A 55,546-nucleotide genomic window follows, 5' to 3' on the forward strand; every position below is an offset into this window, starting at 1 on the left:
GGGATGGGGGAACCTTGGGGAGCTCCAAAAAGGGGAGCCCGCGGCCGCGGGACCCGGGCACCGCGGCGGTGGCGACGGGACACGCCACCGCCGCGGCGACCGAAGCGGGTTGCTACAGGCAGAAGCTCAGCTCCAGCGGCCCGAGGTGAATCGGCGCGCACACCTCCACCGATCCCGCGACGGGGGCGGCGGTCTCGGCGGAGGCGGGGGCGGCGCCGATCGCTGCCGCGGTGAGAACCAGGCCGGCGACGGCGAGCGGACGAATAATTCTGGAGTTCATAAACATTCCTCGGTTGTGCTCTGCGATGGAGTCCCGGGTTCGGGACCGGCCTCATCAGAACACAAGGCGCGCACGATATGTCGCTCGCAGCGCAGTTCTTGATTCTTCAGCCGATATCCGCGCGCGTGTCGTAGAAATCCACAATTCCGGCCCGGCGGCTCGCAGGCATAATTCGCCGGAGAAAACCGGCCGGGGCGGCGCGAACGTTTGTCCGGGGTATTTCCCGGGTACGGCGGTCATACAGTGGAAGGAAGCCTGCCGCGTCCAGGGCGGCGAGCGTGAGGAGGTCCGCCATGAGCGCGAAACGAGGCCGCGCGCTGCTGCCGTCGGAGGTCAGCGACGACCGATCCATCTTCGATCGCTTCGCCAGCCGCGCCGCGGCGACGGTGTCCAAGGCCTGGTTCTTCGCCTTCTGCGTGCTGATCGTGCTGGTGTGGGCGCCGAGCATCCTGGTGCTGCGCAATATCGACACCTGGCAGCTGGTGATCAACACCGCGACGACGATCATCACGTTCCTGCTGGTCGCCCTGCTACAGAACACCCAGACGCGCTCGGACGAGGCGGTGCAGCACAAGCTCAATGCGATCGCCGACGCGCTCGGCGACCTGATGGACGAACTCGGCCCGGAATACCCCGGCCTGCGCAGGCATCGCGAAGACCTCACCGACGCCGTCGGATTGGAGCGTCACGAGTCCAGCTGACCCGGCGTGCGTTCAGGCCGGGTAGGGCTCGGCGCGTAGCAGTCGCGCCAGATGGGCGGCGTTGCGGGCCAGCGTCGCGTTCGTGCCGGCGACGGCCTTGGGGACGGAATCGAGATCCAGGTAGTCGACGCCGCTCATCGCCTCACCGTTCCAGTAGGTGCCGCCCTGACCGGGAATGCTGAACCCGATGTCGTCGAGCGCCTGGAACAGATCGGCGATGATCTTGTGCGCACCGTCCTCGTTGCCGACCACCGCCGCCGTGGCGACCTTGCCGAACATGGCCGGGCGACCGCGGTCGTCGGTGTTGGACAGTTCGGCGTCGAGCCGCTCGAGCATCCGCTGCGCCACCGAGGACATGTGGCCGAGCCAGGTCGGGGTGGAGACCAGCAGGATATCGGCGGCCAGGATCTTCTCCCGGATCTGCGGCCACTGATCGCCCTCGCCCTCGTCGGCGGTGATCCCTGGCAGCACGTCGTAATCGACCACCCGCACGATCTCACCGCGCACCTCGTGCTGGGCGAACTCGGCCAGCACCTGCCGGGCCAGTCGATCGCTGCTGGACTCGGCAGGCGACTTCTTCAACGTGCACACCAGCGCGACCGCGCTCAGCTCGTCCATGACTGCTCCTCCTGATCCGGCCACCGTCGCAGGTGACGTTTTGCCAGGGCGGTACCCGCTGCGTCGAGGCTCACACAGCCGCCCGGCCGGTGCCGGGTTTGCCGGCCGGGAACCGGGTAGACCGATCGTGACCGGTCGATCTCAACCCCAACAGGAGGCAGTAACGATGTCGGTCCCCATCAAGAGCACCCTCGACGCCGAAGCGCAGCGCATCACCGGTGACGCACTGCGGGCGAGCGTGGTCGATCTCATCGATCTGTCGCTGATCGCCAAACAAGCGCACTGGAATGTGGTCGGCCCGAATTTCCGTCCCTTGCACCTGGCCCTGGACGAACTGGTGACCGCGGCGCGCGGATTCACCGATGCGGTGGCCGAGCGGGCCACCGCGATCGGCGTCAGCCCCGACGGACGGGCGCAGACGGTGGCCAAGGAGGCCGCCGGACTCGGCTTCCCGGACGGCTGGCAACAGGACACCGACGTCATCACCGCGATCGTGGACAACCTCGCCACCGTCATCGGACGATTCCGGGAACGCATCGACGCCACCGAGAAGCCCGACCCGGTGACCCAGGATCTGTTCATCGAGATCGCCGCACGGCTCGAGCAATTGCACTGGATGTGGCAGGCCCAGCTGGCCACCGCCTGACCGGGAGCGCAGCACCGAGACGAGGAGGAGACACGATGGCCGAGCAGGTCGGTGACGTTCTGTTGCGCCGCCTCGGGGAATGGGGTGTGCGCCAGGTCTTCGGTTACCCCGGCGACGGAATCAACGGTCTGCTCGCCGCATGGGCGGGCAGCCACGACTATCCGCAGTTCGTACAGGCCCGGCACGAGGAGATGGCCGCCTTCGAAGCGGTCGGATTCGCCAAATTCTCCGGGTCGGTCGGGGTGTGCGCGGCGACCGGAGGCCCGGGCGCGATCCACCTGCTCAACGGCCTCTACGACGCCAAACTCGACCATGTGCCGGTGGTGGCGATCGTCGGCCAGACCGAGCGCAGCGCGCTGGGCGGTTCACATCAGCAGGAGGTCGATCTGCCCACGGCGTTCAAGGACGTGTGCAGCGCCTACTCGCAGCTGTGTGTGGTGCCGCAGCAATTGCCCAACGTGCTCGACCGCGCCTTCCGCGTCGCGCTCGCCGAGCGGGCGCCGACGGCGGTGATCGTTCCCGCCGATGTGTTCTCGCTCGACTACACCGCGCCGGCGCACGAGATGAAGAACGTCCCGTCGAGTCTCGGTCTGAGCCAGGGCACCATCACACCCGATCCGGAGGCACTGCGCCGCGCGGCCGAGATCCTCGACGCGGGGGAGCGGGTCGCGATCCTGGTCGGCCAGGGTGCGCGCGGCTGCGTCGAGGAACTGACCCGGCTGGCCGATCTGCTCGGCGCGGGCGTGGCCAAGGCGCTGCTGGGTAAAGATGTGCTGCCCGATACCGAACCCTGGGTGACCGGATCGCTCGGCCTGCTCGGCACCACGGCCAGTCACTACCTGATGTCGGAGGCCGACACCCTGCTGACCATCGGGTCGAACTTCCCCTACAGCGAATACCTGCCAGAGTACGGGCAGGTGCGCGGCATCCAGATCGACCGGTCCGGCGCCTGGATCGGCATGCGTTACCCCTATGAGGTCAGCATTGTCGCGGATGCGAAAGCCGCACTGCGCGAATTGATTCCGATGGTGAAACGCAAGCGTGACCGCAGCTGGCGCAAGCGCGTCGAGCACGAAGTTGCGCAGTGGTGGCGGGCCGCCGACGAGGTGGCGATGCTGGACGCCGATCCGATCAATCCGATGCGCATCTTTTCCGAGCTGTCACCGCAACTGCCCAAGAATGCCGTGGTCACAGCGGATTCGGGGACCTCGGCCGACTGGTACGCGCGTCACCTGCGTTTCCACGGCGATATGCGTGGGTCGCTGTCGGGCACGCTGGCCAGCATGGGGTGCGCGGTGCCGTACGCCATCGGCGCCAAATGGGCGTACCCGGAGCGACCCGCCATCGCGCTCGTCGGCGACGGGGCCATGCAGATGAACGGCCTGGCCGAACTCATCACCATCGCCCGCTACTGGCGGCAATGGCAGGACCCGCGCCTGATCATCGCGGTCCTGCACAACAACGACCTCAACCAGGTGACCTGGGAGCTGCGCGGAATGCACGGCGCGCCGAAATTCCCGGATTCGCAGACCCTGCCCGATGTCGACTACGCCGGGTTCTCGCGCAGTCTCGGGCTCGGCGCCGAATCCATCGACGATCCGGCGGCGCTGGCCGGCGCGTGGACGCGGGCGTTGTCGAGCGCGCGCCCGGTGGTGCTGGATATCGCGTGTGATCCGAATGTGGCGCCGATACCACCCAACACCACCTTCGAGCAGTTCTCCTCGCTGGCCAAGGCACTGCTGCACGGCGATGAAGACGCGGGCCCGGTGCTGGCGCAGTCGGTCAAGCAGAAGACGCGCCGCTTCTTCGCCAGGCACCGCAGCGGTTAGCGGGCGCGATCAGCGCACGCGCGCCTACTTCTTGCCGACCGCGATATCGGCGAGCCGGGCCAGCGCCTCCTTGTTGCGTGGTATGAGCAACGCCCCTTCGATCGGTCCGGGCACCCAGCGGCTCGGACCGCGAACGGCCTTCTCCGCCATCCGGATCTCGGTGCGGCCCGGGCCGATCTCGACCAGGTCGAGCCTGATCCAGGCCGCGCCGACCGGCCACAGTCCCGCGTCCAACTCCAGGCTGTGCGGTGGGTCGACGGCCCGCACCGTGGTGGTGTCGTCGATGGTGAACGGCCATGGGCCGACCCGGTGATGGATCCGTGCACCCACTTGCGGCCAGTTGCTGTCGACCTCGCGGATGTGGGAGGCGCCGACCACCCAGCTCGCAAACGACCAGCCGTCGGCGAGCACCGCGAAGATCTGCTGCGGTGACGCGGCTACCTCGGTCCGGACCTCGACCATGATGTCCTGCCTTCCTCGGGTGCGGATGGTTCAGGGGCGGAAGACGGCGCGCACGCACTCCTGTTTGCTGTTCTTGAACAGGTCGTAGCCGCGCACCGCCTCGTTCAGTGGCAGATCGTGGGTGATGAGGTAGGACGGATCCAGATCGCCCTGCTCGATGTAGTCGAACATGCGCGGCATATAGGCTTGCCCGCGCTGCTGGGCGGAACGAATGGTGAGGCCCTTGTTGGTGATCACGCCCATCGGGAACTTGTCGGTGAGACCGTAGACGCCGAGCACCGACACCACGCCGGCCTTGCGGCAGGCCACGATCGCCTGGCGCAGCGAGGTCGCGCGATCCGTCTCGAGCCGCAGCAATTGCTTGGCCTTGTCGTAGAGCTGCTGCAACCCGGTTCCGTGCCCTTCCATGCCGACGGCGTCGATACAGGCGTCGGGTCCTCGGCCGCCGGTGGTTTCGCGCAGCGCCTCGGCCACACTGTCCACGGTCGTGTAATCGATCGTCTCCGCGCCGGCGCGGCTGCGGGCCAGCTCCAGCCGGTTCGGGAACCGGTCGATGACGATCACCCGTTCGGCGCCGAGCAGGCGCGCGGTGTGCGCGGCCATCAGACCGACGCCGCCGCTGCCCCAGACCGCGACCGTGTCGCCGGGGGAGATATCGCAGAAGTCGGCGCCCATCAAGCCCGTCGGCACCGCGTCGGAACAGAACAGTGCCTGCTCATCGGTGACGCCATCGGGGATGGTGAAGCAGTTGACATCGCCGAACGGCACCCGGATGTACTCCGCGTGCGAACCCTGGTAGCCGCCGAAAGGATGGGTGTAGCCATAGATTCCGCCGGAGGGGTAGCCGAGCAACGGTTGTTGTAGCGCGGCGTTCGGGTTGGTGGTGTCGCATGCCGAGTACAGGCCGTTGCCGCAGTACCAGCACGCCCCACAGCCGATGAACGACGGTACGACCACCCGGTCACCGGCCTTCGCCGACGTCACCTCTGGCCCGGTCTCGACGACCTCGCCCATGAATTCGTGCCCGATGACGTCGCCTGCGCGCATCCCCGGCAGATAGCCGTCGATGAAGTGCAGATCCGAGCCGCAGGTGGTACTCAACCGCACCCGCACGATCACATCGTGTGGATTGACCAGGACCGGATCGGGCACGGTCTCGACGGCGAGATCGTTGACGCCGTTCCAGCACAGTGCACGCATCATGCCTCCTGCTCGGTGCGTCGGCCGCTGGGATTGTGTTCGAGGGTGGGCATTTCGCCGGTCTGCAGCAGCGCACGGGCGCGATAGAGCGCGGTGAACGCCGCCGCGCCGGTGAGCAGGCCCGGTGCCGGGCTCGTCGTCCGGACGGTGACCTCGGTGCCGAGGTCGTGTGGTGCGTCGGCGAAACGCAATCGGATCTTTTCGTCGTGTTCGCCGGTGAAGCGCAGTTCGTCAGCATCGTCGACGACGTCCGTCTCCCACCGCAGAGCGTCATCGCCGAGCTGTTCGAAGGTCCACTCCAGGCGGTCCGGCCCCGCCTCCCGCACCTGGGCGATCCCCTGCAGGACGGCCGACAGGTTGTCCGGATCGCGCCAGAACCGCCGCACCTCATCGCGCGGTCGCGCCATGGTCATCGTCTGGGTGCTCACCCCGCCACCGGAGGCCCCCACGACTTTCCCGACCAGGTCGACCACCTGGTGCTTGGCCTTGTCGATGTAGTCCACGAGCACTCCCTCCGAACGGCGACCGGCGGCCGGAGCAGCCGCATTCCTTCACCGCATACCCCGTGCTCGGCAAACAATGTCGGGGCCGGCCAGGTGTGAAATCGGGGAGGCGGGCTATGCCGGAGAGGGGAGGGACCTATGAGATTGCGGCGGAGCAGGCCTTACGGACCGGGCATCAGGCGGATCGCCCGTGGGCGCGGATTTTCCTATGTGGCCGACTCGGGTGAGCCGGTCGCCGACGCCGACACCCTGGAGCGCATTCGCGGGCTGGTGATCCCGCCGGCGTGGCGCAAAGTGTGGATCTGCCCGCACCCGAACGGTCATATCCAAGCTGTCGGCGTGGACGTGGCGGGCCGCAGGCAGTACCTCTACCACGAGCGCTGGCGCCGTGAACGCGACGAGGAGAAGTTCGATCGGGTCCTCGACCTGGCCCGCCGGCTACCCGAGCTGCGCGCGCAGTTGGAAGCGGATCTGGGTGTGCGTGGCCTGCCACGTCGCCGCGTCGAAGCGCTGGCGATCAGCCTGGTGGATCGCGGCGTATTCCGGGTCGGCGGTGAGGAATACGCCGAGGAGAACGGGACACGCGGCGTGGCCACCCTGCTGCGCGATCAGGTGCGCGTCGCCGGGGACGAGATGGTGTTCGACTACATCGCCAAGGGCGGGATCCGGCGGCGGGTACGGGTGCGCGGGCCCGCCCTGGCGAGGGCCGTTCGCGCGCTGCGACGCCGGCGGACCGGCACGCGGCGGCTGTTGGTGTACCGCGACGACGCGGGATGTCACGAACTGCACGCGGAGGAGATCAACGCTCGCTTCAAAGAGCTGACCAGCCCCGAATGCAGTGTGAAGGACCTGCGGACTTGGCAGGGCACCGTGCTGGCCGCGGCTGGATTCGGATCGGCGCGGCGCCCGGAGTCCCAGCGCGGCAGGCGACGGGTCGAGCGGGAGATCTTCCAACAGGTCGCCGACGCACTGGGCAATACACCCGCCGTGGCGCGCGACTCCTACATCGACCCACGTGTGGTCGAGGCCTTCGAGAACGGTGCGACGATCCACGCCGCGCTGCGACGGGCGAACCGGGCCGATGCGGATGAAGAACAGACCGCGATCATCGAGCGGGCCGTCATCCGGTTGTTGCGTAAGGCCGCAGGCTGAATCGCGCCGTGGCCGCAACGCCAGTTGCCCAGCGCCGCCGGCGAATTCGGCCGACCGCCGGCGGTCACGGGTCAGGACCGGGGTGCCTGCGGAGGTGAGTCCGACAGCTCGGGGCGAATTACGCGCGCCGGCTCAGGGTTCTTCTCCGCGCCCGCGGCGGCTGCCGATATAGGCGCGTTCCCTGAACTTGGTGACGAGCCCGGGCACCAGCGTGACCTCGGCCGGATGGTTGAGCATCGGGTCGAAGAAGTCGGTGCGGTAGTCCTCGGGTTCGGCCTGGTGCAGGGTCAGTTCCCCGGCGGTGCGGCGCGGGGTCCCGATGCCCTGGACGGTGATCTCGAAACCGAGGGTGTGCTCACGCAGATGCTCTGCCATGGCATCCAGCGAAGCGGTCGCGGGCTGGTTCGCGTCCGGTTCGGCATGCACCCAGGTCAGGCTGGATGCACCGAACCGGTACGGCAGCAGGGAGCCGTAGCGGGCGCTGACCCAGCCGCGGGCCGGAGTGATCGCCAGCCGGCCGAGCCCGCCGCGGCCGGTGGTGCCCAGCACGAAATCCCACGGATGGTCGTCGCGATCGAGCACCCGGAAGGCCAGCCCGAGCACGTCCGGTAGCCCCGCGGGGGTGCCGATTCCCTTCGACATCCGCGCGATCACTGCCCGCTCGCCGGGTCCGAAGAGCGAGACGTATTCGTCCTCGGCATGCAATCGCCCGGACAGCCGCACGCCACGGGGGTGGAACACCCGCCCGTGCCGTACCCGGGCGCCTGCCTCGAAAGCCTTTGTCACGGTGGCGGAAACCAGATCGGCCATCACATATCCTTCGCTGCTGTCATCGGTCTAGTCGGTTGTGGCCGCATCGGATGGTTCGGACAACTCCGCACCTGCTCCGTGCCGCACGGCGCGGCCGGCGTGGGCTTCGGCGCGAATTCGTTCGACCATGTGCGGGTAGTGCACTTCGAACGCGGGTCGTTCGGTGCGGATGCGCGGCAGTTCGTAGAAGTTGTGCCGAGGCGGCGGGCAGGTCGTCGCCCATTCCAGCGAATTGCCCGCACCCCATGGATCGTCGACGGTGACCACTTCGCCGTACCGGTAGCTGCTGAACACATTCCACACGAACGTCACCATCGAGGCTCCCAGCACGAAGGACCCGATGGTGGAGACCGTGTTGAGCGCGGTGAACCCATCGCCGGGCAGATAGTCGGCGTAGCGGCGCGGCATGCCCTCGTTGCCCAGCCAGTGCTGCACCAGAAAGGTGAGGTGGAAGCCGAGGAACGTGGTCCAGAAATGCAGCCTGCCCAGCCGTTCGTCCATGAACCGGCCGGTCATCTTCGGGAACCAGAAATAGATCCCGGCGAACGTCGCGAAGACGATGGTGCCGAACAGCACGTAGTGGAAATGCGCTACCACGAAATACGAATCGGTGACGTGGAAGTCCAGCGGCGGGCTGGCCAGGATGACACCCGACAGACCGCCGAGCAAGAAGGTGACGATGAAACCGATCGAGAACAGCATCGGGGTCTCGAAGGTCAGCTGCCCGCGCCACATGGTGCCGATCCAGTTGAAGAACTTCACCCCCGTCGGCACCGCGATCAGGAAGGTCATCAGCGAGAAGAACGGCAGCATCACCGCGCCGGTGGCATACATGTGGTGTGCCCATACCGCCATCGACAGCGCCGCGATGGCGATGGTGGCGAAGACCAGGGCGGTGTAGCCGAAGATCGGTTTGCGGCTGAACACCGGGATGACCTCGCTGATGATGCCGAAGAACGGCAGCGCGACGATATAGACCTCGGGATGGCCGAAGAACCAGAACAGGTGCTGCCAGAGAATGGTGCCGCCGGTGGCCGGGTCGTAGATGTGGCCGCCGAGATGCCGGTCATAGGCCAGCGCCATCAGCGCCGCGGTGAGGATCGGGAACGCCAGCAGCACCAGGATGCTGGTGACCAGGATGTTCCAGGTGAAGATCGGCATACGGAACATCGTCATCCCCGGCGCGCGCAGACAGACCACGGTGGTGATCATGTTGACCGCGCCGAGAATGGTGCCGAGACCCGACACCGCCAACCCCATGATCCACAGGTCCCCGCCGACGCCCGGCGAATGCAGTTCATTACTCAACGGTGTGTAACCGGTCCAGCCGAAATCCGCCGCGCCGCCCGGCGTGAGGAATCCGGCCGTCGCCATCGTCGCGCCGAACAGATACAGCCAATAGCTGAGCGCGTTCAACCGCGGAAAAGCCACATCGGGTGCGCCGATCTGCAACGGCAGGATCGCATTGGCGAACCCGAAAACCACTGGGGTGGCATAGAACAGCAGCATGATCGTGCCGTGCATGGTGAACAGCTGGTTGTACTGCTCGGGCGAGAGGAATTGCAATCCCGGCCGCGCCAGCTCCCCGCGCATCAGCAAGGCCAGCAGGCCGCCGATGAGGAAGAACGCGGTCGCCGACGCCAGGTACAGGATGCCGAGCACCTTCGGATCGGTGGTGGTGATGATTCTGTAGAGCGCCGACCCCTTCGGCCCGCTGCGGGCCGGATACGGTCGCGTCGCGGTGAGCTCACCCACCGCGCCCGAGGATGTCGCCGTCATCCCACCTCCCACATCGATGCCGAGAATGCGCCCATGTCCTCGCCCTACCCGCATCGCGGCGGCTGAACCACAGGAGCGGCCACCGAATATCGCGGCGCACTGATCGGCACCGCTTGTTTTATCGGCTCCGCGCGTGGAATGGCGAGATCGAGTGCCGCATCGACAGGAGGACGCGCATGAGTGGGACCGACTACCCCGACGGGCCCGGCCTCGCGGCCGATGTGACGCGCGGGGATGCGACCGTGGTCGTGCTCGGCGACGCCATGCTCGATGTGTGGAAGTGGGGCAGGTGCGAGCGGTTGTGCCGCGAGGCCCCGGTGCCGGTGGTCGATATCGAACGCAGCTCGTCCATGGCCGGTGGCGCCGGCAATACCGCCGCCAATCTCGCGGCACTGGGCGCCGACACCCGCTTGCTCGCCCTGACCGGCGACGATCCGCCGGCCGCCGCGCTCGCCGAGGTGCTGGCCCGCCGCGGCGTCGACACCGGCCGGATCTATCGCGCGCCCGATCGGACGACACCGGTGAAGACGCGCATCGTGGCCGATGAGCAGATCCTGGTGCGCTTCGACGAGACGAGCACCGGTATCGCCAGGCCCGATGAGATCGCCGAGTTGCTCGCTCGCCTCGACGATGCCCTGATCGGGGCCGACGCACTGATCGTCTGCGACTACGGCGGCCCACTCGGCGACAGCTTGCGCGCGGGCCTGCTCGAGCGCCGTGAACGCCTGCCGCTGCTGATCGCCGACACCCACCATCCCGGACGCTGGCGTGCGCTGCACGCCGATCTCCTCACCCCGAACGCCGGCGAGGCGGCCGAGGTTCTCGGCCTCGCGGCCACCGCAGGGGCCGATCCCGACCAGCGCGCCGAGCTGTTCGACCGCCACCGTGACGCGTTGTTCGAGGCGACGGGCACCCGCACTGTTGTGGTGACCTTGGACCGCGACGGCAGTGTGCTGCTCGACGGCGACCGCCCGGCGCACCGCACCTGGGCGCATCCGGTGCGCGAAAGCCAATCCGCGGGCGGCGGGGACACCTTCGTCGCCGCGTTGACGCTCGCGGTGCTGGCCGGGATGCCGCTCACCGGTGCGGTGGAGGTGGCGCAGGCCGCCGCCGACGTCGTCGTGCACCGGCCGGGCACCTCGGTGTGCACGCGGGAGCAGTTGCGGGCGCGCATCGACCGCAGTGGTGGTGCGGTGCTGGAGCCGAGGCACTTGATCGAGGCCGTGCGCGGGCATCGAGCCGCCGGGGAGCGCATCGTGTTCACCAACGGCTGCTTCGATGTGGTGCATGCCGGGCACATCGCCTACCTGAACGAGGCCAAGCGGCTCGGTGATGTGCTGGTGGTCGCGGTCAATTCCGACGAGAGCGTGCGCAGGCTGAAGGGCCCCGACCGTCCGGTCAATCCCGACCATGATCGGTGCGCGGTGCTGGCCGCCCTGAGCTGCGTCGATCATGTGACCGTCTTCGACGAGGACACCCCGGAGCGGCTGTTGCGGGCGACCGAACCCGATCTGTACGTCAAGGGTGGCGACTACCGGCCGGAGATGCTGCCCGAGGCGCCCGTCGTCGCCGAGTACGGCGGCGAGGTGCGCGTGCTCGGCTATCTGGCCGATCATTCGACCTCGGCGATGATCGAACGCATCCGGGACCGATCGGCGACGGGAGGTGGGTGATGAGCCCAGACCTCGAGGTCCGCTACGGGTGATCGCTCGCTGCGGGCCTGTTGCCCGGCGGTGCGATCCATCCGGAAAACCACCGACCACGGTCACCGATCGGGCGGGCGCAGGCCTACGAGGTGGTGCCTCCGTCGTTGTGGCCGCAGCGCGCTATCCGGGCAGCCGGCCGGGACTCTCGGCAGCGAGCAGGTCGAGCAGCTCGGCGTCCACATCCTCGACCGACACCGACGTGACCAGCGATTCGTCATGCGGGCAGCGCGCGCGGAACTCGTCGGTGATGTCGCGCCCGCATACTGGGCAATCGTCGCGCCAGGAGATCAGCACGCGGTCCTCGGTGCGGCTGAGCGGGCCCGCGTTGACGACATTGCCGATCCAGAACACGCCCACCGTCGGCGTGCCGAGGGCGCGGGCCAGATGACGCGGGCCGCTGTCGTTGCCGACCAGCACACGGCTGCGGGCCAGCACACCACACAGGGTGGTCATATCGGCCCCGTCGAGTAAGTGAATGGTGGCGCCACCGCGGATCCCGGACGCATTCGCGTGCGCCGTGTCCGCGATGGCGGCGAGCAGGGGACGTTCCTCGCTCGTGCCGATCAACACGACGTCCCAGCCGCGGCCCAGACAGCGGGCGCAGATCTCGGCGAACCTGGACGCGGGCCATCGCCGCCGCGGGTCCCGCGCACCGGGATGTATCGCCACCGTCGAGCCGGTCGTGCCGGTCGAGACGCGGTCCGCGGCGGCCAGATCGGCTGCGGTGAGGGGCAGTTCGGCTTCCAGCAGCACCGGCGGAGCGCCCGCCGCCCCGACCACTTCGAGCGCCCGCAGGGTCTCGTTGTGGTAGTAGCGGAACGGGACGGTGCGGTCCAGCGCGGGTGCGTCGGCGGCTCGTGAGCCGACCGACCACCGTGGATTGAGCTGCTGGATAACGGTATTGGACCAACCGCCGCCGCCGTGCAGCTGCACGCCCAGATCCACCGGTGTGCGCAGCGCACGACGCAGGCAGTCACGCAGGCCGTCGTCCCCGGGGCCGGCCACGCCGACAGCCGATTCCGGCAGGACGACGACCTCGCCGATCGGGGTCGGCCGCCCGTTCAACAGCTGCGCGTGCAGGGCGGAACCGAGCAGCACGATGTCGGCCTCCGGATAGGCGGCGGCCAGGGCATGCACGGCGGGTATGGCGAACAACAGATCGCCGAGGCCGCCGCCGCGCAGCACCGCGATCCGCCGCACTCCGGGCCAGCGCGGCCGCAACGGGCCGACGGCGAGCCGGTGCACCGCTGTGTCCGACAGCGCCGGTTCGGCCATGCCCACCCTCCTGTCGACGAAACCGATTGCCCCGCATCAGCGTGTCGCATACCCGGAGGACCGCACCCGAAACCGGTGCGCTGCCGCGGCGGCCGAGGGCACCGGTCCGCGGATTGCCGCGCGGAATACCGGGTACGCGCCGCTTAGGGCCCAACGGAGGTTGCTACGGGCGCCGGTAACGCAGCGAGCAGGAAAGGGGACCGCCCCGTGAAGATCGCCATGGTTTCCGAACACGCCAGCCCCCTCGCCGCGCTCGGCGGTGTCGATGCCGGTGGGCAGAACGTGCACGTCGGCGCGCTGGCATCGGCCTTCGCTCGCGACGGGCACGAGGTCAGCGTCTTCACCCGGCGAGACGATCCACGCATCGACACCGAGGTCGTCACCGGCGACGGCTATCGCGTGATCCACGTGCCCGCCGGTCCGCGCACACCCATTCCCAAGGACGCGATATTGCCGCACCTGGGAGACTTCGCCGACTTCCTGCACGAATCCTGGAGCAGCGACAGCCCCGATGTGGTGCACGCCCACTTCTGGATGTCGGGCCTGGCCACCGAACTCGCCGCGCGGCGCCTGCACCTTCCGGTTGTCCTGACCTTTCACGCCCTCGGCACGGTCAAACGCCGTTACCAGGGCCGCGCCGACACCAGTCCACGCTCGCGGATCAAATTCGAGCGCCTCATCGCGGTGAGCGCCGACCACATCGTGGCGACCTGCTCGGACGAGGTGCGTGAACTGGCGCGCATGGGTGTGCCGGACGCGCGCACCTCGGTCGTGCCGTGCGGGGTCGATCTCTCGATGTTCGATCGCCACGGCCCCATCGCGCCGAAGGGGCGCCGCAGGCGGCTGCTGTCGATCGGGCGGATGGTGCCGCGCAAAGGATTCGACACCGCCATCAAGGCCCTGCCGGAGCTGCCGGACACCGAGCTGCTGATCGCCGGCGGCGGTGCCGACGACACCGCGCGGGCCGAGGCCGCCCGCCTGCGCCGGATCGCCACCGAGCACGGGGTGGCCGACCGGGTCCAGCTGCTCGGTCAACTCGCCCATGCCGAGATGCCCGCCCTGCTGCGTTCGGCCGATGTGGTGGTGTGCACGCCCTGGTACGAACCGTTCGGCATCGTCCCGCTGGAGGCGATGGCCTGCGCGAAGCCGGTCGTCGCCAGTGCCGTCGGCGGTTTGCTCGACACCGTCGACGACGGCGTCACTGGTGCGCTGGTGCCGCCCTCGGAACCGAAACCGCTGGCCCGTGCGCTGCGGTCACTGCTCGCCGACAGCGCCCAGCGTCGTCGCTGGGGCGCGGCGGGCCATCGGAAGGTGTGCGGGCGCTACTCCTGGGACCAGATCGCCGCCGACACCCTCACCGCCTACGAGAAGGCGACGAGCGCGCAGGCAGCCGCGCTCGGAGCAGCCAGCTGACAGAGCCATCCGACCGACGTCTGAAGGGATACAGCGTGAACGCATCTGCGAACACCCCGCTCGGCAACGTCCTGATCACCGGCGGCGCATCCGGTCTCGGAGCCGCCGTCGTCGACGCGGTACAGGCCGAGGGCGGCACCGCTCTGGTCATCGACCGCGACAAACCGGAGGCCGAGGTGGCCTGGGAGTACGCGGACCTGGCGTACTCCGACGACACGCGGCGCGCGGTGGAGCAACTCATCGTCACGGTCGATGGACGGCTGGACGCGGTGTTCACCGCGGCCGGCATCGACGCCTGCGGCGCACTCGACGAGGTGGCCACCGAGGACTGGGAGCGGGTGATCCGGGTGAACCTGCTGGGCACGGCGGCCGTCATCCGTGCCGCGCTACCCGCCTTGCGGGCGAGCCACGGCACCGTGGTGACCTGCGCGTCTACCCTCGGAGTGAGGGCACTGCCCGATGCCACGGCCTACTGCGCGTCGAAATTCGGGGTGGTCGGGTTCACCAGGGCGCTGGCCGCCGAGACCGCCGGCGACGTCGGCGTGACCCTGCTGATCCCGGGCGGTATGGACACCGCGTTCTTCGACGACCGTCCCGCCCAGTACGCGCCGCCGCCGGATGCGCGGCTCAACAAGCCGGCAGATGTCGCGGCCACCGCGATCTTCGCGATGACCCGGCCACCGGGCTGCGAGATCCGGGAAATGGTGGTCTGCCCGTCGACGGAAAGCTCGTGGCCAGAATGAACAGCGCATCCAGATCGCTGAACGTCCTGGTGTGGCATGTGCACGGCTCCTGGATGACCTCGTTCGTGCACGGCGGCCAGCAGTACCTGATCCCCACCGACACCGAACGCGGGGCGTGGGCGCTGGGCCGCTGCGGACGCGACTGGCCGGAGTCGGCCCGCGAGGTCGCGCCCGCCGACCTGCTCGACGAACAGATCGACGTGGTGGTGTTGCAGCGCCCGGAGGAACTGGATCTGGTGCGGCAGTGGTTGCACGCCGAGCCTGGTGCCGATCTGCCCGCGGTCTACGTCGAGCACAACACTCCGCGCGGACATGCCTGCCGCACCCGGCATCCGCTGGCCGACCGCGACGACATCGCCCTGGTCCACGTCACCGACTTCAACCGGCTGATGTGGGACAACGGGCGGGCGCCGGCCACGGTGATCCCGCACGGCGTCATCGACCCCGGCCACCTCTACACCGGCGAACTGGACCGCGCGGCCACCATCATCAACGAACCGGTGCGGCGCGGCCGGGTGACCGGCACCGACCTGCTCGCGCCGCTGTCGCAGGCCGCACCTTTCGACGTCTACGGCATCGACACCCTCGACCTGCACCGGGCCCTCGGCCTGCCGGCGGAACGGGTGCGCGGCGCGGGCGACCACGATCAGCGACGGCTGCACCGCGAACTCGCGCGTCGTCGCGTATTCGTGCACACTCCGCGCTGGACCTCGCTCGGCCTGTCGGTGATCGAGGCGATGTATCTGGGCATGCCGATCGTCGCGCTCGGCACCACCGAGGCGTCGGCGTCGATCCCGGCCGAGGCGGGCGTGGTCTCCAACGATCTCGACGTGCTCGACGAAGCGATCCGCATGTTCGTGCGCGAACGCTGCTTCGCCGAATTGGCGGGCAAGGCCGCCAGGCAGTGGGCGCAGGCCAATTTCGCGATCGACCGGTTCACCGGACACTGGGACCGGTTCCTGCGCGAGGTGGTGGGGTGAGCGGCCATGTGCTCGTCGCCCGGCTCGACAGCGCCGGCGACGTGCTGGTGACCGGGCCCGCGGTGCGGGCGGTGGCGGCGCGAGCCGACGAACTCACCTTCCTGGCCGGCCCGCGGGGGCGCGCGGCGGCCGAACTGTTGCCCGGCGTCGACAATGTGGTCGAATTCGCCGCCGGTTGGGTCGATTTCGATCAGCCGCCGGTCACCGCCGCCGTCATCGATGACCTGGTCGCCACCCTCGCCGCCCGCCGGATCGATGAGGCGCTGATCTTCACCTCCTTCCACCAGTCCCCGCTGCCGCTGGCCCTGGTGTTGCGGCTGGCCGCCGTGCCGCGGATCTGCGCGATCAGCACCGACTACCCGGGTTCTCTGCTGGATGTACGGCATGCGGTGGACGACGATGTGCCGGAACCTGTCCGGGCGTTGTCGCTGGCCGAGGCCGCCGGGTATCCCTCGTCGGATTCCGCGCTCGCCGTGCGAACCGATCTGCCGGATGTGCGGGCGCTGGCCGGGGAGCCGGGATACGTGGTGGTGCATCCGGGCGCGGCGGTAGCGGCGCGCCGGATGTCGGCGGGGCGAAACCGCGCGATGGTGGCCGCCCTGGTCCGCGCCGGCTATCGGGTGCTGGTCACCGGTGGACCGGACGAAACCGAGCTCACCGCAGCGGTATCCGGCGATGACGCACTCGACCTCGGTGGCGCGACCGACCTGCCCATGCTCGCCGCGGTTCTGCGGGCGGCCCGGGTGGTGGTCGCACCCAATACCGCGGCCGCCCACCTCGCCGCGGCCGTCGGCACGCCGGTGGTGTCGTTGTTCGCGCCCGTCGTGCCGGCGCGGCGCTGGGCTCCGCACCACGTGCCGTGCATCGTGCTCGGTGACCAGTCGGCGCCCTGCGCGGGCTCACGCGCGCGGGACTGTCCCGTGCCCGGGCACCCGTGCCTGGAGCACATCAGCGATGACGCGGTGGTCGCGGCGGTGGACACGCTCGTCGTCGCATCCTCGTCCCGGTTGCCGACCGTCCGGCCGGCACAACAGCGCGGGCGGATCGACGCGTTGCGCTGACCGAGCGACGAGCCCGCGACGCTGTTTCAAGAGCAGGAGGCAGGGCATGCCCCTAGCAACGGTGTCGAGGGCCGGCACCCGGATCGGATCAGGAGGGCAGATGGACGGCGTCTCGGAACCCTCCCGTACCGCCGATTCGGATCCGCGTCCGGCGGCGGTGCTCTTCGATCGCGACGACACTCTGATCCGCGATACCGGATACCTCGCCGACCCGGATCTGGTCCGGCCGATGCCGGATGCGCGCAGGCAGCTGCGCCGGTTGCGCCGCGCGGGTCTGCGCATCGGCATCGTGTCCAATCAGTCCGGCGTGGCGTCCGGCCGGATCAGCCCGGCCCAACTCGCCGCGGTGAACGCGCGCGTGGAGGACCTGCTCGGCCCGTTCGACACCTGGCAGATCTGCCTGCACGGTCCCGCCGACGGCTGCCGGTGCCGCAAACCCGAGCCAGGGTTGATCCTCGGCGCCGCGGCGGAACTCGGCGTGGACCCGTCCCGATGCGTCGTGATCGGCGATATCGGATCCGACATCGAAGCCGCGTTGGCGGCGGGTGCCAGGGCCGTGCTGGTTCCGACACCCCGCACCCGCGCGACCGAAACCGACCGCGCCCGGCGACTGGCGGCGGTGGCTCCCGACCTCACTCGGGCGATCACCCTCGCGCTCGGTGCACCGGGGACCGGGAAGGAGCAGACGTGAGTAGCGCCGAGCGCCCTGCTGACGGCCGGCCGGAAAACCTCGATCCGCGCAGTCGCGTGCGGACCGCCGAGCTGGAAGACCATTTCGACGCGCTCGGACGCGCGCTGCACCAGAACCTGCGCCCGGCGGCCGAACACGTCCTGGCCTGGGGTGTGCGGCTGGCCGGCATCTATGCCTCCGGTGGACGCTTGTTCGCCTGCGGCAATGGCGGCAGCGCCGCCGAGGCACAGCATCTGACCGCCGAACTGACCGGCCGCTTCCGCGCCGAACGCCGGCCGCTGTCGGCGATCTCGCTGCATGCGGAGACCTCGAGCCTGACCGCGATCTGCAACGACTACGGCCCCGACGAGATGTTCGCCAGGCAGCTGTTCGCCCACGGCCGCCCCGGCGATGTGCTGCTCACCCTGTCGACCAGCGGTTCCAGCGCCAATGTGGTGGCAGCGGCCAAGGCGGGCAAGGAGATCGGCATGGCGACCTGGGCGATGACGGGGCCCTCGCCCAATCCGCTGGCCGCCCTCTGCGACGATGCCATCCCGGTCGACGCCGATTCCGTGTCGGTCGTGCAGGAGATGCACCTGGTGCTGGTGCATTCGCTGTGCGCCGCACTGGAATCAGCGATGGGGGTCGACAGTTGAGCAGCACCGCACCGTTGGTGATCGTCGGCGACGTGCTGCTCGATATCGATATCGAAGGCCGCGCCGATCGCCGCAGCCCTGACGCGCCCGTGCCCGTCGTCGACGTCACCAGCCGCTCCTATCGCCCCGGCGGCGCGGGGCTGGCGGCGACGCTGGCCGCCCGCTACGCCGACGAGGTGGTGCTGGTGGCCGGATTCGCCGATGACGAGCCCGGGCACCGGCTGCATTCGCTGCTGGCCCGCCGGGTGCGGGTGGCGGCGTTGCCGTTCTACGGCAGCACGGTGTGCAAGCAACGCGTGCGGGCCACCGGTCCCTGGGCGGGTGGCGCGAGTGAATCCGTGCTCGCCCCGATCACCCGGCTGGACTTCGGGCACGGCCGCACCGTGGCGGGTCCGGTGAGCGAGGACGCCCGGTGGGCGTTGGCGAACGCGGGCGCGGTGCTGGTGGCCGACTACGGGCGCGGGGTGACCGCACATCCGCAGATCCGGGCGCTGCTCGAGCAGCGCCCGCGACGGACACCACTGGTGTGGGATCCCCATCCGAAAGGGCCGAACCCCGTGCGCGGGGCGGACCTGGTGACGCCCAACCGCCCCGAGGCCGAGCACTTCCTGCCGGACTCGGCCGATGTCGGTGCTCGCGCCCGTGCGCTCGCGCGGCGCTGGTCGGCGCGGGCGGTCACCGTCACGCTCGGCGCCGACGGGGCGGTGCTGTCCTGCGCCGGACGATCCGATGTCGTGCGCATCCCGGTTCCGGCGACAGGACCGATATCGGTGCGCGACACCTGTGGTGCCGGCGACCGCTTCGCGGTGGCCGCCACGATCGCCATGGGTGACGGCGCCGACGCCGAGGACGCCGTCCGCGCGGCCGTCGCTGCCGCCTCGGCCTTCGTCGCCGAGGGCGCGGCTGCCGCCTTCGGCGAGAACGCGCCCCAGATCCCCGCACCCGAACTCGCCGCGAGCGACCCGAGCTGGTGAGCGTCGTCCTGGTTCTGCGCGCACTCGGTCTCGGCGATCTGCTGACCGCGGTACCCGCCCTGCGCGCCCTGCGCCACGCCCGCCCCGGCGATCGGCTGGTGCTGGCCGCTCCGCGGTGGCTGCGCCCGATCGTCGAACTGACCGGCACGGTCGACGCGCTGCATCCGGTATCCGGCCTCGGCGCACTGCGCTGGGCCGGGCCGCCTCCGGCCACCGCGGTGAACCTGCACGGGCGTGGACCCGCCAGCATCGCCGACCTCGCGGCCATCGCGCCCGAGCGCCTGATCACCTTCGGGCACCGCGATTTTCCACAGTTCCCCGGTCCGGACTGGCCGGAGGACACCCACGAGGTCACCCGCTGGTGCGGCCTGCTCGACTGGGCCGGGATTCCCGCGGACCCGACCCGGCTGTCGGTCGCGGCGCCACCTGCCACCGCAGCCGATCCGGCGCGAGTCCTCATCCACCCGGGCGGCAGCTCGGCCGCGCGCCGCTGGCCCGCCGAACGATTCGCCCGCGTCGCCGCGCACCTGCACGGCCGCGGATACCGGGTGCTCATCACCGGCGATGCGCGCGAGCGCACCCTGGCCGCACAGGTGGCCGCCGAAGCCGGTGCGGGCACGGTGGTGGCGGGCCGACTGGCCCTGGACGAGACCGCCGCCCTGGTCGCCGGTGCGCGCCTGGTCGTCTGCGCCGATACCGGCCTCGCGCATCTGGCCACTGCGTTCGGCACGCCGTCGGTCGTCATCTTCGGGCCGAACCCGCCGCGCTGGTGGGGACCACCGCCACGGGCCCGGCACCGGGCGCTGTGGGCGGGCCGGATCGGCGATCCGCATGCGAGCACACCCGATCCCGGACTGCTCATGATCGGCACGGACGACGTCATCGAGGCCGTCGACGACCAACTCGCGCTCGCCTGGTCACCGCGCGCCCGCACCGACGCGATGAGCACGGTGAGCGACCGTGCCTTCTGACGGCGCCGAGCGTGCCGCGGTGACCGTCGGCATGGTCGCCGACCCGGACCTGCCTGCCCGCCTGGCCCACCAACTCGGCGAGCGCCTACCGGACCTGCTCGCCCGGCACGATCGCGGCATCGACTGGAAGGTCGAGGTCTTCTACGACCCGTTCGAGGCGATGCACCCCGACGACGAACACCTCATCGACAAGGCCGCCCAGCACGTCGGCCATACCGACTGGGATCTGGCGCTGTGCCTGACCGATCTGCCGTTGCGCACCGACGACGGCATCGTGCTGGCGAGCCTGGACCGAGCGCACCATGTCGCGCTGATCTCCCTGCCCGCGCTCGGCGGCTGGCGCTTGCGTTACCGGTTGCAAGAGCTGGCCGTGCGGTTGATCGACGGGTTACGACCGGCCGGGGTCCGGCGCGAACTGCGGATGCCGCGCCCGTTCCACCGCGCCCGCGTCGAGGCCCCCGACCCCTCGACGGCGCGCATCGTCTCGCCTCGGCGCATCGGATTACCGCGGCTGCTGGCAGGCATGGTGCGAGCCAATCGGCCGTGGCAGCTGTTCCTCGGGCTGTCGTCGGCGCTGGCGGGATCGCTGGCAGGCACCGCGTTCGGTGTGTTGTATTCCAGCATCTGGCAATTGGCCACCGCGCTCGGGCCGTTCCGGCTGGCGGGTGTGGTGGTCACCGCGATCGCCGCGCTCACCGTCTGGACCATCGCCGGGCACGGCCTCTGGGAGCGCGCCGATGCCGCGGGCATGGCACACGGGCCCGATCTCGCACTGCGCAATGCCGGCACCGTGGCCACCGTCGCGGTCGGCACGGTCGTGTTCTTCGCGACGCTGTTCCTGCTCACCTGCGCCGCGGTCGGGCTGATCATCCCGCCGGCCTACCTGGGCAGCGTGCTCGGTCGCGCGGTCGATGTCGGCGATTACCTGACCATCGCGGCCATGGCGAGCGCGCTCGGCACGGTGGCGGGCGCGGTCGGTTCCGGCCTGGAAGACGACATCACCGTCCGGCGCGCCACCTACGGATACCGCGAGCGGGAACGACGCGACCGCGTCGCCCGCGACCGGGACAGCTGAATCGGCCCGGCGGCGTGGTGTGGGCGCCGGGCACGCGGGTATGCCGGTAGGGCCGGCCGACACGAGGAGGACCGATGCGGGTAGTCGTGATGGGGGCGACGGGGAACGTGGGCACCGCGGTGATCGACGCGTTGTCGGGCACACCGGAGGTGACCTCCATCGTCGGTGCGGCGCGGCGGCGCCCGGCCGAGGACCGGGTCGGGGTGGAGTGGGTCGCCGCCGACGTACGCCACGACGACCTCACCGCGCTGTTCCGCGATGCCGATGTCGTGGTGCACCTGGCTTGGCTGTTCCAGCCGACCCACCGGCCCCTTGACACCTGGCGGGCCAACGTCGGCGGCACCTCACGAGTGCTGGAGGCGGTGGCGGCCGCGCGGGTGCCTGCCCTGATCTACGCCTCCTCGGTCGGCGCGTATTCGCCGTGCACAGACGACCGCCCGGTGTCGGAGTCCTGGCCCACCGAAGGCTGGCCCGGCGCGTCCTACATGATCGAAAAGGCATATGTGGAACGGCTGCTCGACACCTTCGAGCGTCAGCAGCCCGACTGCCGAGTGGTGCGGATGCGCCCGGCCTTCACCTTCCAGTACGCCTCCGCCAGCGAGCAGCGCAGGCTGTTCCTCGGGCCGCTGATGCCCAATCCGCTGCTGCGGCCCGGGCTGCTGCCGGTGCTGCCGTATCCGCGCGAGCTGCGCTTCCAGGCCGTGCACAGCGTCGATGTGGGGCTGGCCTATGCGCTGGCCGTGGTCTCCGAGGCGCACGGCCCGTTCAATATCGCGGCCGAACCGGTGCTCGCCCGCGCCGAACTCGCCCGCATCCTGCGCACCCGCACGGTCGAAGTGCCGCCCCGGCTGGTGCGCACCGCGCTCGCGGCGGCCTGGCATCTGCGGCTGGCGCCGGCCACCCCGGGATTGTTCGACGCGATGATGCACCTGCCCGTCATGGACACCACCCGCGCCCGCGTCGAGCTGGGCTGGACGCCGCGGATCAGCTCCTCGGACGCCCTCACCCAGTTCCTGGACGGATTCCGCGCCGGCGCCGGGGGCCGGACGCCGCCGCTGGCGCCGGATGCGGGCGGGGCCTGGCGCTACCGCGAGTTCACCTCCGGTGTCGGTGGACACGACCCGGTCGACCGCGCGCTCGCCCAGCACGGACGATGACGACCGCACGGCTGTGTCGCCCGGGCGTTGGCGGGTAGCCGATCAGCATGGCAACTATCGCTCCCTTACCGAAGGAACGCATCGGCGCACCGCTGCGCGCCGTGGTCACCGGCTCCGATTCCGGCATCGGACGTGCCATCGCCGTCGCCCTCGCCGGTGGCGGGGTGGATGTGGGCATCACCTATCACGCGGACGAGCAGGGCGCCGCGCGCACCGCCGAGCTGGTCACCGAGCGCGGCGCGCGGCCCGCCGTCCGCCACCTCGATCTCGACGATCTGCCGACCAGTACCGCCGTCATCGACGAATTCGCCGCCGAACTGGGCGGGCTGGACGTGTTGGTGAACTGCGCCGGAACGGGCTCGGCCACACTGGCCATGGAGATGGACTTCGACACCTGGCGGCACGTGCTGTCGGTGGATCTGGACGGTGCGTTCCTGTGCTCCCAGCGCGCCGCCGCGCACATGATCGAGGCCGGTCGCGGCGGACGGATCATCAACATCACCAGCGTGCACGAGCACGCGCCGAAGGTCGGTGCCGCGCCGTACTGCGCCGCCAAGGCCGGACTGGGCGCGCTCACCAAGGTGCTCGCGCTGGAACTCGCCGAATACGACATCACCGTCAACTCGGTGGCGCCGGGGGAGATCTCGACTCCGATGACCGGCCAGGAAGACGCCGATCCACGTGAGCAACCGCGCCCCGGACTGCCACTGGGCCGCCCCGGCCACGCCGACGAAGTCGCCTCCGTGGTGGCCTTCCTCGCCACCCCCGCCGCCGGATACGTCACCGGCGCGTCCTACGTCGTCGACGGCGGCATGCTGCTGATGGGCCCGCAGTCCAGCCAGCTCGTCCCCGACGAGAAGTGGCGTCGCCCCTAGCCGGGTTGACCTTGACCCTGCGTCAGGGTTGCAGCCTTGGCGCATGACGCACAACAGCACCCACGCCGCTCGGCTCGTCCCGCCGATCGGCGCATTCCAGGACATCGATGGACGGCGACTGTTCATCCACCGAGCGGGCAGTGGGGGACCGGCGGTGGTGTTCCTGCCCGGCGCGAGCGCGGTGGGGCTGGACTACTTCGGTGTCCAGCAGGAGATTTCGCGATTCACCACGGCCGTGATCTACGACCGTGGCGGAACCGGCTACAGCGATCGGCTCCCGCTGCCGCGCACGGCTGCCGCCGTTGCCGTCGAGCTGCGCGATCTGCTGCGCGCGCAGCACATCGCCGGCCCCTACGTCCTCGCCGCGCATTCACTCGGCGGGTTCTACGCGCACCGATTCGCTCAGCTCTATCCGCGCGAGGTGGCCGGACTGGTCTGGCTGGATGCCCTGCACCACGACTGGGACGCGTACATGCCGGCATCAGCGAGCCTGGCCGCCGCCGAACACGCGGGCCCCGGCCTCGCTGAACTCGAGCAGATGCGCCCGATGCTGCGCGACATCCACTCCGAACTGCTCGCGGCCTACCCCGAACCCCTGCGGCAACCGCTGGTGCGGGCCAAGCTGACCACCGAGTGGCTTCGGGCCGGCCTCGCCGAACGCAGCGGATCGGCCGAACTCGCCGCCGAGCTGCGCGGCGGGCCCGGGCTGCCGGATGTCCCCACGATCGCGCTCAGCGTCGTCGGCACCGATCCGGCCGAGCGGGACCGGATCCCGGCCTCGACGGTGCAGCAGCTGCACGATGGCAGACGACGCATGGATGCCGCGCGGGCGGCTGCGGCCTCGCAGGGCGAACAGCGCATTGTGGACGACACCGTGCACCACCGGCTGTGTTTCGACCGCCCCGACGCCGTCGTCCGGGCGGTCGCCGATGTCATCGACCGGGCCACCCGCCCCTAGACTCGGCGCGATCACCCGCGACGACGATTCGGAGGAGGACGGTGCTCACGATCGGACAGCTCGCCGCGACCGCCGGCGTGACCGTGCGCACCGTCCGCCACTACCACCACGTCGGACTGCTGCCCGAACCCGAACGCGACGCCTCCGGCTACCGCCGCTACAGCCCGCAGACAGCGGTCGATCTCATCCGGATCAGGACCCTCGCCGAGGCCGGCGTGCCGCTGGCCCGGATCGACGCGTTGCTACACGCCCGGCCGGCCGAATTCGCCGCCGCCGTCGCCGATATCGACGCCGACCTGCAGCGCAGAATCGACCAGCTGGCCGGCTACCGCCGCAGCATCGCCGCACTCGACAGCGGTGAGCGGCTCGTCCTCCCGGCCGAGGTGGTCGACATCCTGGACCGCATGCGCCGCCTCGGCGTCAGCGAGCGACGTGTCCGCGCCGAACGTGACGCGTGGATTCTGATGCAGGCGCTGGAGCCGGGCGCCATGGCGCAGCGGATCCGGGAGAAGAACAGCGCCTTCGACGATCCGGAGACCGTCCGGCTGTATCTGGCCTGTGATCGCGCGGCGGACTGGGATCCGCGCGATCCGCGGCTGGACAGGCTCATCGACGAGCTCGACGCGTGGAAGACCCGGCACGATGCAGACGGCGGCGGCTCCGGACATGTGGCGCTGGTCTTTTCCCGGATCTCGGAGGAAACCCCGGCGTGGCAGCGCATCGTCGAGGTGCTCACCTACCGCGCCGAGCGGCGCCGCACCGCCCGGTCGGGCAGTGGAGGCGGTGCGGCTCTCAGTTCGCCTACCAGTACCGATGCCGCTGCCCGTCGGTGTCGGCGATCCAGATGATCGCGTCCGCGCCCGTCAGGTCCGCCGGGGTGAACGGGATGTGGCCGGGCATCATCGGCTCGCCTGACCGGATCGTCGCGGGCAGGGCGGCGCGCAGCGGGCCGGCCGGGAACAGGGCGCGCCCGCTGGTGGCCTCCGCCAGCACACCGGCCAGGGTGCCCGGCTCGCTGTGCGGGTTCGCGTCGGCGGCCACGAAGGCATAGCGCTCACCGAGGGCGAGGGCGACGAGCGCGCCGGCGTTGGCCCACCGCACCTGGTTCTCGCCGACCGCCATGCTGGGCGGCGCGTACTGCAGGTGCACATTGTGGGCGAAGACCAGGGTGGCACCGCGGTGTTGTTCGCGTGCCCTGATGTCGAGCAGGTTGTCGGCCATCAGCTCCGCGCGCACCGCGAGCATGTGCGCGATGCGGTCGGGGCCGGTCTCGGCCATGGCGGCATGGAAGCGCAGCTGGCCGAGGGCGGTGCGGGCGGAGGCGACGGCGTCGGCGTAGCCGTCCGGGTCCGCCGGGTGCAGGGCAGGCGCGGCGCGGCGCAGGGCACCGGCCAGATCGTCGGCCAGGATACGCAGGGCGCGAGCGCGTTCGGAGTCTCCGATGGAGGCGGCCGGGTCGTACATGGCGGCCTGGTTCGTCCACTCGGCATCGTCGCCGAGTAGCGTTTCCAGCTCATCCGCCGACCGCGGGCGCAGGGGCTCGGGCAGGTACGCGACGGTCGCGCGCAGGGCAGGTCCGGGGCTCGCGATCTCGACCTGGTCGCCCGGAAAGTCGAAGCCGTAGAAGCGGACCCGATCGTGCGGCGGGCGGCCCGCGTTGTGCATGCGGAGCCATTCGACGAGTTCCCGATTGCCCGGTACGGCGCCGAAGTGATGGCTGAACCCGGTGGCGAGCACGGTGTCGAGATCGGTGCCCGCGCCGTGGACGTAGTCGTCGACCAGCGTGGCGGCGGTCATGTCGATCTCGAGCGCGATCGACCGGAAACCCCGGTCCACCAGTTGGGCGAGGAGTTTATTGCGCAGCACCGGGAAGGCCGCGATCCCGTGCGTCGGCTCGCCGAGCCCGAGCAGGGCCGTCGGCTCGGCACGCGCGGCGAGCAGTTCGTCGATGGCCCGGCCCAGGCTCGCCGAATCGCCGAGTTCGCGCCCGAGCGCGCGCAGCGAGGTGTCAGTGGACATGGATACCCCTTTCAGAAGAACCTGCCCTCGACGCTATCGTTGAAGAATCGGGTGAGACTTTCTCGAACCCCACCAGGCATTTACTGCTGAAACCCTCAAACGGAGGTCCGCGCTGCGTCCCATCGACCTCGCCCGGGAACACCGGTTGTCCGCCCAGGCGATCCGCAACTACGAGGACGCGGGCATCCTCCCGCCGAGCGCGCGCAGCGACACCGGCTACCGGCGCTACACCTCCCTGCACGCGCATGCGCTGCGCACCTTCCTCGCCTTACGTGCCGGACACGGCCATGAACCGGCCGCGGAAATCATGCGCGCGGTCAACCGCGGCGACACCGAATCTGCCTACCGCCGGGTCGACGCCACCCATCTGGCCCTGCTCACCGAACGCGACACCCGCCTCGATGTCGCCGCCGGCCTCGGCGCGCTGTCCACCACGCCACCGCCGATCCCCGGACCTCCGCTGACCGTCGGCGAACTCGCCCGCCGCATCGGTGTGCACCAAGCCACCCTGCGCGCCTGGGAATCCGCGGGCATCCTGCGCCCGCAGCGCAACCGGGCGACCGGCTACCGCGAATACGGCCCCGACAGTGTGCGCGACGCCGATATCGCTCGTCAGCTGCGCCGCGGCGGCTACCCGCTGCACAAGGTCGTGCAGTTCCTCGACTCCGTCCACGAGGCCGGCGGCCCGGAAGCTCTGCACGAGTTCCTGGCCGCCTGGCAACATCGCCTCGACACCCGCAGCCGCCACTTACTCAGCGGTGCAGCACAATTGGATGCCTACCTCACCCTGCTCGATCGCCGATAGCCGGTCCGCGCCCAGCGCTGCACAGTCTCGTCGCATGCCGAGCGCACTGCGCCCGCCGCCCTGGCCCGAGCCATCCTGCACGGCGACGCATGAGCACTCCGGTGCTTCCAGGGCCGCCGTGCCCGACGGCTGCGGCTCGGGTGTGACCTCAACTGCTCGCCGGAACGCCGACCTGCTGCGGTGTCTTGTCATTGCGCAGCCCGCGCCAGCTGGGGTGGCGTAGGCCCTCGCCGGTGTATTCGCGGTATTCGATATCGCCGACCAGGACCGGGTCCACCCAGTGGGCGGCGCCGACGGCGGAGCGGGGCGGCGGTTGGGGGAAGGGCGGATCGGTGCGGGCGAGGGTATCGAGACGGGCGCGCAGGGAGCGGCGGACGGCGGCGGTGAAGCCGGTACCGACGTTGCCGAGGTAGACGAGGCGGCCGTCCGGGTCGTGGGCGCCGAGGATCAACGATCCGAAGGTGGATGCCATGGCGCCGTTGCCGGTGGTCCAGCCCGCCACGATCGCCTCGGTGGTCTTGCGCAGGGGCGTTTTGATCCAGTCGGGGGAGCGGCGGCCGGGCTGATAGGTGGAATCGATGCGTTTGGACACGATGCCTTCGAGATGGTTCTCCCGGGCCACGGCGATGAGCTTGTCGGCGTCGACGTCGAGCCAGTGCGGCGGAGTGCGCACCGGCGCGTCGGTGAACTCCAGCTCCTGCAAACGCTCGCGCCGTCGCAGGTACGGCAGGCCGGTCAGCGAGTCGGGGCCGGCACCGAGGATGTCGAACAGATGCAGCTGCACCGGCACCGCGGCGATCAATTGGTTGGTCGGCCGCACGACATGCATCCGCCGCTGCAACAATGCGAACGACGGCGCGCCCGTGGCGCTCTGGGCGATGATCTCGCCGTCGAGTACCAGCTCACGCCCGCCCGCCAGATCGCCGAGCACGCCGGCCAACTCCGGATACGACCCGGTGACATCGCGCTGATTGCGGCTGTAGAGCCGGCATTCACCGCCCCCGCAGACCACGATCGCCCGCACCCCGTCCCACTTCATCTCGACCGCCCACTCGGCATCATCGGGCGGCCGTCCTGAGACGGCAAGCATCGGCGCCGGAACCGCGACCACCGCCCCAGCGTATCCGCAGCAAACCTCCGCGTCCGCCGATTCGCTCGGGGCACGGTCGGGCGGCGTGTTCACACCAGGTCGCGGGGGATGCGCCGGTGCCAGTTCTGCGAATACACCCGCTGGTCGACCACCCGCGGGTCGACGGTGGACAGGTCGATCTCGTAGGCGTCGAGCCGGGCGTCGATGACGAACTCCTCGGCGGTGCAGCGCAGCACGGTGCGGGTGACGATCTCGGTGCGCCAGCTGCCGCGTTCGAGACGGCGCACGGTGCGGGTCTCGCCGCGTACGGAGGTGACATCGTTGCCACGGAAGCTGAACCATTCGGTGGTGGCACGCCGGACCCGGGTTCCGGTCTCGTCCAAACGGATGATGCCCTGGTCGTTCTCCACTTCGAGCGTGGAGACGCCGCTGGCCAGGTCGCGTTCCACCTTCCAGTGGTGCTTGCCCGGCTGCAACCGAGTGCTGGCGTCCGGTGGCGCCGCTTCCGGGGCGCCGAAGGAACGCGGCTCGGTGTCCCCGCGCCGGGCCGGACGATGCGGCAGCATGAGCGAGCTGCGCCCCGCCACCAGGGTGAGCATGACGGGCTCCGGCGATGGCCAGGCCAGCGGCCAGTACGACGAGGAGATCGACAGCCGGATCCGGTGACCGGGCGGGAACGAGTGGGCGATGCCGTTGAGCGGCACCCGGACCCGGTAGTGGCGGCCCGGCTCCAGCGGCCGCGGATCGGCGCTGCCGTCGCGATGGGTGAGGTTGAGCAGCCCGTAGGTCACCCGGGTCGCCTCGCCATTGGGCGCCACATCCGACAGCCGCGCGGCGACCATCGCGTTCGGACGGTCCGCCGACACCTCCAGCTCCAGGCTCGGCAGCCCCAGCACCTCGAAGGTGTCCTCCAATGCCTCGGTCTCGAAGACCAGCGACCCGCCGTCCTCCTCGCGCTGGTCCGACGGGAGATCCGGGGTCGCGGCATAGGACGCCCATTTGCCTGCGAACATGCCGACACTCAATGGCGACTGCACGTGCAGCAGGCGGGCGTCGATCTCGGCCGGCGCCTCGGCCAAGGTGTAGCGCCCGAGCACGTAGTGCCGCGGCTCGATTCCCGCGGAGGGCCACCGCGGTTCACCGACCCAGCGGCCGGGCCGGTCCTCGTAGGACGGCTGCGGTGACACGCTGTCCTGCATCCACGCCCGCAGCATCGGCTCGTCCATGATCCCGGTGTCGACGCCTTTGAGCCAGTGATCCCACCAGCGCACCAGCTCCTGGAGGAACCCGATCGCCGGGCCGGGCACCCCCAGATGCGGGTACTTGTGCCCCCACGGTCCGATGATGCCGAGACGGGGCACCTCGAGATGTTCGAGCAGCCGGAAGATGGCATTGGTGTATCCGTCGGCCCAGCCGCCGACCACCAGCACCGGGCAGCGCACCGCGCCGTAGTCCTCGTTCACCGACGCCCGTTTCCAGTAGTCGTCGCGGTGTTGATGGCGCAGCCACTGCTCGATCCACAGCCCACTGCCCGCCAGCCGTTCGTGCCACATCTCGCGCCAGCGATCACCGACGATGTCCGGATCCGGTGGCAGGCTGTTGAAGGCGAACATCACCGTCGCTTCGGACAAATTGTCCGAGAGCAGGCAGCCACCCATGTAGTGCATGTTGTCGACATAGAGGTCCTCGGTCGCCGACGCGCTCATCACCGCCTTCAACGCGGGCGGGCGCTGAGCGGCCACCTGCAAACTGTTGAAACCGCCCCAGGAAATGCCCATCATGCCGACATTGCCGTCGCACCACGGCTGCGCGGCCAGCCATTCGATGACGTCGCAGGCATCCTGGTGTTCGGTGGGCAGGTACTCATCGGTGAGCACACCGTCGGAGTCGCCGCTGCCGCGCAGGTCGACCCGCACGCTGACATACCCGTGCCCGGCCAGATAGGGATGGTTCAACGCATCTCTGGCTCGGGTGAGGTCGCGTTTGCGATACGGGATGTACTCGAACACCGCAGGTAGTGGCGTGTCGGCGACCGGTCGCCACACGCGAGCCGCGAGCCGGGCCCCGTCGCGCATCGGGATGAAGATGTTCTCGATCTCGCGCACCCGGTAGGGCAACGATTCGACCGTATGCACTCAGTCGACCTCCTGGAATTCGAACCGAAGGGCCTCGAGACAGTCCTGATACCGCTGTTCGAGCTCGGCGTGATCGTTCGCGCCGATGTAGAGGGTGGCGAGCCGGTACCGATAGGCATCCTGATTCGGCAGCTCCGACAAGCGGTCGCCGACATTCACGTCGATGTGCACCACCGTCGCCGGGAACCGCCGGCGCAGCGCCGCGATCTCGCTCTCGGCCGGCACCCTCGTGACCACACCGTCGTCGTACCGGGGGATCAGGCATTGGGCGGCGACGGCGAAATCACCCTGCCGGGAAGGCATCTGCGGCCTGCGCCCGAGCGCGACGTCGATGGCGACCGAATGATTCGAGGTGCCATCGACTTTGACGAACAGATCGCTGTGCGACTGCGAGATCCGGGTATTGATCTCGATCAGCCACAGCTGTGCGGTCTCCGGCTCCCACATGAACTCGGAGTTGAAGCAGCCGTTGTCGAAACCGATGTGGCGCAGGTACCGCTCGGTGACGTCGATCATCTGCTGTTGGACCTCGACCGGCACCGTGCGTGCCGGGTAGTCCAGGTGCACGAAACTGTGGCCCGCTTCGTCCTTGCGCATGTCGAACACCCCGTGCACGTGGTACTCGCCCTGGAACATCGATCCTTCCGGCGCCGCCTGGATCCCGCTGACGACCTGTTCGGCCAGGCAGGTGCGACCGCCGACGGCCCGGGCCTCCTCGGGGACGCGCACCCGCCCGAGTACCTGGTCGAAGGGATCGGCGATGCGCGCGATGGCGTCCCTGATCTCGGCGGTCGCGTCGGCGAACTGCTGTGCGTCGGCGATCTCGAACCCCAGCTGTGAGGAATGCGCCTTGATCGGCTTCACCCAGAACGGGAACGCCAGGTCGATCGTGTCCAGCGCGTACGCATCGAAGGGGTCGAAGGCGGCGAACCCGGGGACGCATTCGGGCACCGACGCCCGTTGCAGCAGCCGGCTCCACAACTTGTGTTCGCAGCCGATCACACTGTCCAGGCTCGGCGAGGGCAGGTGATACTCGGCGGCCAGGATCGGCACGAGCACGCTGGTCGGGAAGTCCCAATGCGCGATGATCGCGTCGATCGGGCCGTCGAACGCGGCGAGCTCGTCGCGTGCGCGCCGGAGCAGCTCGTCGAAGTCGAACTCCTCGGCCGAGACCAACGCGTCGTAATCGAGCAATCCGTGCACGCGCAAGCCACCGGGCACCTCGACCGTCTCCAGGTCGGCGCGCTGCCCGCGCGTCAGACCCGGGACGAAGACATTCACCACGTTCGTCCTCCAGATGCGGCTACCGCGATGACGGCGTCGGGCCGGGCAGCGACAGCCGCTCTCACGCCACAGCTCGACGGGCTCTTGGACACCGGCTACCCCGTACCGGGCGCGGCACGCACCCGGTACGATTCCGGGCCGCTGCGCACCCCTCGTTGAGACCGGCCATCGGGGGTTCCATCAGCCCACGGCCGCCGCGGTGCAGGTCAACAATGTGCACCTGGTGCGCGGCATGCTCAGCAGGCCCGGCTGCGGGGTGTTGCAGATGAACGGCCGGCCCACCGCCGAGAACACCCGCGAATGCGGCGCCGACGGCGACCTGCCGGGGTTCCGCAACCAACCCGGCGGTCTCGCTGCCGGAGCTGGGACGTATCCGCGAGATCCTGTCGCAGGAGCGGCTGTTTCTGATGGTGGAGGATATTTTCCGGACCGAAACCGCCGAATTGGCCGATGTGGTGCTGCCCGCGGCGGCGTGGGGTGAGAAGACCGGCACCTTCGACGGGCAGCCGCTACCGGCCTGGCACGATCCGGAATCGGCGTTCGAGGCATGGCAGCGGTGCTCGGCCGGCCGGCCCTGCGATTACACCGGCATCAGTTACCGGATGCTGCGCGGTGGTGATCGCCGGAGCGGATGCCGCCGACCTCGGCATCTCCGAGGGAGATCTGCTCGAGCTGACCTCGCCGCGCGGCACGATCCGGGCGCACGCTCGGGTATCGAGGATTCGGCGGGGTGTGTTGTTCGTACCGTTCCACTACGGCTACTGGGATGCCGAGGGGCACGGTCATGATCGTGCCGCCAACGAAATGACCGTCACCGATTGGGATCCGGTGTCCAAACAACCCCTGTTCAAGACTTCGGTGGCAGCGGTCCGCCGCCTCGCCCGCGGCAGCGAACCGGCCCGCGCACCGACCAATACGTCCTCGGCGCCGCTGGACCAGTCCGTGCCGCCCACCCGCGGGGGAGCGCAGGCGATGGCGGACTCCGATGTCACCGCTACGAGGAGCTCCCGATGACATTGGCGATGCCGCTCGACGAACTCCATCGCGGTGAGCACACGCTCGAGCACGACCGCACCGCGCTCTCGGCCCATCACCACGCCGAGCACGAGATCCGCTACATCGCAGGCGATCTCGCCGCCTGGTCGCGCGAACATCGGAAGCGGATCGAGCGAGTGCGCCCGCACCGTGGTGCCGGCGCGCACCACGCGGTGAGCCTGCGATCGATCACCGCACCACTACAGCGACGGGTGAGTGATCTGCTGGAACTGGCACAGGATTGCCATCCGCAGACCCTGCGTCAGCTGCGCTGGGCGAACGCCATGCTGAAAGTGCTGTCCCCGCAGATCCTCGCCGGCTGACCACCGTGGCCATCGAGTTATGACGAATAAGCGGTGCCGACCACACGATGTCGTAGACTGGTCGGTATTCAAAGGTTTGCCTTCAGAATGCAGGGTGGCCTGATCAGGGCGCGCAAGCGCACGGACCTGATTCGGGAGCATGATGGCACCACATTCCGAGTTCGAGACCACCCCGTTGCCGCGCCGGGAACTCTCCGCGCTGTGCGGGCACCCCGATCCGAAGGACCGGCTGGTGTGCTGCCGGCGCAGCCGCGGCCGCTCGGTCGTGCTGTCGGTGCGCGGCGAGGCCGACGCCTTCACGCTCCCGCTATGGCGGCAGGCAGTCGCCGAGGCCGCCGAGGATGCGCGTGCCAAAGGTGGCGGGTTGATCGTCGACACCACCAGACTGAATTTCCTGTCCTGGCGCACCTTGGCCACGCTGGCCGAGGACGCTGAGCGCTTCGGACGCGACGGCGTACCGGTGTGCCTGGTCAGTACCAGTTCCACGGTCTTCCGGCTCGCCGCCGCCGACCCGCGGGTCGGGCGGCTACCCATCCACTCCACCGTGGTGAGCGCGCTGACCCGGCTCGAGCTGGGCCGGCGCGGTTCACCGCCGCCGCGCGGAACCCGCCATCAGCAGACGCGCACCGCTCTCGTCGACCCGCCGCCGAGCGGGGACGGCTACAGCTCGACGAATGGGCATGGCTGACCGGGCGCACGCCACTTCGATGCCACGCCGGCGGCCCGGGCCTGCGACGTGGGCACACAGCCGCTCAGACGAGCCCGCCGACGATCACGCGGAATCTTCGTCCGGCTGCCCGTCGGAGCCGCCGTGATCGACGCCTGCCGTGCCGTCGCCTCCCAGTCGCCGGTGCACGGTGAGCAGCATGTGGTCGAATCGGATGCGCTGCTGCGCAGGCGCCTCGCCCTGTGTGGGAAGTGCTGCGACGAGTAGTTCGGCGAAATCGCGCAGTTTGATGTTGGTTTCCTGGGATCGCCACCGCAGCACCCGGAAGGCTTCGTCGGCACTGAGACCGTAGATGAGCATCAGAGCGCCCTTGGCCTGTTCGATGACGGATCGGGCGTGGATGATGTCGGGCACCGTCTCGTCGAGGATTTCCTTGCGCTGGACGTCGAAGGATCCGGTGACGTCCACGCAGTATCCGGTGGCGCCGACGACGACGCCGTCCTCGACCAGCGGCTCGCCCACCACGATGACATGATGCTGCTGCCCGGCGGTGTCCACGATGCGGTGCCTGCTGGAGAACGGTTCACCGGTCTCGATGGCCTGCGCGATGCACCGCGCGACGCCCTCGCGGTCGTCGGGATGTTTGTGTGACAACAGCAGCTCGGTGGTCGGCTCCACCTCGCCGGGTTCGTATCCGTACAACCGGGCGGCCTCATCCGACCACGCCCAGTGCTCGTCGGTGAACCAGAGCCGCAGGATCCCCATCCGCTGCGGCTCTCCCGCCACTGCCTCCAGCGGATGGACAGTGGTGCCCGGTTCACTTTCGCCGCGCATGCTCGGCACCCGCCCGATTATCGTCTAACCAGCGGAAATATGCCAGGAGCCGGATCGCGGAGGCGGGGTGGCCGGCGGGTCCGTGCGGGCTCGACAACCACACCAGGAAACAGTTCTGAATCCCATGGTGAAATCACGCGCGACCGGTCGCCGGTACTGCTTCAATTAGCTATCCGGCGAGGGCGATCGCCGGGAGCGGAGGGTGGACGATGGATCCGCAGGCGATTCGAACGGCTCTCTATGGCGGCGATCCGGCCGGGACCGATCACGGGAGACCATGGCCCGGGATCGCCCCGATATTCGCCGTGGCCGCCGCATCGGTGCTGATCTGCGCGGGATGCGGTACGACGCCTCCCACTGCTCGTACCCCACCGCCTCCCGTCGGTGCGACGACGTCGAACGAGGCGGCCATCGCGACCACGCCGAGCGGTGCCGGGCCCGACAACACGACCGGTGGCCAGGTGCCGCCACGCGGCCCGGGAACCGGTGGGCCGCCGCCGGTTCCGGGGAAGCCGGATCGTGGTGGGGGCGGCGGTGGGCCGGTCGCGCCGATCCGGATCGCGAACCCGGTGCAGCGTCAGGGGACCCCCATCGACCCATTGCTCGCGGAGGTGCGTGCCGCTGTCGCCAGCGTGTGCGACGGGTGCGTGGTGACGAAGGGCATCAACCCGGATTCCGAACGCACACAATGCGTGTACGACGGATTCAGCGGCGCGCAACACGAACCGTGGGATGATGAGAGCGATCCGATCGGGGGCTATCTGCTCATCACGCCCGGTGTGCCACTGGTGTTGCTGACCGGCCCGGTTTCCTGCGATCCCACGGATCCCGGTGGGACGGGCGGTTCCGGTGAGGGCGGGACCGGTGGTTCCGGTGAGGGCGGGACGGGCGGTTCCGGTGAGGGCGGCACCGGTGGTCCCGGCGAGGGCGGGACGGGCGGTTCCGGTGAAGGTGGGACCGGTGGTTCCGGTGAGGGCGGGACGGGCGGTTCCGGTGAGGGTGGAACGGGCGGTTCCGGTGAGGGCGGGACCGGTGGTTCCGGTGGGGGTGGAACGGGCGGTACCGGTGAGGGCGGAGCCGGTGGCTCTGGAGCAGGCGTGACCGAGACTCCCGAGACCGGTGATGGCGCAGCAGCCCCCTGAACCAGCTCCCGGCAGCGCGGAGCCGCGCAGCGACGAGCCGTCATCGTCCCCGTTCCAGGGATTCGGCAAGGTAGCCGCGACGCTCGGCCAATTCGTCGCGCCGACGACACTGCTCACCGCACTGTTGTTCTACTTCGGCTGGAACCACGTCTACTGGTACTTCCGGCATTTCGGCGTCGAGTCGGCCAGCCTGCATCCGAGCATCACCGACTACCTGATGCGCAGCGTCGATGCCCTGTTCGTCCCGCTGATCGTGGCCGGGGTGATCGGGATGGCTTTGACCTGGGGGTATCTGGCGTTGCCGGAATCGGTGCGCGGTGCGCCGCGTAGCCGCCGGCAGTTGCGGGTGGTGACAGCGATCGCGGTGCTGGTGCTGGCATTCGGGTTGAGCCGGCTGTTCTTCGTGTTCCCGTTGAACAACATGCTCGGTGCGGCACCGCTGTCGGTCATCGCCGGGGTCGGCTTGCTCTGGTACGTCGTCCTGCAACGCAGGCAACTGTTGCGTGAGCGCGACCCGCAGGCGCCGCCGCGCTCGGAGGCCGCGGCGGTGATCGAGTGGACGATCCTGTTCGTCGTCGTCGGAATCAGCCTGTTCTGGGTCGCGACCGACTACTCGGCGGCGGTCGGCAACTCCCGAGCCCAGCTGTCGACCGCGGAAATCCCGTACAGCCCGGGCGTTGTCGTCTACAGCGAAAAGGATCTACACCTGTCCAGCGTCGACGTGCGCAAGGTCGCCTGCGACCCCGCCGACAATTCCGGTTACCGATTCCGCTACGACGGTCTGGTCATGCTCTCCCATATCGGCGACCAATATGTCCTGCTCCCACGCAACTGGCCCACCCACCGCGGCGCCGCCATCGTTCTGCCGGCCTCCGCACCCGGCGCGGTGCGATTCGAGTTCCGCCTGTCCGACAACCCCGCAGGCGACCGCTGCTGACACTCGCGACCGCGCGCTGAATGCGGGGTGCAGTAGGGGAAACCGGCTCGCGCTACCGGCCGACGGAATCGCGGTCGTTCAAGGCCGTGAGGACCTCATGGGCCGCGCGGGTGCCCGATTCGATGGCGCCGTCGAGGTAGCCGGCGTGCCCGTCCGCGGTTTCCGTTCCCGCCCAATGGATATCGCCGACCGGTGTGGCCGGGAAGGGTGGGAATCCGTCGGTGGTCCCTGGTTCGGGAAGGGCGACGTACCCGCCACCCGCGTACTGGTCACGGTGCCAGGACTTCTCGTGCCAGTCGACCGGTTCGGTGACCTCGGGGCCGATGTGCGGGATCAGTGGGCCGAGGATGGTGGTGCGGCGGTCCGCCGGATCGAGGTGGTCGAGATCGCGGGCGCGGGGGCCGGCGGCGAGGACACACAGGTGGCCTGGTCCACCGGGTGGGCTGGTGTCGAAGACGGCACTGCCGGGGTTGTCGAGCTGGATGAATTCACCGCCGTGACGGCTTCGCCAGAACGGGCGCTCATAGACCGCGATCGCCTTGTAGACCGAACCCATGTAGGTGTTCTGCGTGAGCGCGATTCGGCTCGGCGGCAGCGCGGGGGTGAAGGTGATGTGCCGTTGCATGGGGGCGGGCACGGTGACGATCACCTTCGCGGCGCGGATCTCGTCGTCCGGCGTGCGGACGGTGATGCCGCGGTCGCCGCGTTCGATCGAGGTGACCGGCTGCCCGCATCGCACACGCACACCGAGTTCGGCGGCCAGACCGTCGACGAGCGCGCCCACGCCTTCGGTCAGCAGGAATTCCTGCGCGCCGCCCGCGGTGGACATGATGGTGCGCAGACCGCCCTGGGCTCGGATCATCTTCGTCATCGCCTGAACCGAGATCCGGTCGAGGTCGGCCGTCCACGAGACCTCCGCGATCACTTCCAACAGCCGGCGTGCTGTGCGGCCGGGCACTCGCCGCAACCATTGCTCGACGGTCGAGTCGTTGCACCGCGCTGGTGCGCCGATCCGCGCCAGCAGTTCGACTCCGGCCAGCACCAGCCCGGCCGTGAGCATCGACGGACCTACCGGAGACAACCGGCGTGCGCCGGTCACCACGGCGGGAAGGGGCCCGGTGTGCATCGGGAACGGCGTGAGGCCGAATTCGGCCGCCACCGCGGTGATCCGATGATGATCGTGGCCGATCCATTGACCACCGAGATCCACCCGCGAATCCAGCATCGTGGTCGCACTCATCGCTCGCCCGCCGATCCGGTCGGCCGCCTCGAGCACGATCACGTCGGTACCGCGCTGATGCAGTATGCGCGCCGCCGTCAACCCGGCCAGGCCCGCACCGACCACCACCACGGTCCGCTCGCGCGATGCCTGCACCGAGTTGTCATCCATGACCTAGCCCTTCTCCGCGGGTTCGGATTGCTGTGCACGGTCCCCGGCGGTTGCCGCGAGACGGCCCGCCCCGAGCTGAACTAAGTCGGTCAACCGTACGACATTTACGGTAGACGTCGATCCCGGGGCCCGCAAGGGCCGAGGCGGGCCGGTACCAGGGACGAGCACCGTGCCGGGTGGGCTACCGGGACACGGGGCGCGGATCGGCGAAGCCGACGATCATCTCCACCGCCTGTTCGAGGTCGCGACGAGAGCGCGCGAGATCCGGATCGGTCACGTGCTGCATGATCAGCCCGTCCACCACCGCGAACGTGAGCCGGCCGAGAGTGCCGAAATCGACGGCACAGCGTTCGCCCGACGCTCGCGCGGCCGTTTCGCAGAATTCGGCGACCAGAGTCGCGTAGCGCTCGCAGAGCAGCCGGGCGAGGCCGCCGGGGCCCTCGCTGCGCACCGAATACATGGCCAGCTCGTATTGCATGACCTGGAGTCCCGGTTCCCCCTCGACGAGGGTGTCCCAGAAGTTGGTGACACCGTGCCGGATCGCATGTTCCACGCCCTGATCGAGCTCCAGGCCGGCCCGCGCGGCGGCCATTGCGTCATCGACGACCGTGGTGATGACCGCACGCAGCATTTTGTCCTTGGTGGGGAACACGTAGTGCAATGTGCCCAAGGGAATGCCGGCCTCGACCGCGACCGCGCGCGTCGTGATGCCGCCCACCCCGACCTCACCGAGCACCCGGATCGCCGCCGCGACGATCTGCCCCTCACGCTCGGTTGCTTTGACGTAGGCCATCGGCGTCCTCCTCATCGGGCCGATCGAGTTCCGCGCCGCCGTAGTGTGGTCGCGCCGGAAGTCGGACGTTCGACCGACTGTAGGGTAGCGGAGAAAGTGGACGGCCGCCGCGTACGGGTTCAGCTCTGGTTCGCCGCCGCGTAGTGTTCGGCGATCTCATCGCTGGTGGTGAGCCAGACGCCGTGGTGGCCGGCGATGTATTCCAGGGCCTGGTCGAGATATTTGGCGCGGTAGGGCTGGCCGGTGACGAACGGGTGCAGGGCCAGCGCCATGACCCGCCCGCTCTGCGCGGAGTCGGCGTAGAGCTGGTCGAAGTGGTCGGTCACGATCTGCACGAAGTCCGGGCCGGTGAAGCTCTTCATCGTGAACAGGCCGAGATCGTTGAGCTCGACGGAGTAGGGCACACTCAGCAGTCCGGGCACGTTCAGCCGGAACGGCTGGTCGTCGGCGGTCCAGTCGAGCAGGTAGGTGAGGCCGAGTTCGGCCAGGATCTCTGGGGTGTCGAAGGTTTCGCTGAGTGCGGGGCCGAGCCAGCCGCGCGGGCGTTGGCCGGTCGCCTTCTCGATGGTGGCGATCACGTCGGTCAGGTAGGCGCGTTCGTCCTCGACGGCCGACTGCACCGTGGCATTGTCGCGGCCGTGCGCCAGCCATGCCCAGTCGCGCTGCTGGCCGGCCGCGATGATCTGCGGATACTTCTCGCACACCGCCGAATTGACGAGCGCGCTGGCGCGGATGCCGCGCCGGTCGAGGATCTCGGCGATCCGCCAGATACCCACCCGCGGCCCGTAATCGCGCCAGCCGTAGTTCAGTGGGTCGGGCACCAGACCGGCGGTGGCCTCGTTCAGGCTGGTGGCGGGTGCGTCCACCGGGAAATGCTCGATATTCAGACCGACGTAGAACGCGATGCGGGCACCACCGGGCCACTGAATCGGTTCCCGATCGACGATCGGGCTGTAGTCGTAGAGCGCGTTGTCCATACGGGTCCTTCCGGTTGCGTGCGTGCCGCCCGCCGCGGGCACCGCCGCGAACGGTATGCGTTACGGCCCGCGTGCGCGACGGGGACAGGCGACGGATAGGGGACCGCACGCGACACGAGCTTGTGCTCGCGACCAACCGGCCTCCGGCCGAGCAGTGATTTGCCCAGACGTAGCCGAGAGGTATGTGCCTGCGCGGGTGCCGTGCGTACCGTGGGAATTGCCCTGGTCGGAAACGATGTGAACGGCAAGCCCATTCGCGACCACTTGCTTGCCGCGCCCCCTGCGATGGACCGTCGATCGGCCACGGCGCGCTCCCGCGCGGGATCCGCAGCCCGCGCGGGAGCACCGGCTCGCCCGGGTGTTCACAGCCAGGCCGCATCCCACGGATCGCGCCACGTGGATTCGGGCACCTCGAACACCGCGGCCTCGCCACGGTCGGCGAGCACGTGCAGCAACGACGCCGCCGGAACGGTCAGTCCCGCGATATGCCCTGGCAGCGTGAACACCATCCGCGCGCGGGCCCGCCGGCACTCGTGCACCAGATCGAGGAACGCCCCCGGCACGAGCGAGGCGATATCGGCGCGCTCGTGAAAGATGGCGGCCATATCGAATCCCATCCGCCGGGCAATGGCGATCAAGCGTTGATCACAGCGGGGAAGTTCGACGTCGACGAGCAGTTCGTCGCGCAGATAGCCGTAGGCCAGGGGAGACAACGCTGTCATGGTCCGTTCACCACCTTCGCTGGCCCGGATCAGCACGACAGATGTCGCGCTGCGCCGAGGCCGACCCCGATCGTCGCGGGTCTGTGATGAATGTAGGGCGTCCGGCCGCCGGTCAGCAGGGCCGTCGGCAGATGTTGTGACCGCTCCCAGCAGCGCGCCGCCCGCATTGTCGCCGGACGTGATCGGCGGAATTCCCCGGTGGTGTGCCAGGGCATGGATGCGTAGCCGGGTTCGAACGGGGTATGCGATATCCACATCAGCTATCGATGATTGGAGGCGTCATGACCGACGTCGACGGCAATGTTTCGACCGGCCAGGGCAGCCGGTTGCGGATTCCGCGCAGCCGCGGGGCCGTGGGTGGGCTGGTGGTGCTGCTGCTGGGCATCTGGGGCGCGCTCATCCCGTTCATCGGCCCGTACTTCGACTTCACCTATACACCCGACGATCCGTGGGTGTGGACGGCGGCACGGGGCTGGCTGCAGGTGCTGCCCGGTGTGGCGGCGATTGTCGGCGGCCTGCTCATGTTGATGAGCAGGAACCGCGTGGTGGCCAGCTTCGGTGGCTGGCTGTCGGTGGCGGCGGGGGTGTGGTTCGTGATCGGGCCGGTGCTGGCCGATCTGCTCCGGCTCGGTGATATCGGCGAGCCGGTCGCGACGTCGGACCTGAAGCGCGCGCTGCTGCAACTGACCTTCTTCTACGGTCTCGGTGCGCTCATCCTGTTCTTCGCCGCGACCTCACTGGGACGGCTGTCGGTGCGTAGCGCACGCGATATCGCCTTCGCCCGGCGTGAGGTGGCTGCCGACGCCGGTGCTCGTCGGATGGTCGATGAACCGGTGGTACCCGCCGACGCGCCCGAGGCGGGCACCCGCAAGCGGTGGCGCAAGCCTCATCTGCGGCACCGCCCCGTGTAGCACCCGTCGCTGACCCGGTTGTGCGCTGTTCCTTTGGCGCACAACCGGTTCAGCGCAGCCGGACACAGTGCCGTTCGAGCCCGTCAGCCGGCGCGCCCGGACTCGCACCAGTGCGACGGCCGGACGAGGAGCGCGGTGAGCCGGGCGGTGCGGATCGGCAGCCCGCGCAGCCCGTCCTCACGGAGGCCGAGCACGGCGGCGAGCAGGGTGGTCCGGGGCGGCAGGGTCCGCATTGCGCGGCGCCCGCGCGAGATCGGCCACCGCGAACATGGACAGGTCCTCGGCAGTATCGCCCACCGCGAGGGCCACTTCAGTCGACGGCGGAGTCCGTGGACGATTGTTCGATCAACTGACGGCGCAGTAGCTTTCCGGTGGCGTTGCGCGGCAATTCGGCTATGACGTCGACTTCACGCGGGACCTTGTGCCGGGCGAGATGGGCCTTCACGTAATCCTTGATCTCCTGCGGGTCGAGTGCCGCGCCGCCCGCGGGGACGACGAAGGCGCGCAGGCGTTGACCGAAGTCGCGATCGGCGACGCCGATCAACGCGGCCTCGGCGATATCGGAACGTTCGGTGAGTAGATTCTCGACCTCCGACGGGTAGACGTTCTCGCCGCCGGAAATGATCATCTCGTCGTCGCGGCCGTCGATGAACAGCCGTCCGTCGGCGTCGAAATGCCCCACGTCGCCCGAGGAGAGCAGGCCGTCGACGATTTCCTTGTTCCGGCCGTCGGTGTAGCCGCTGAAGCTCAGCCCGCTGGAGACGAAGATGGTGCCGATCTCGCCCGGCCTGGTGACCCTGTCGCGGTTCTCGTCGTAGATCGCGACGCGACAGCCCACCGGCGGGTAGCCGACGGTCCCCGGCGCCACCCGCATATCGTGCGGGGTGGCGACGGCGGCGACCGCCACTTCGGTCGACGCGTAGAGGTTGTAGAGCACGTCTCCGAACGCCTCGGCCGCGCGCCGGCTCAGGTCCGGCGAGACCGCGGACCCGGCTGCGAAGATCACCCGCAGCGCGGAGGTGTCGTACCGGGCGAGGACGTCGGGGCCGAGGTCGAGGATCCGCTGCAGCATCGTCGGCACCAGCACCAAGGTGGCGGCATGGTGCTCGGCGACGGTGCGCACGGTGCGTTCCGGATCGAACTTGCGCTGCTGGAAGACCACCGTATTGCCCAGCGCCCAGCCCAGCGTGAACTGCGACAGGCCGGTGCCGTGGAAGATCGGCGCGGCCATCACCATGGTGTTGTCGCGTGGCAGCGGCACCCGGTCCAGGAACTGTGCCGACTGCAGCGGCGACACCTTGTCGCGGGGAGCGCCTTTCGGTGTCCCGGTGGTGCCGCTGGTCAGGATGACCATGCCGCCGGGGCGCTTCGGTCTGCGCGGAGGTTCGGTGGCGCTCGCGGCGATGAGCGAGTCGATGGTGGCCACGCTGCCGTCGGCGGAATCGACCCAGGACAGATACCGGGACACGTCGTCCGGCACCGCGGCGAGCGCACCGGAGAATTCCTCGTCGTGCACGATCGCCCGGATGCGCTCGCGCCGCACCACCTCGGCCAGCTGCGGTGCGGCGAAGCCGGTGTTCAACAGTACGATTCGGGCTCCGAGTTTGCCCGCGGCGAGCAGGGTGAGCACCATGCCGCGATGGTCGCGGCACAGTGCCGCGACCACGTCGCCGGGACCGATCCCCTCGGCGCCGAGTCCACGGGCGAGCGCGTTCGACAAGGTGTCCAGCTCACCGAAGGTGAGCGGGCCGCGCTCGTCGATGATCGCGGTCCGGCCGGGATGACGGTGCAGGCCGTGGCCGAGAACGGTGACGAACGGGCCGAAGACCGCCGCATCGCGCAGCGTCCGGATGATCTCGGCCGGGCGGCGGGGATCGATCATGCCGCGCCTGGTGAGGACCGCCAGCGCCGATGCCGCACCGCTGACGGTGCGCAGGGCCGCGTTCGGTGTGCTTCGGTGTGCCATCGCCGGTCTCCAGTCGAATGCGTCGGGCTCGTATTCTCCACGTTTCACTTGGAGAATACTCATTAACTTACTGGCTCGGGCAAGTGTGCCGCGTTTTCTGTGTCGACTCGACCGAGCGGTGCGGGCGTCGCGCCGGAGTGACTGTTGAGGCCCTCGGCCTGGTTGGTAGTCCGGCGTCGGCTCGGTCGGGCGGCCGGGTGCACCGAGCGCTGTCGGATGCGTCGGTCCCGCCGGGTCGCGAGTTCGGCCGAGCTTCGAGAATCGGCATTAAGTTAACGAGGGTGTGGCGCAGGTGATAGAACTCTTCCAGCGAGACGAAGGGGACACTCATGGAGCCGACGGCACAGCAGCGCGCGGCGCTCGCTCTGATCTGCGATACCTTCGCACCGGGCGACGGGCAGGACCTACCGTCCGCGAGCGAACTCGGCGCGATCGACACCGTCATGCGGATGCTCGAACGCAACCCGCGCGAAGCCGAGAAGAAGCAGCTGATGACGCTGCTGACGCTGTGGGATTCCCGGTTGTTCGGTGTGCTCACCGGCAGCGGCCCGCGGCGGTTTTCGGCCCTCACACCGCGGCAGCGCGAGCAGGCGCTGCTGCGGCTCGGCGACTCCCGATTCGCGGCGAAACGGACGCTGTTCCAGGCCCTGAAATCGGCGGCGCTGCTCTCCTACAACGTGACTCCCGGTGCCACCGGGGAGAACCCGCTGTGGAAGCAGATGGGCTACCCGGCGCCACCCGGCCCCCACCCGGCCGCCACCGGCCCCGCGCTCGAGCCGCTGCGTCCCACCGAGCCGACGACCCTCGACTGTGACGTGGTCGTTGTCGGTTCCGGCGCGGGCGGCGGCACGGCTGCCGCGGTCCTGGCCGGGGCCGGCCTCGATGTCGTGGTACTCGAACGCGGCGAGTACTACGACGACCGGGACTTCGGCAGCGGCGAAATGGACGGCCTGCTGCGGTTGTACGCTCCCGGCCCGCAGGCCACCAGCGAAGGCCAGCTCACCCTCGCCCAGGGCAGCTGCCTGGGCGGCGGCACCGTCGTCAACTGGAGCACCGCCCTGCCCACCCCCGATGATGTGCGCGCGGAATGGGCGGATCTCGGCGACCCCCAATTCACCACCACCGAATACGACGACGCCCTGGCCGCGGTGCAGCAGCGGCTCGGCGTGAACCGCGACCGCTCTCCGCTGTCGGCCCGCGACGCCGTCCTCGAACGCGGTGCCACCGCCCTCGGCTGGGACATCGACACCCTGCCGCGCAACGTCTCCGACGCCTGCGACGCCGGTGCCGACTGCGGCAGCTGCGGCTACGGCTGCAGGCTCGGCGCCAAGCAATCGGTCACCAAGACCTGGCTCCAGGATGCCGCCAGCCGCGGCGCCCGCGTGGTCGTCGACGCGAACGTGCGTCGGATCGAGGTGAAAAATGGGCGAGCCGAGGGTGTTACGGCGCAGACCGGCAGCGGCGTCGCGATCGAGGTGCGAGCCCGTGCGGTGGTGGTCGCGGCCGGCGCGATCCAGACCCCGGCGCTGCTGCGGCGATCCGGCCTGCGCGACGACACCATCGGCCGATACCTGCGGCTGCATCCGGCCGCTGCCGTGTACGGGGTCTTCGACGAGCAGATCCGGCCGTGGGAGGGCGGATTGCAGGCCCGGATCTGCCGGCACCACCACAACCTGGATGGACGCGGCTACGGCGTCATCTACGAAACCGGGCCGGTGCAGCCGGGGCTCGCGGTCGGGTTCATGAACTGGCGTGGCGCCGAGGCGCACCGGGCGAGGATGCTCGAGCTCGCCAACACCGGCGTCGTCGGCGTCATCACCCGCGACCGCGACCACGGTAGCGTCAGCATCGACCGCAGCGGCGAAGCGGTGGTCTCGTATCGGCTGTCGGATTACGACCGCGCTCACCTGCGCACCGGGATCGGCGGTGCGGCACAGATTCTCGAAGCGGCGGGCGCGCGGCGCATCTTCTCCGGGCATCAGGCCGGTGTCGAGTACGAGCCGGGGGTGCGCGGTTCGCACGCCGAGTTCGTCGCCGCCGGTGACGCGGCGGGCTACGGTCCCGGCCAGTGCGCGATGGCGGCATTGCACATCATGGGCTCGGCCCGGATGGGTGGTTCCCGCGCGCTCTCGGCCACCGATCCGGACGGCGCGACCTGGGAGGTGCCGAATATCGTCGTCGCCGATGCCTCCTGCTTCCCGACCTCCTCGGGGGTCAATCCGATGGTGACCATCGAGGCCATCGCCCACATGAACGCCACCCGCCTGGCCGCTCGACTGCGCTGAACACATCTGTCGCCCGGGCGAGTCCCTGCCCCGCGGCAGGAGCGCGAAAGTGGCTGCGGTGGTGAGCTATCCGCCGGCTACCGTCGGAATGATCATCACTTCGCTGCCGGACTTCAAGGGGGTATCGATGCCATCGAGGGTGCGGCACTCGTCGCCGTCGACGTAGAAATTCACGTACCGGCGCAACCGCCCGCTCTCATCGCGCAGCCGGCGCTCCAGCGCGGGGAACCGCTCGCGCACATCGTCGAGCAGGGTACGCAGCGACGCCGCGTCGACCTCGAGTTCCCGCTCGCCACCCGCGTACGGACGCAGCACCGACGGCAGCCGGACGGTCGCCATACCGCTATCCGATCACCGCGGCGCGCACGCACAGCACGTCGGGCAGTTTGTCGGCCACGAGCTGCCAGTGGTCGCCCTCGTCGGGGCTGCAATAGACCTCGCCGTTGCGGGTGCCGATATAGATGCCGGTCGGGTCGGCGTCGTCGGCGCACATGGCGTCACGCATGACCGCCGCCCAGAACGGCACCTGCGGCAGGCCGTCGGTCTGCGCGGACCAGGTGTCGCCGCCGTCCTCGCTGCGGTAGACCGCGCAGCGCGCGTCCGGCGGGAAACGGAACCGTTCCATCTCCGCGTCCAGCGGGAAGGTGTAGATCACGCCGGCCCGGCGCGGATGCGCGACGATCGGGAAACCGAAATTGGACGGCGGCAGCCCGGCGTCGATGCGCTGCCAGCTGATGCCGTCGTCGACGCTGCGGAACACGCCGCCGTGATTCTGTAGATACAGCGTGCTCGGGGTTTCGGCGTCGCGAGCGACCTTGTGCACGCATTGGCCCCACTCCGGCACCTCGTCCGGCATGAAGTCGGCGGCCACACCCTTGTTCGTCGGTGTCCACGACGCGCCGCCGTCATCGCTCTGGTAGACGCCGCCGGTGGAGATGGCTACGGCGAGCCGCCGGGTGTCGGATGGATGCGCGAGCACCGTGTGCAGTGCGAGTCCGCCGCCGCCGGGCTGCCACTGCGGCCGATGCGGATGCTCCCACAAGCCCCGGACCAGCTCGAATGTCCGTCCGCCGTCGGTGGATCGGAACAACGCCGCCGGTTCCACTCCCGCGTACACCACGTCCGGTTCCGCGGCGGTGGCCGGTGCGATCTGCCACACCCCTTCCAGTGCTGCTCCGGTGTCCTCCGGGAACGCCAGCGGTGCGTCGTCCGGCTCGGTCCAGGTCTCGCCGAGATCGTCGCTCGACACCATGGTCGGCCCGAAATGGCTGTTCAGCACGCCGGTGATCAGGCGCGGGCGCCGGCCACGGGTGTCGATGGCCAGCGCCTTCACGTCGGCGACCGGGAACTGCGGGGTGCTCACCTCCCAGCTCGACCGGCCGTCGGTACTGCGCGCCAGGAACAGGCCCTTGCGCGTTCCGATTCCGAGCATCACGTCCATAGCCGACCTCCGAGGGTCACCGCCACGCCGACGGGTGTGAGCGTACTCCCGGGCGCGCCGGAACCAGTCCGAAACGGATCGAGGCGACACCCGCGACCGCACCGGCGCGTCCGACGTGACATTTCCGCGATGGTTTCGTAATCTAGCCGTGATCTGTTCCCGAGAGTAGGCGGTGGTCGAGTTTCATGCCCGGTCAACATCGCAAACCGGCCGCAACCCGAAAACTCGCGCCCCTGGCCGTCTGCGGCGTCGCGGCCACGGTTATCGGCATCGTGTCGGTGGAGATGGGATCGACGCAGGCCGCGCAGCCCGCGCCCGTCGCCGATGCCCGGCCGGAGCCCGCCAGGAATCCGGCACCGGCGGCCGCGCCCACCCTGCCTGCCCCCGCTCCGGTCCACCAGGTGGCCGCCGCCGATCCGGCCCTGATGGCCAAGTCGGCGAGCCAGCACACACCGTGCCCATCGGTGCTCGCCGGCGCACTACCGCACGTGGCGCAAGTGGGCAATCTGATCGGTAAGACCTTCGCCGTCGCCGACATCGGCGGAGCGATCGGCCGCGGTAACGACGACCATGGCGCCGGCCTGGCGCTGGACTTCATGACCTCCGATCGAGCACACGGTGACGCGATCGCGAACTTCGTGCTCGCGAACAAGGAGCGCTTCGGCGTCACCTACGTGATCTGGCAGCAGCGCTACAACGACGGCAGCGGCTGGTCGTTCATGGAAGACCGCGGCAGCGCCACCGCCAACCACTACGACCACGTGCACGTGTCCTTCGCACCCTCCGCGGATGTGAACCTGATCTGCTGATCCCGCGGGCTGCGGGAACGCCTGTTACTGCTCGGCGGACCGGGGTAGTCCCGGTAACGGTGCAGCGTCGCGCCGACCCATACCGGATATTCCGAAAGGGACGAGACCCGCATGAGCAACACCGCAACTCTTCTGGCGCAGCTTCGCGCTGTCCTCGACTTGACCAACACCGAAATCCAGATCGCCGAAACCCGGCTCGCGCAGGCCCGCACCGAGGCGGTGCATCGCGAACTGTCCGAGAACGCCGACAATGCCCGCGCCCGCGCCGAGGCCATCGAGGCCGCCGTGCGCGAACTCGGTGGTGTGCCACCGCTGATCGGCCCGTTCCTCGGCCGCGCGGGCGCCGCGATCAAGGCGATGGTCGAACAGGCTCAGCCGTTCGAGGAAGCGCTGCTCGGTGATCTGACCCTCGAACACCAGCTGCTCGACCGGGCCCGCTACATCAAGGCCCTCGCCACCGCCGACAAACTCCCCGACATCGAGTCCCTGGCCGACCGGCTGATCACCGCCCATTCGGCGACCGTCGACTGGCTCACCACCGTGCTGGCCGAGGACGCCCTCGGCGGCCCCGCCGCGCTGCGCCGCACCCCGCTCCAGGCGGCCGCGGGCACCGCGGTCAAACTGGTCAACCTGCCGGTCACCTGGTCGGCCCGCAGCCTGGACCGCGTGGTGGACACCGTCCGCGCGACTCCGCCCGCGCTCGGCGATCTGCTCGCGCAGGGCGCGCACGCCGGTGACGTCGCCGTCAAGACGCTCACCGCCTCGCGGGACGCGGCGCTGGAAACCGCCGAGCGGGTGGTCCGGCGTGAAGGTGCCGAGTCGGCCGCCGATGCCGTGCACTCACTGCGTGCCGTCACCGGAACCCTCGAACCGGAGGAGCTACCGATCGCGGACTACGACGAGCTGAACGTCGGCGAGGCGGTGGCCGCGATCAAGGAGCTGACCGATCCGGCCGATGTGCGCGCGGTCGTGGCCTATGAGGAGGCGAACAAGAACCGCCAGGGTGTGGTCTCGGCCGCCCAGACCCGGCTGGCCGGGATCGCGCAGGAGGTCACCGGCATCACCTGAGTGGCGGCGTTCCGGAAGAACACCGCCCGATCAGGTGTTTTCCTTCACAGACGGTGAGGTCGAACCGAGGCGATCGGCGCGATGTTCGGGTTGTACGACTCCGGTTACATACTGGCCCGGCTGATCTTCGAGCGACTGCTCGGGCTGGTGTACCTGGTCGCCTTCCTATCGACGCTGGCCCAGTTCCGGGCGCTGTGCGGCGACCATGGATTGCTTCCGGCGCGCCGGTATCTGCGGGCGGCGGGCTTCCGGCGCGCGCCCAGCCTGTTCCAGCTGCACTACTCCGATCGGATGGCGGTGGCGCTGGCCGGGCTGGGCGTCGCGTTGTCCGCGGCCGTGGTGGCCGGTGTGCTCGATGTCGTCGCGCTGCCGGTGGCCATGGCGATCTGGGCGGCCCTGTGGGTGCTGTATCTATCCTTCGTGCACGCCGGGCGGGTGTTCTACGGCTTCGTGTGGGAGATGCTGCTGCTGGAAGTCGGGTTCCTGGCGATCTTCCTGGGAAACGCCGGCACCGCGCCGCCGATCCTGGTGGTGTTGCTGCTGCGCTGGGTGCTGGTGCGGCTCGAGGTCGGCGCGGGCCTGATCAAGATCCGCAATGATCCGGCCTGGCGTAACCGCACCGCCCTGTACTACCACCACGAGACCCAGCCGCTGCCGAACCGGTTCAGCTGGTACTTCCACCATCTGCCCAAGCCGATGCATCGCCTGGAAGTGGTGGGAAACCATGTCGCGCAGCTGATCGTGCCGTTCGGGCTGCTGTGCCCGCAGCCGATCGCGTCGGTGTCGGCGGTGATCATCATCGTGACCCAGCTGTGGCTGATGGTCAGCGGCAATTTCGCGTGGCTGAATCTGCTGACGATCACCCTGGCCACCCTCGCCCTCGATGGCCGGTTGCTGAACGCGATCCTGCCGGTCGAGCCGGCCCCGGCCGCGGATGGGCCGGTCTGGTTCACCGTCCTCGTGACGGTGGTCGCCGTGGTGATGGTGGCCGCGAGCTGGGCGCCCGTGCGCAATATGGCCTCGCGCGACCAGGTGATGAATGCCGCGTTCAACCGCTTCTACCTCGGCAACACCTACGGCCTGTTCGGCCACATCACCCGCACCCGGTTCGAGATCGTGATCGAAGGCACCGATGACGACCCCGACGCCGATCCCACCTGGAAGCCCTACGAGTTCAAGGGCAAACCCGGCACGCCGACCCGGCGCCCGCGCCAGGTGGCGCCGTATCACCTGCGGCTGGATTGGATGATGTGGTTCGCGGCGATGTCGAACCGCTACGCCGAAACCTGGTTCCTGAACCTGATGGTCCACCTGCTGCACGGCGATCCGGCGACGCTGCGGCTCCTCGGCGCCAATCCGTTCCCGCGGCGACCGCCGAAGTACGTGCGCGCCCTGCTGTACCTCTACCGGTTCACTTCCTTCGCGGAACGGCGCCGCACCGGGGCATGGTGGTCGCGCGAGCTGATCGACGAGTACATGCCGCCGGCCGCCCTGCTCAGCACCCGCCAGGCCGCAGCGGACGCGCGCGCCTCCGCCGAGGGCGAGCAGGAGTCCGGCCGGACCGCCGGAAGCCGCGACTCCAGTCGTGACAAGCGGCCGCGCCCACCCCGCCGCTGATCGGCATCGCCGCTAATGGCCGGTCGACGCCCCGGTATCGACGACCAGCGCGACCAGCATCGCCGTGGCGGCCAGCAGGCTGAGCCCGATCAGGATCACCGGTGCGGTACCGAGGGTAGCGAGGACGGTGAGGCAGGCGAGAAAGGTGAGGATGTAGTGGTGCGCGTGCTGTGGTGCCATCGGATTCCTTCCGGCCGGGATCGGTGCGGACGGTGCGGTGACCGCGTGTACGGGCGAACCTGCACAGCTTCGGGACCGCTGCGGGTGTGCGTGGTGGTGAAAACGACGGGCTGTCCGGCGGACAGGGTCTTGTAGCCGGTGGTCTCGATCGCGGAGAAATCGACGAAGACCGCCTCGGTGCCGTCATCGGGGGAGAGGAACCCGAATCCCTTCTCCGCGTTGAACCAGGCCACAGTGCCGTGCCGCCACAGATAACCTATGCCATCCGACATAGATTTCTTATAGCACTCGGGTCAGCGGAGTTTCAAGTCGGTGCGGCGCCCGCGACATCCGACATGTGCTGCGGCAGGGGCGTTATCGTTGCGCCGGGGCCGGACGCTGCGAGCGGGCAGGAGGCGTGATGTCGCACGAAGAGGTCGACGAGGCGTTCGATGCGCTCATCGCCGCCGCGGACAGTCCGATGTGGGTGGTCACCACCGTCGCCGACGGTCGAAGGGCCGGCTGTCTGGTCGGCTTCGCCGGCCAGGTCGGCATCACGCCGCGCCGGTTTCTGGTGGCGGTGTCGAAGAACAATCACACCTACCGGATCGCCCGCCGCGCGGGATATCTCGCCGTGCATCTGCTCACCGGCGACCAGTTCGATCTGGCGCGTCTGTTCGGGTCGACGACGGGAGATTCCACCGACAAGTTCGCGCGGTGCGCGTGGTCCGGCGGCCCGCACGGCTTGCCGATCCTCGACGGGGCGGCCGGCTGGTTCGCCGGGCGGGTCATCGCCCGTAGTGATTTCGGCGATCATGTCGGTCATCTGCTCGAGCCGATGACCGCGACGGCGCCGCCGCCCACCGCGACCTCGTCGGCGCTGCACCTTCGGGCAGTGGCCGATCTGACGCCGGGCCATGAAGCCTGACGACGTGTCGCGACGAGCGGCGGCGCGTTCGAGAACCGTTGCCGGCTAGGCGGGTTCGGTCGCCGAGGTTTCCGCCTTCGCCGGTGCCGTCTCCTGCTCGGCCCGGATCTCGGCGCCCGATTCCGCTTGCGGCACCGTGAAAGTGGCCGCGACGGCAGCAACGGCGATCACGAAACAGCCGATCGTGTACCAGAGATTGCCGATCGGGTCGCCGTCGGCCGTCACGCCGTCCACGGCGCCGAAGAAGTCGGGCAACGCCGACGCCCACAGCAACGCCATCACGGCCAGATACACCAGGGCGTACCCCTGCACGAATCGATTGCGGTACCCGTATGCCCGCGTGGTGCCCGCGCGCAACGCCGCCCACTGCCGGTAGATGAGCACCGCCGCCACCACCGAGAGCACGACGAGCTCTGCGGCGTAGACGAATCCGCGCACGGAGTCGCTGCCGATCCCGATGATCGTGGCGGGCAGCGGCAGGACGAACGTGCCGACCGAGGCCAGCAGGCCGATCACCACGGTGCGCCACACCAGTTGCGGGCCGGTGAACGTCGTGCCCGCGTCGACGTGGCGGCCCACGAAGTACTGCACACACAGGGCCAGCGACATCGGCCACAGTGCGGCGAACACCACCACGCTCGGCAGCGGCACCGCATCGAAGAACGGCTGGTTGATGGGGTTGTCCAGCGACCACTCCCACCAGCGCAGCTGCGGACCGATGTGGTCGAAGATCTCGTAGAACGCGTGATGCACGAAACCGACGCACGCCGCACCGAGCAGCACGCCGTGGCGGCGGAAGATCCCGAGCATCCGCACGATTTCGAAGGCCACCGTCGCCATGAACGGATAGATCGCGATGATGTAGAGCGGCAGCCTGCCCCAGAGGAATTCCACGGTGAACAGGTTGTGCGCGAACATCGTGTCCACATGCTCGTCGATGCCGAACGCGCCGGGGAAATACAGTGGCGGTTCGATCACGAACAGGTAGGCGGTGGCGCCGAACCAGAGCACCAGGTTGGTCGGGTCACCGTGTTTGCGCAGCCGCATGATCGCGTAGAGCAGCGCGAGCACCGAGCCGAGGACGATGGTGACCTCGAGCGCGAGCAGCGTCCAGTTCTCCAGCCCGGCGGGATTGCGGAACTCGACCAGCCCGCCGGTCTCCGCGCAGGAAAAGCCCATGCGCTCGGCGAGATCGGCGAAGGTCGGGGTACACAGATCGCTCATGAGTTCACCGCCGAGGCGACGGAGGTGTTCTGGTCCGCGGTGTACCAGCGGGTGCAGTCGTAGCCGGCGTCATAGCGGGCGAACCACCGGTCGGCCAGTTCGGGCAGGTTCTCGTGGGTCGGGTCGTGCTTGGGCATCTGGCTGCGGAACACACCGGCCAGTGCGGTGAGCTGTTCCTTGCGTGGCAGTCCGTCGAACGCGCGCGGCATCGGGCCCTTGGTCAGGTATGGCGCGAAGAACGTCAGCACCTTCTGCTTCGCACGGTGGCGGGCGAACATGGCCATGGCGTCGACCTGGCGGTCCGCGAGCGGGACATGCTGGTTGAAGCCCATGCAGGCGATCCGGATTACCTTCATCACGTGCGCGAAGATCGATGGCGCCATCCGCATCCGGTAGAGCTCGTCGCCGACCACGGCGTTGAACAGGATCAGCGCGGAACTGCGGTGCTCGACCTCCTCGACGAAGTGCCAGATGAACAGCGAGGCCACTCTGTCGTCACCGGGGCGGAACAGGGTGTCCTCGTTGTCGAGCATCAGCTTGAACACCGGCGTGAAGGTGGCCTCCAGGTCGGCGGTGTAGGCGAGCCGGTAGTTCTGTGAGGTGGCCTCGGTGAGCAGATCGAACTCGCCGATCACCGCGTCGAGGGTGTTCTGCAGCCCGGGATATTTCTTGATCAGCGCCTTGACGTGCTGACGGTGCGCGGTCGAGTGATGGCCTTCCTGGCGCATGAAGGCGGTGGCTTCCGCGGCCACCTCCGGGTCGGTGAATACCGGCTTGAGCTGCATGATCAGCTTCACGATCATCTTCTCGAAGCCGACGGCCAGGAACGAGACCGCGTTCGACATGCTCGACCAGGCCGGGTTCTGCGGGTTCCACAGGAACGGGACATCCGCGTCCTCGAATCCGAAATCCATCTTTCGGGGCTGCACATTCGTCACAGGGAGTACCTCGCGTCGGGGATGGGGCGGTCGCTGCGCGGAGCAGCGCTCTGCACGTAACCATACAACCAAGCATCCGCTTGTATGATTACTTTGTGAAGATCACCGGACCCGGACACGGCGGTGGTAATGTCCGCTCGGTGGCGCGCAGACGCGGATGGGGCGGGAGTCCGCCGAAAGACGACGAGGAAGCGCACCAGCGCATCGTCGCCACCGCGGTGGAGTTGATCGGCCGCACCGGTGCGGCGGTCAGCATCGCCGATGTCGCCGACGCCCTCGGAGTCATCCGCCAGACCGTCTACCGCTATTTCCCCAGCGCCGAATCGCTGCTGACGGCAGCCGCCGTCGCCTCGGTCGACGGATTCCTCGACCGGCTGGCCGCCCACGTCGCCGGCCTGGACGATCCGGCCGAGGCGATGACCGAAGCCGCCCTGTTCACCCTGGCCGACGTGCGCCGCACCCCGCACCTGGCCATCGTGCTGACGAGCTCGTACTCGACCATCGACCCCGACAGCATGACCTCGGTACAGGCCAAGTTGTTCGGTATGACGATGATCCACCGCTTCGACGTCGACTGGGCCCGCCACGGCTACGACGAACCCGCCCTGGAAGAACTGGTCGAATTCGTCCTCCGCACCATGCACTCGTTCCTGGTGTCCCCGGGCAACCCGCCGCGCACCGAGCACGAATTGCGCGCCTACCTGCGGCGCTGGATGGGTTCGGCCATCGCCGCCCAGCGCGACATCGTGACGCGGGCCGCCCGGCCCGGCTGACCCGGCGGCCTCAGCCGCGTACCGGCAAGCCCGGCCGGGGGAGCCGGCGGAGCGGTGCCGCCGACGTGTGCGAGTTGGAAACCGGTCTCACTCAGGTGGTGGGTTGCCGCAGCCGGCCGCCGAACTCAGGTTCAGGGCGATGTCGACGATCAGGTCTTCCTGCCCGCCCACCAGTCCGCGTCGTCCGGCTTCGGTGAGCAGGGCGCGCACTTCGACGCCATGGATGGCCGACGCGCGTTCGGCGTGCCGCAGGAAGCTGGAGTAGACCCCGGCGTAGCCCTGGGTGAGCGTCTCGCGGTCGACCTGGACGGGCCGGTCGATCAGCGGGCGGATCAGGTCGTCCGCTGCGTCGGTGAGCGCGTTCAGATCGGCGCCGTGCTTCCAGCCGGTGAGGTCGGCGACGGCGACGAACGCCTCGAGCGGGGTATTGCCCGCGCCCGCACCGAGTCCGGCGAGGGAGGCATCGACGCGGGCGACGCCCTCCTCGACGGCGACGACACTGTTGGCCACCGCCAGTGACAGGTTCTGATGCGCGTGCACCCCGATCTCGGTGGCCGGGTCGAGCACGTCGCGGTAGGCGCGCACCCGCCGGCGGATACCGTCCATGGTGAGGTGGCCACCGGAATCGGTGACGTAAACACAGTGCGCCCCATAGGATTCCATCAGCGCTGCCTGCTCGGCCAGCCCGGCCGGAGTGTTCATATGGCTCATCATCAGGAACCCGGAGACGTCCATGCCGAGGTCACGGGCGTGGCCGATGTGCTGGGCGGAGATATCGGC

Annotated in this window: 55 protein-coding genes and 2 pseudogenes (1 of these 57 cut by a window edge); 31 read left to right on the top strand and 26 right to left on the bottom strand. The window is 69.3% G+C overall.

Annotated elements, in window-relative coordinates; translation table 11 throughout:
* Positions 1 to 112: 112 nt before the first annotated feature.
* Positions 113 to 280, bottom strand: coding sequence for a hypothetical protein (locus AC5W7N_RS13460; protein WP_169332979.1), 168 nt, complete (start codon positions 278 to 280; stop codon positions 113 to 115).
* Positions 281 to 573: 293 nt separating this feature from the next.
* On the opposite strand from AC5W7N_RS13460, the gene AC5W7N_RS13465 reads away from it, so the two are divergent.
* Positions 574 to 981 (top strand): low affinity iron permease family protein, encoded by a 408-nt coding sequence (locus AC5W7N_RS13465; RefSeq protein WP_163810951.1) that lies wholly within the window; start codon positions 574 to 576, stop codon positions 979 to 981.
* Between the two features lie 12 nt (positions 982 to 993).
* On the opposite strand, the gene AC5W7N_RS13470 is transcribed toward AC5W7N_RS13465, so the two are convergent.
* Positions 994 to 1,599 carry a flavodoxin family protein gene (locus AC5W7N_RS13470; RefSeq protein ID WP_163810953.1) on the bottom strand — a complete coding sequence of 202 codons (606 nt, stop codon included), beginning with the start codon at positions 1,597 to 1,599 and terminating at the stop codon, positions 994 to 996.
* A 166-nt stretch (positions 1,600 to 1,765) separates the two neighbouring features.
* Between AC5W7N_RS13470 and AC5W7N_RS13475 the strand changes: the two genes are divergently transcribed.
* Positions 1,766 to 2,245, top strand: a complete 480-nt coding sequence (locus AC5W7N_RS13475; RefSeq protein ID WP_163810955.1) for a Dps family protein — start codon at positions 1,766 to 1,768, stop codon at positions 2,243 to 2,245.
* Between the two features lie 35 nt (positions 2,246 to 2,280).
* Positions 2,281 to 4,074, top strand: a complete 1,794-nt coding sequence (locus tag AC5W7N_RS13480) for a thiamine pyrophosphate-requiring protein (RefSeq protein ID WP_495923888.1) — start codon at positions 2,281 to 2,283, stop codon at positions 4,072 to 4,074.
* A 24-nt stretch (positions 4,075 to 4,098) separates the two neighbouring features.
* On the opposite strand, the gene AC5W7N_RS13485 is transcribed toward AC5W7N_RS13480, so the two are convergent.
* Genes AC5W7N_RS13485 through AC5W7N_RS13495 form a run of 3 tightly spaced genes read right to left on the bottom strand, consistent with a single transcriptional unit; the run spans position 4,099 to position 6,239 of the window.
* Entirely contained in the window at positions 4,099 to 4,536 is a 438-nt protein-coding gene (locus AC5W7N_RS13485; protein WP_194990599.1) for an SRPBCC family protein, read from the bottom strand.
* A gap of 30 nt (positions 4,537 to 4,566) precedes the next feature.
* Positions 4,567 to 5,736 carry a zinc-dependent alcohol dehydrogenase gene (locus tag AC5W7N_RS13490; protein WP_194990606.1) on the bottom strand — a complete coding sequence of 390 codons (1,170 nt, stop codon included), beginning with the start codon at positions 5,734 to 5,736 and terminating at the stop codon, positions 4,567 to 4,569.
* A complete protein-coding gene (locus AC5W7N_RS13495) occupies positions 5,736 to 6,239 on the bottom strand; it encodes a hypothetical protein (RefSeq protein WP_490724071.1) in 504 nt (167 codons plus the stop codon). Before AC5W7N_RS13495 ends, AC5W7N_RS13490 begins: the two co-directional genes overlap by 1 nt.
* Positions 6,240 to 6,377: 138 nt before the next feature.
* On the opposite strand from AC5W7N_RS13495, the gene AC5W7N_RS13500 reads away from it, so the two are divergent.
* Positions 6,378 to 7,391, top strand: a complete 1,014-nt coding sequence (locus AC5W7N_RS13500; RefSeq protein ID WP_163810963.1) for a DNA topoisomerase IB — start codon at positions 6,378 to 6,380, stop codon at positions 7,389 to 7,391.
* Positions 7,392 to 7,523: 132 nt separating this feature from the next.
* On the opposite strand, the gene AC5W7N_RS13505 is transcribed toward AC5W7N_RS13500, so the two are convergent.
* Together AC5W7N_RS13505 and ctaD are read right to left on the bottom strand one after the other, a co-directional pair.
* Complete coding sequence (locus AC5W7N_RS13505) at positions 7,524 to 8,201, bottom strand: phosphodiesterase (protein WP_495923890.1); 678 nt, start codon at positions 8,199 to 8,201, stop codon at positions 7,524 to 7,526.
* A gap of 27 nt (positions 8,202 to 8,228) precedes the next feature.
* On the bottom strand, positions 8,229 to 9,980 hold the full coding sequence (ctaD, locus tag AC5W7N_RS13510) for an aa3-type cytochrome oxidase subunit I (RefSeq protein WP_163810965.1): 1,752 nt from the start codon (positions 9,978 to 9,980) through the stop codon (positions 8,229 to 8,231).
* Between the two features lie 176 nt (positions 9,981 to 10,156).
* Between ctaD and rfaE2 the strand changes: the two genes are divergently transcribed.
* Positions 10,157 to 11,653 (top strand): D-glycero-beta-D-manno-heptose 1-phosphate adenylyltransferase, encoded by a 1,497-nt coding sequence (rfaE2, locus tag AC5W7N_RS13515; RefSeq protein WP_490724068.1) that lies wholly within the window; start codon positions 10,157 to 10,159, stop codon positions 11,651 to 11,653.
* A 153-nt stretch (positions 11,654 to 11,806) separates the two neighbouring features.
* Here rfaE2 and AC5W7N_RS13520 read toward each other — a convergent pair whose 3' ends face one another.
* On the bottom strand, positions 11,807 to 12,961 hold the full coding sequence (locus AC5W7N_RS13520) for a glycosyltransferase family 9 protein (protein ID WP_490724067.1): 1,155 nt from the start codon (positions 12,959 to 12,961) through the stop codon (positions 11,807 to 11,809).
* 207 nt (positions 12,962 to 13,168) lie between these two features.
* Here AC5W7N_RS13520 and AC5W7N_RS13525 point away from each other — a divergent pair, with 207 nt between their 5' ends.
* The 13 genes from AC5W7N_RS13525 to AC5W7N_RS13585 all read left to right on the top strand — a co-directional run bounded on the left by AC5W7N_RS13525 (position 13,169) and on the right by AC5W7N_RS13585 (position 25,342).
* Positions 13,169 to 14,374 carry a glycosyltransferase gene (locus tag AC5W7N_RS13525; protein ID WP_495923892.1) on the top strand — a complete coding sequence of 402 codons (1,206 nt, stop codon included), beginning with the start codon at positions 13,169 to 13,171 and terminating at the stop codon, positions 14,372 to 14,374.
* Between the two features lie 35 nt (positions 14,375 to 14,409).
* Positions 14,410 to 15,117, top strand: coding sequence for an SDR family oxidoreductase (locus AC5W7N_RS13530; protein ID WP_495923894.1), 708 nt, complete (start codon positions 14,410 to 14,412; stop codon positions 15,115 to 15,117).
* Complete coding sequence (locus AC5W7N_RS13535; protein ID WP_195020768.1) at positions 15,114 to 16,097, top strand: glycosyltransferase; 984 nt, start codon at positions 15,114 to 15,116, stop codon at positions 16,095 to 16,097. The genes AC5W7N_RS13530 and AC5W7N_RS13535 overlap by 4 nt, the downstream gene beginning before the upstream one ends.
* Positions 16,094 to 17,158, top strand: a complete 1,065-nt coding sequence (locus AC5W7N_RS13540) for a glycosyltransferase family 9 protein (RefSeq protein WP_495923896.1) — start codon at positions 16,094 to 16,096, stop codon at positions 17,156 to 17,158. Before AC5W7N_RS13535 ends, AC5W7N_RS13540 begins: the two co-directional genes overlap by 4 nt.
* 100 nt (positions 17,159 to 17,258) lie before the next feature.
* A complete protein-coding gene (locus AC5W7N_RS13545) occupies positions 17,259 to 17,849 on the top strand; it encodes an HAD family hydrolase (RefSeq protein ID WP_163810977.1) in 591 nt (196 codons plus the stop codon).
* Between the two features lie 71 nt (positions 17,850 to 17,920).
* Positions 17,921 to 18,484, top strand: a complete 564-nt coding sequence (locus tag AC5W7N_RS13550) for a D-sedoheptulose-7-phosphate isomerase (RefSeq protein ID WP_163811143.1) — start codon at positions 17,921 to 17,923, stop codon at positions 18,482 to 18,484.
* The gene (locus tag AC5W7N_RS13555) at positions 18,481 to 19,458 is read left to right on the top strand and encodes a PfkB family carbohydrate kinase (protein ID WP_495923898.1); all 978 of its coding nucleotides are present in this window, start codon (positions 18,481 to 18,483) and stop codon (positions 19,456 to 19,458) included. Before AC5W7N_RS13550 ends, AC5W7N_RS13555 begins: the two co-directional genes overlap by 4 nt.
* Positions 19,455 to 20,429, top strand: a complete 975-nt coding sequence (locus AC5W7N_RS13560) for a glycosyltransferase family 9 protein (protein WP_495923900.1) — start codon at positions 19,455 to 19,457, stop codon at positions 20,427 to 20,429. The genes AC5W7N_RS13555 and AC5W7N_RS13560 overlap by 4 nt, the downstream gene beginning before the upstream one ends.
* The gene (locus tag AC5W7N_RS13565; protein ID WP_495923901.1) at positions 20,419 to 21,504 is read left to right on the top strand and encodes a hypothetical protein; all 1,086 of its coding nucleotides are present in this window, start codon (positions 20,419 to 20,421) and stop codon (positions 21,502 to 21,504) included. Before AC5W7N_RS13560 ends, AC5W7N_RS13565 begins: the two co-directional genes overlap by 11 nt.
* 74 nt (positions 21,505 to 21,578) lie before the next feature.
* Positions 21,579 to 22,661 carry an NAD-dependent epimerase/dehydratase family protein gene (locus AC5W7N_RS13570; protein ID WP_495923903.1) on the top strand — a complete coding sequence of 361 codons (1,083 nt, stop codon included), beginning with the start codon at positions 21,579 to 21,581 and terminating at the stop codon, positions 22,659 to 22,661.
* Positions 22,662 to 22,708: 47 nt separating this feature from the next.
* Positions 22,709 to 23,536 carry an SDR family oxidoreductase gene (locus tag AC5W7N_RS13575; protein WP_495923904.1) on the top strand — a complete coding sequence of 276 codons (828 nt, stop codon included), beginning with the start codon at positions 22,709 to 22,711 and terminating at the stop codon, positions 23,534 to 23,536.
* Positions 23,537 to 23,579: 43 nt separating this feature from the next.
* Positions 23,580 to 24,494, top strand: coding sequence for an alpha/beta fold hydrolase (locus AC5W7N_RS13580; RefSeq protein ID WP_495923906.1), 915 nt, complete (start codon positions 23,580 to 23,582; stop codon positions 24,492 to 24,494).
* 41 nt (positions 24,495 to 24,535) lie between these two features.
* A complete protein-coding gene (locus tag AC5W7N_RS13585) occupies positions 24,536 to 25,342 on the top strand; it encodes a MerR family transcriptional regulator (RefSeq protein WP_495923908.1) in 807 nt (268 codons plus the stop codon).
* Here the strand turns inward: AC5W7N_RS13585 and AC5W7N_RS13590 are convergent.
* Positions 25,296 to 26,513 (bottom strand): erythromycin esterase family protein, encoded by a 1,218-nt coding sequence (locus AC5W7N_RS13590; RefSeq protein ID WP_163810992.1) that lies wholly within the window; start codon positions 26,511 to 26,513, stop codon positions 25,296 to 25,298. The genes AC5W7N_RS13585 and AC5W7N_RS13590 overlap by 47 nt on opposite strands.
* Positions 26,514 to 26,625: 112 nt before the next feature.
* Here AC5W7N_RS13590 and AC5W7N_RS13595 point away from each other — a divergent pair, with 112 nt between their 5' ends.
* Positions 26,626 to 27,318: a MerR family transcriptional regulator gene (locus AC5W7N_RS13595; RefSeq protein WP_495924113.1), complete on the top strand. Its 693-nt coding sequence runs from the start codon at positions 26,626 to 26,628 to the stop codon at positions 27,316 to 27,318.
* Between the two features lie 148 nt (positions 27,319 to 27,466).
* Here the strand turns inward: AC5W7N_RS13595 and ligD are convergent, their stop codons facing one another.
* From ligD to AC5W7N_RS13610, 3 genes are all read right to left on the bottom strand, one after another.
* On the bottom strand, positions 27,467 to 28,408 hold the full coding sequence (gene ligD, locus AC5W7N_RS13600) for a non-homologous end-joining DNA ligase (protein ID WP_495924115.1): 942 nt from the start codon (positions 28,406 to 28,408) through the stop codon (positions 27,467 to 27,469).
* An 89-nt stretch (positions 28,409 to 28,497) separates the two neighbouring features.
* Positions 28,498 to 30,543: a CocE/NonD family hydrolase gene (locus AC5W7N_RS13605; RefSeq protein ID WP_194990411.1), complete on the bottom strand. Its 2,046-nt coding sequence runs from the start codon at positions 30,541 to 30,543 to the stop codon at positions 28,498 to 28,500.
* A complete protein-coding gene (locus tag AC5W7N_RS13610; protein ID WP_495923909.1) occupies positions 30,544 to 31,824 on the bottom strand; it encodes an ATP-grasp domain-containing protein in 1,281 nt (426 codons plus the stop codon). It lies immediately after the preceding gene.
* 139 nt (positions 31,825 to 31,963) lie between these two features.
* Between AC5W7N_RS13610 and AC5W7N_RS13615 the strand changes: the two are divergent.
* From AC5W7N_RS13615 to AC5W7N_RS13625, 3 genes and pseudogenes are all read left to right on the top strand, one after another.
* A pseudogene (locus AC5W7N_RS13615) lies at positions 31,964 to 32,841 on the top strand (molybdopterin dinucleotide binding domain-containing protein); the annotation flags it as partial.
* Complete coding sequence (locus AC5W7N_RS13620; protein ID WP_495923911.1) at positions 32,838 to 33,185, top strand: hypothetical protein; 348 nt, start codon at positions 32,838 to 32,840, stop codon at positions 33,183 to 33,185. The pseudogene AC5W7N_RS13615 and the gene AC5W7N_RS13620, both read left to right, overlap by 4 nt.
* A gap of 142 nt (positions 33,186 to 33,327) precedes the next feature.
* Positions 33,328 to 33,873, top strand: coding sequence for an STAS domain-containing protein (locus tag AC5W7N_RS13625; RefSeq protein ID WP_195019466.1), 546 nt, complete (start codon positions 33,328 to 33,330; stop codon positions 33,871 to 33,873).
* A gap of 84 nt (positions 33,874 to 33,957) precedes the next feature.
* On the opposite strand, the gene AC5W7N_RS13630 is transcribed toward AC5W7N_RS13625, so the two are convergent.
* On the bottom strand, positions 33,958 to 34,686 hold the full coding sequence (locus AC5W7N_RS13630) for a PAS and ANTAR domain-containing protein (protein ID WP_490724055.1): 729 nt from the start codon (positions 34,684 to 34,686) through the stop codon (positions 33,958 to 33,960).
* Between the two features lie 305 nt (positions 34,687 to 34,991).
* Here AC5W7N_RS13630 and AC5W7N_RS13635 point away from each other — a divergent pair, with 305 nt between their 5' ends.
* Together AC5W7N_RS13635 and AC5W7N_RS13640 are read left to right on the top strand one after the other, a co-directional pair.
* A complete protein-coding gene (locus tag AC5W7N_RS13635; protein WP_495923912.1) occupies positions 34,992 to 35,828 on the top strand; it encodes a hypothetical protein in 837 nt (278 codons plus the stop codon).
* Complete coding sequence (locus AC5W7N_RS13640; protein WP_194990405.1) at positions 35,809 to 36,765, top strand: hypothetical protein; 957 nt, start codon at positions 35,809 to 35,811, stop codon at positions 36,763 to 36,765. The genes AC5W7N_RS13635 and AC5W7N_RS13640 overlap by 20 nt, the downstream gene beginning before the upstream one ends.
* A 52-nt stretch (positions 36,766 to 36,817) precedes the next feature.
* Here the strand turns inward: AC5W7N_RS13640 and AC5W7N_RS13645 are convergent, their stop codons facing one another.
* From AC5W7N_RS13645 to AC5W7N_RS13660, 4 genes are all read right to left on the bottom strand, one after another.
* Positions 36,818 to 38,155: a flavin monoamine oxidase family protein gene (locus AC5W7N_RS13645; RefSeq protein WP_194990404.1), complete on the bottom strand. Its 1,338-nt coding sequence runs from the start codon at positions 38,153 to 38,155 to the stop codon at positions 36,818 to 36,820.
* A 181-nt stretch (positions 38,156 to 38,336) separates the two neighbouring features.
* Entirely contained in the window at positions 38,337 to 38,948 is a 612-nt protein-coding gene (locus AC5W7N_RS13650) for a TetR/AcrR family transcriptional regulator (RefSeq protein WP_194990403.1), read from the bottom strand.
* Positions 38,949 to 39,067: 119 nt separating this feature from the next.
* Positions 39,068 to 39,925: a polysaccharide deacetylase family protein gene (locus AC5W7N_RS13655; protein ID WP_495923915.1), complete on the bottom strand. Its 858-nt coding sequence runs from the start codon at positions 39,923 to 39,925 to the stop codon at positions 39,068 to 39,070.
* A 362-nt stretch (positions 39,926 to 40,287) separates the two neighbouring features.
* The gene (locus AC5W7N_RS13660) at positions 40,288 to 40,647 is read right to left on the bottom strand and encodes a hypothetical protein (RefSeq protein ID WP_163811009.1); all 360 of its coding nucleotides are present in this window, start codon (positions 40,645 to 40,647) and stop codon (positions 40,288 to 40,290) included.
* Between the two features lie 281 nt (positions 40,648 to 40,928).
* Between AC5W7N_RS13660 and AC5W7N_RS13665 the strand changes: the two genes are divergently transcribed.
* Entirely contained in the window at positions 40,929 to 41,558 is a 630-nt protein-coding gene (locus tag AC5W7N_RS13665) for a hypothetical protein (RefSeq protein WP_163811011.1), read from the top strand.
* Between the two features lie 83 nt (positions 41,559 to 41,641).
* Here AC5W7N_RS13665 and AC5W7N_RS13670 read toward each other — a convergent pair whose 3' ends face one another.
* Together AC5W7N_RS13670 and AC5W7N_RS13675 are read right to left on the bottom strand one after the other, a co-directional pair.
* On the bottom strand, positions 41,642 to 41,791 hold the full coding sequence (locus AC5W7N_RS13670) for a hypothetical protein (RefSeq protein ID WP_195019461.1): 150 nt from the start codon (positions 41,789 to 41,791) through the stop codon (positions 41,642 to 41,644).
* A 77-nt stretch (positions 41,792 to 41,868) separates the two neighbouring features.
* Positions 41,869 to 43,524, bottom strand: coding sequence for an acyl-CoA synthetase (locus AC5W7N_RS13675; protein WP_495923917.1), 1,656 nt, complete (start codon positions 43,522 to 43,524; stop codon positions 41,869 to 41,871).
* A gap of 329 nt (positions 43,525 to 43,853) precedes the next feature.
* Between AC5W7N_RS13675 and AC5W7N_RS13680 the strand changes: the two genes are divergently transcribed.
* Complete coding sequence (locus tag AC5W7N_RS13680; protein WP_495923919.1) at positions 43,854 to 45,809, top strand: GMC family oxidoreductase N-terminal domain-containing protein; 1,956 nt, start codon at positions 43,854 to 43,856, stop codon at positions 45,807 to 45,809.
* A gap of 66 nt (positions 45,810 to 45,875) precedes the next feature.
* Here AC5W7N_RS13680 and AC5W7N_RS13685 read toward each other — a convergent pair whose 3' ends face one another.
* Both AC5W7N_RS13685 and AC5W7N_RS13690 read right to left on the bottom strand, forming a co-directional pair.
* A complete protein-coding gene (locus AC5W7N_RS13685; protein ID WP_495923921.1) occupies positions 45,876 to 46,148 on the bottom strand; it encodes a MoaD/ThiS family protein in 273 nt (90 codons plus the stop codon).
* Positions 46,149 to 46,152: 4 nt separating this feature from the next.
* On the bottom strand, positions 46,153 to 47,250 hold the full coding sequence (locus tag AC5W7N_RS13690) for a WD40/YVTN/BNR-like repeat-containing protein (RefSeq protein ID WP_163811020.1): 1,098 nt from the start codon (positions 47,248 to 47,250) through the stop codon (positions 46,153 to 46,155).
* A gap of 185 nt (positions 47,251 to 47,435) precedes the next feature.
* Here AC5W7N_RS13690 and AC5W7N_RS13695 point away from each other — a divergent pair, with 185 nt between their 5' ends.
* The 3 genes from AC5W7N_RS13695 (at position 47,436) to AC5W7N_RS13705 (ending at position 50,744) form a co-directional block, all read left to right on the top strand.
* A complete protein-coding gene (locus AC5W7N_RS13695; RefSeq protein WP_495923923.1) occupies positions 47,436 to 48,059 on the top strand; it encodes a VldE C-terminal domain-containing protein in 624 nt (207 codons plus the stop codon).
* 111 nt (positions 48,060 to 48,170) lie between these two features.
* Complete coding sequence (locus tag AC5W7N_RS13700; RefSeq protein ID WP_495923925.1) at positions 48,171 to 49,127, top strand: ferritin-like domain-containing protein; 957 nt, start codon at positions 48,171 to 48,173, stop codon at positions 49,125 to 49,127.
* Positions 49,128 to 49,208: 81 nt separating this feature from the next.
* Positions 49,209 to 50,744, top strand: coding sequence for a lipase maturation factor family protein (locus AC5W7N_RS13705; protein ID WP_495923927.1), 1,536 nt, complete (start codon positions 49,209 to 49,211; stop codon positions 50,742 to 50,744).
* Positions 50,745 to 50,756: 12 nt separating this feature from the next.
* Here the strand turns inward: AC5W7N_RS13705 and AC5W7N_RS13710 are convergent, their stop codons facing one another.
* Positions 50,757 to 50,924, bottom strand: a complete 168-nt coding sequence (locus AC5W7N_RS13710; RefSeq protein ID WP_495924266.1) for a hypothetical protein — start codon at positions 50,922 to 50,924, stop codon at positions 50,757 to 50,759.
* A 113-nt stretch (positions 50,925 to 51,037) separates the two neighbouring features.
* Positions 51,038 to 51,196 (bottom strand): annotated as a pseudogene (locus AC5W7N_RS13715) (cold-shock protein); the annotation flags it as partial.
* A 128-nt stretch (positions 51,197 to 51,324) separates the two neighbouring features.
* Here AC5W7N_RS13715 and AC5W7N_RS13720 point away from each other — a divergent pair.
* Positions 51,325 to 51,831 (top strand): flavin reductase family protein, encoded by a 507-nt coding sequence (locus AC5W7N_RS13720; protein WP_163811032.1) that lies wholly within the window; start codon positions 51,325 to 51,327, stop codon positions 51,829 to 51,831.
* A gap of 45 nt (positions 51,832 to 51,876) precedes the next feature.
* Here AC5W7N_RS13720 and AC5W7N_RS13725 read toward each other — a convergent pair whose 3' ends face one another.
* Both AC5W7N_RS13725 and AC5W7N_RS13730 read right to left on the bottom strand, forming a co-directional pair.
* Entirely contained in the window at positions 51,877 to 53,055 is a 1,179-nt protein-coding gene (locus tag AC5W7N_RS13725) for a hypothetical protein (RefSeq protein ID WP_495923929.1), read from the bottom strand.
* Positions 53,052 to 53,993, bottom strand: a complete 942-nt coding sequence (locus tag AC5W7N_RS13730) for a metal-dependent hydrolase (RefSeq protein WP_194991288.1) — start codon at positions 53,991 to 53,993, stop codon at positions 53,052 to 53,054. Before AC5W7N_RS13730 ends, AC5W7N_RS13725 begins: the two co-directional genes overlap by 4 nt.
* Positions 53,994 to 54,133: 140 nt before the next feature.
* Between AC5W7N_RS13730 and AC5W7N_RS13735 the strand changes: the two genes are divergently transcribed.
* The gene (locus AC5W7N_RS13735) at positions 54,134 to 54,766 is read left to right on the top strand and encodes a TetR/AcrR family transcriptional regulator (RefSeq protein WP_495924116.1); all 633 of its coding nucleotides are present in this window, start codon (positions 54,134 to 54,136) and stop codon (positions 54,764 to 54,766) included.
* An 87-nt stretch (positions 54,767 to 54,853) separates the two neighbouring features.
* Here AC5W7N_RS13735 and dmpG read toward each other — a convergent pair whose 3' ends face one another.
* A protein-coding gene (gene dmpG / locus AC5W7N_RS13740; protein ID WP_495923931.1) for a 4-hydroxy-2-oxovalerate aldolase crosses the window boundary here: on the bottom strand, positions 54,854 to 55,546 show its 3' portion. Its footprint extends 339 nt past the window's final position; only the last 693 of its 1,032 coding nucleotides appear in the window; its start codon lies off the right edge, out of view — the gene reads right to left on this strand; it ends in the stop codon at positions 54,854 to 54,856.

The organism is Nocardia sp. CDC519 (assembly GCF_059509835.1).

Coding starts and splice junctions, on each gene's coding strand:
- AC5W7N_RS13460 (WP_169332979.1), bottom strand. CDS start 280: ATGAACTCCAGAATTATTCGTCCGCTCGCCGTCGCCGGCCTGGTTCTC.
- AC5W7N_RS13465 (WP_163810951.1), top strand. CDS start 574: ATGAGCGCGAAACGAGGCCGCGCGCTGCTGCCGTCGGAGGTCAGCGAC.
- AC5W7N_RS13470 (WP_163810953.1), bottom strand. CDS start 1,599: ATGGACGAGCTGAGCGCGGTCGCGCTGGTGTGCACGTTGAAGAAGTCG.
- AC5W7N_RS13475 (WP_163810955.1), top strand. CDS start 1,766: ATGTCGGTCCCCATCAAGAGCACCCTCGACGCCGAAGCGCAGCGCATC.
- AC5W7N_RS13480 (WP_495923888.1), top strand. CDS start 2,281: ATGGCCGAGCAGGTCGGTGACGTTCTGTTGCGCCGCCTCGGGGAATGG.
- AC5W7N_RS13485 (WP_194990599.1), bottom strand. CDS start 4,536: ATGGTCGAGGTCCGGACCGAGGTAGCCGCGTCACCGCAGCAGATCTTC.
- AC5W7N_RS13490 (WP_194990606.1), bottom strand. CDS start 5,736: ATGCGTGCACTGTGCTGGAACGGCGTCAACGATCTCGCCGTCGAGACC.
- AC5W7N_RS13500 (WP_163810963.1), top strand. CDS start 6,378: ATGAGATTGCGGCGGAGCAGGCCTTACGGACCGGGCATCAGGCGGATC.
- AC5W7N_RS13505 (WP_495923890.1), bottom strand. CDS start 8,201: ATGGCCGATCTGGTTTCCGCCACCGTGACAAAGGCTTTCGAGGCAGGC.
- ctaD (WP_163810965.1), bottom strand. CDS start 9,980: ATGACGGCGACATCCTCGGGCGCGGTGGGTGAGCTCACCGCGACGCGA.
- rfaE2 (WP_490724068.1), top strand. CDS start 10,157: ATGAGTGGGACCGACTACCCCGACGGGCCCGGCCTCGCGGCCGATGTG.
- AC5W7N_RS13520 (WP_490724067.1), bottom strand. CDS start 12,961: ATGGCCGAACCGGCGCTGTCGGACACAGCGGTGCACCGGCTCGCCGTC.
- AC5W7N_RS13535 (WP_195020768.1), top strand. CDS start 15,114: ATGAACAGCGCATCCAGATCGCTGAACGTCCTGGTGTGGCATGTGCAC.
- AC5W7N_RS13545 (WP_163810977.1), top strand. CDS start 17,259: ATGGACGGCGTCTCGGAACCCTCCCGTACCGCCGATTCGGATCCGCGT.
- AC5W7N_RS13570 (WP_495923903.1), top strand. CDS start 21,579: ATGCGGGTAGTCGTGATGGGGGCGACGGGGAACGTGGGCACCGCGGTG.
- AC5W7N_RS13575 (WP_495923904.1), top strand. CDS start 22,709: ATGGCAACTATCGCTCCCTTACCGAAGGAACGCATCGGCGCACCGCTG.
- AC5W7N_RS13580 (WP_495923906.1), top strand. CDS start 23,580: ATGACGCACAACAGCACCCACGCCGCTCGGCTCGTCCCGCCGATCGGC.
- AC5W7N_RS13590 (WP_163810992.1), bottom strand. CDS start 26,513: ATGTCCACTGACACCTCGCTGCGCGCGCTCGGGCGCGAACTCGGCGAT.
- ligD (WP_495924115.1), bottom strand. CDS start 28,408: ATGCTTGCCGTCTCAGGACGGCCGCCCGATGATGCCGAGTGGGCGGTC.
- AC5W7N_RS13620 (WP_495923911.1), top strand. CDS start 32,838: ATGACATTGGCGATGCCGCTCGACGAACTCCATCGCGGTGAGCACACG.
- AC5W7N_RS13625 (WP_195019466.1), top strand. CDS start 33,328: ATGGCACCACATTCCGAGTTCGAGACCACCCCGTTGCCGCGCCGGGAA.
- AC5W7N_RS13630 (WP_490724055.1), bottom strand. CDS start 34,686: ATGCGCGGCGAAAGTGAACCGGGCACCACTGTCCATCCGCTGGAGGCA.
- AC5W7N_RS13640 (WP_194990405.1), top strand. CDS start 35,809: ATGGCGCAGCAGCCCCCTGAACCAGCTCCCGGCAGCGCGGAGCCGCGC.
- AC5W7N_RS13645 (WP_194990404.1), bottom strand. CDS start 38,155: ATGGATGACAACTCGGTGCAGGCATCGCGCGAGCGGACCGTGGTGGTG.
- AC5W7N_RS13650 (WP_194990403.1), bottom strand. CDS start 38,948: ATGGCCTACGTCAAAGCAACCGAGCGTGAGGGGCAGATCGTCGCGGCG.
- AC5W7N_RS13655 (WP_495923915.1), bottom strand. CDS start 39,925: ATGGACAACGCGCTCTACGACTACAGCCCGATCGTCGATCGGGAACCG.
- AC5W7N_RS13660 (WP_163811009.1), bottom strand. CDS start 40,647: ATGACAGCGTTGTCTCCCCTGGCCTACGGCTATCTGCGCGACGAACTG.
- AC5W7N_RS13665 (WP_163811011.1), top strand. CDS start 40,929: ATGACCGACGTCGACGGCAATGTTTCGACCGGCCAGGGCAGCCGGTTG.
- AC5W7N_RS13670 (WP_195019461.1), bottom strand. CDS start 41,791: ATGCGGACCCTGCCGCCCCGGACCACCCTGCTCGCCGCCGTGCTCGGC.
- AC5W7N_RS13675 (WP_495923917.1), bottom strand. CDS start 43,524: ATGGCACACCGAAGCACACCGAACGCGGCCCTGCGCACCGTCAGCGGT.
- AC5W7N_RS13680 (WP_495923919.1), top strand. CDS start 43,854: ATGGAGCCGACGGCACAGCAGCGCGCGGCGCTCGCTCTGATCTGCGAT.
- AC5W7N_RS13685 (WP_495923921.1), bottom strand. CDS start 46,148: ATGGCGACCGTCCGGCTGCCGTCGGTGCTGCGTCCGTACGCGGGTGGC.
- AC5W7N_RS13690 (WP_163811020.1), bottom strand. CDS start 47,250: ATGGACGTGATGCTCGGAATCGGAACGCGCAAGGGCCTGTTCCTGGCG.
- AC5W7N_RS13695 (WP_495923923.1), top strand. CDS start 47,436: ATGCCCGGTCAACATCGCAAACCGGCCGCAACCCGAAAACTCGCGCCC.
- AC5W7N_RS13700 (WP_495923925.1), top strand. CDS start 48,171: ATGAGCAACACCGCAACTCTTCTGGCGCAGCTTCGCGCTGTCCTCGAC.
- AC5W7N_RS13705 (WP_495923927.1), top strand. CDS start 49,209: ATGTTCGGGTTGTACGACTCCGGTTACATACTGGCCCGGCTGATCTTC.
- AC5W7N_RS13710 (WP_495924266.1), bottom strand. CDS start 50,924: ATGGCACCACAGCACGCGCACCACTACATCCTCACCTTTCTCGCCTGC.
- AC5W7N_RS13720 (WP_163811032.1), top strand. CDS start 51,325: ATGTCGCACGAAGAGGTCGACGAGGCGTTCGATGCGCTCATCGCCGCC.
- AC5W7N_RS13725 (WP_495923929.1), bottom strand. CDS start 53,055: ATGAGCGATCTGTGTACCCCGACCTTCGCCGATCTCGCCGAGCGCATG.